Genomic DNA, 57,671 nt, shown 5'->3' on the forward strand with positions numbered 1-57,671 from the left:
GCTCTCTGGCTCATCACACTCGCCATCACCCATGTAGCAGTATACGCGCTGACCTGAACAGTCTTTAATACCACGGTTAGTTAGGTATTTAAGGAAACGTGCTGTGTAGATAGCTTGAAGTGGACCAAGGCCCATAGATACGGTTGGGAACTGCCAGTAGTCTTTCATCAAGTGAGGGTGTGGGTAAGACGACAGACCATCGCCCGCACACTCTTGACGGAAGTTGTTTAACTGCTCTTCAGTTAGGTTACCTTCCATGAAAGAACGCGCATAAATACCTGGAGAAATATGGCCCTGTGCAAAAATAAAGTCGCCGCCTTGATTTTCATTAGGCGCTTTAAAGAAGTGGTTGAAACCAACATCGTAAAGCATAGCCGATGATGCGAAGCTACCAATGTGGCCACCAAGCTCTAGGTCTTTTTTCGATGCACGCAATACAATCATTAGTGCGTTCCAACGAATAGCAGCACGGATGCGCGCTTCGATGGTCAAGTCGCCAGGCATTTTTGGCTCTTGCGCTGCAGGGATAGTATTGATGTAGGCAGTAGTAGCGTCATACGGTAAATGCGCTCCGCTGCGACGTGCTTTATCAATAAGTTTTTCGAGTAAATAGTGGGCGCGTTCTACGCCTTCCTCTTCTAAAACCGACTCAAGCGCATCAATCCACTCTTTAGTTTCTTGAGGATCTACATCTTGGTGCATCATATCAGACATGGTGCCATCCTATTTTTTGCTTATATAGAAAATCCTCCATTAGCATTGCCTCTATCTTAAAGGCGCTAAAAGAAGGAAAACTAAATTACGTTGTACTCACAGTGACCCAATCTGGCTCACCTGCTTTTGCAGTGGCACAGGAAAAACCTGACCGGCCTCTGCGAATGTATAGCTATCTAGCCCTTGTTACAGGTAATGCTAGGTAACTAAATCTCTAATCGCCGCAATGCGCGCTGTACGCGGGTATCGCGTTGATTAATGGTTAAAAGCGTTTTTTCAATAAACGCCAAATGCGTGTTACATGCCTGGCGGGCAGCTTCAGGATCGCGAGAAGCAATAGCTTCTACAATTTCACGACGCTGCTTCGCGATGTCTTCCACCGCTTCAGGGTGCGCAGCCAGCATGTCAAAGTTTCGTTCAATATTGTCTACCAGCATGCTTTGCATGGTGCTCATTACGTGCAACAACACCATATTGTGTGATGCTCTTGCCATAATGATATAAAACTGTCCTAGCGCCTCCGCTTGGGCACGCTTGCTTTCGTGCGCTTTGGGCGTAGGCACATTGCTTAATGCTTGCTTTAATGCATCGTAGTCTTCAGGTTGACCACGAAGTGCCGCGTAGTACGCCGCCATCCCTTCAAGGGCATGACGAAATTCAAGCAAATCGAATTGAGTTTCAGGACGCTGGCTTACAAGGTCCATGAGCGGATCTTTCATGGCTGAATTCAGGTTGCGATTAACGAACGTACCGCCGCCCTGCTTGCGCTCTACCAGACCGCGCGCTTGCAAATTACCAATGGCTTCTCTTAATGATGGACGAGATACATCGAATTCAAGCGCAAGCTCTCTTTCTGGCGGTAACTTTTGACCGGCCAATAGCGTACCGTCGAGTATCATTGACTCGAGTTGCTCGGTAATTACATCAGAGAGTTTTTTTCGCTGCTGACGCATGCGCTCAACGTATCCTTCTATCTATAACCAGCACTGTTATAACAGCGGTGAATGTAAAAAATAATCATGGAAAATTTAAACACAAACACAATTGGTAATACCATTTTACCTATCTAGTTTAAGGCAGATCGATTTCGAGGTAAATACTCCCAAGCATAGCAAAGCCTATGCTATTTGCTTGGTGTTAAGCTTTATTGTTGAATTTGTTAAGAAAAGTATTTACGTTAGAACTGGTCTGATGAGAAGCAAGGTGGGATATTAGTTATGCGAAGCGTCTGATCTACATACAATTAGTAAATAGACCAAACGCCTTTCTAAACCAAGTAGCTTAGTAAATGTTAAAAATATTGATTATGCCAAGCTGCCTACAAGGGTTAGCGCTGCCGTTATAACAAGTAGAAAAATAACATTACGTTTTGCTAACTTTACCAGCACTTGTGGCTCAACTGCTGCATTTTCAGCCTGTAACTGCTGTTCGTCTGGAGTTAGCACCTCGGCTTTCGAGGAAATTTGCGTCAGCACGTCGTAAGCAGGTACATCGAACTGGAGCGCGTGTTTTAACCATTCAGGTAACGCTCTTGAGAAGTGACCCATCATCAACATGCCGAAGGCGGTCACGCGAACAGGAATATAGTCGAGAGCGAACATCAACCTACCCGCAGCCACTTTTAAAGGGTGATTAGCGTCACACAAAGCCTCTGTGGTGCTTCTACTTAAGCAGTAAAACAGTGCGCCTGGGGCGCCGAATGCAATAAACCACAGCATCACTGCTGCGTAGTGCTGGTAGTTAAGCCAAGTAAGGTGCTGGCCAAAACTTTTACCTTCTGTGCCCGCACTGCCGTCGCTTTCAGTTTGACTTGCACAATGGCCTAGCTGGTCGGTATACATACTACAAGCCTGAAGATCTCCTCGGTCGGCGGCGTTTAGAAAGTTTTTATAAATACCTCTTAACACCGGACAGCCAATGCATATGAATAGCACTAAACTTTGCTCAATAAAGGTAAGGAATGCGCCAAGCAGCCAGTACTCAATAGCACCTAGCACAAGTGCCGGGACTAAAAGGTAAAAATAAAGCGCAGTAGACGATGCCTTTTTACCCTTATTCTCTCTTTCCTCTTCTCTCTCTTCATCCGTTTGTTGGAATTTGATTAAACCTTTATCTTGGAGAAAAGCGCGATATTGCGCGGCATACTTCTCAATATGCCAATTCGGTGTTTTTGTTATCAGTCGCTCAAGACTAAGAACTAACAATAGGCTCATTAACATCATAGGTATTGCGTTCCTTTTTTTCAGTAACCTAGATCAAGTGGTGTTCTATAAACCAGTTACGCGCATTCTGTATCTTGCCCAATCGAAAGCAACACCAGGGTCAGTTTTACGCCCCGGCGCTATATCATTATGACCTACAATACGCCCTAAAGTGATCCGAGGATAGTGTCGTGTAATAAAATCAGTGAGCTCGCCGAGTGCTTTATACTGCGCATCGGTAAAAGGCAATGTATCAGTGCCTTCCAGTTCAATGCCAATAGCATAATCGTTGCAGCGACTGCGGCCCTGGAAGCTTGAAAGGCCCGCGTGCCACGCCCTTTTTTCAAAAGGCACAAACTGCTCTATTTCGCCTGTTCGATAAATCACACAATGGGCAGAGACTCGCAAACCAGCAATTTCTTGATAAAAAGGATGATCGTCTGGGTTGAGCGTGCCGGTAAACAATTGTCGAATACCTGGCGTACCAAACTGAGAAGGCGGCAGTGAAATATTATGTATTACTAAAAGACTGACATCGGTATCGTCAGGGCGAGCATCATAATGCGGACTTTGGGTGTACTTCGCTTTGTTATAAAGCACCATAGTATTTGCTTCGGTAATTGATTTTCTGTTTTATAGCCTACATTGTATAGGGATATAAGTGTATAGGGCTAGAAGCGCTGCATGCCGTTGCTAGCTTAATATTTTATGCCACTGCTTTAATAGAAAGCTCTTTTGAAAACTTGTAAAGAAAGCTTGAATAGAAAACAGCATATCACTGCTATTAGTAAGGCAGTTATTAATAAGGTAAAAACATGAATGAACAACAAGACCCGACAACCTCAGCGGGCAAATGGATGGTTGCCCTTGCATGGATTTGCGGTTTCGGTTTACTTGTTTTTGTCTTCTCTGACTTACTTGAAAAACAAATTAACCCGAACAGCGAGCCCACGTCCGAACGCATTGGTTCACAAACTGAGGTACGCCTTAAGCAAAATCGCCAAGGGCATTATGTAACAACTGGTTATATTAACGGCGAGAAAGTCATATTTCTTGTTGATACGGGTGCTACTGATGTAGCGGTTCCCGCACACTTAGCCAACAAGCTTAAGCTAAAAGCCGGACGTGAGGGTTTAGCCAGCACTGCCAATGGCGTAGTGAGGGTTGCAGAATCAACAATTGACACCTTACGCATTGGCGAAATTGTAGTGCGTAATGTAGACGCAAACTTAAACCCCGGTATGCAAGATGACCATATACTGCTTGGAATGAGTGTTCTTCGCCAATTAGAGTTTACTCAGCGCGGAGAATGGTTAATATTGCGTACCCTTTAAATACACAACAGCACAGACCATAGCGATGAAAATGACATCACCAGACATGCAGGCGATTCGAGAGCAAGTATCAAACGCGCTTGTTGAAGATCTTGGCGGCGAATTAAATGCTGCAAACGACATTACCGCAAACCTGATAGATGAGAGCGTTAGCGCAAAAGCGACTATTATTACTCGCGAGCCTTGCGTGGTTTGCGGAATCGCTTGGGCTAATCAAGCATTTGCGCTTATTGACGAGTCAGTGTCGCTAACCTGGCATGTAAAAGATGGCGACAAAGTTGAGGCTGATACGGTTTTAGTGAGTTTGGAAGGCTCTGCGCGCGCGATATTAACAGCCGAACGTACAGCGCTTAACTTTCTGCAGACACTTTCTTCAACAGCTACAGTGACTGCCTTTTATGCCAAGTTTCTAGCTGGCTCTAACACTAAAATTTTAGATACCCGCAAAACTTTACCGGGTCTGCGCTATGCACAGAAATATGCAGTACGCTGTGGCGGCGGTCAAAACCACCGCGTAGGTTTATTTGATGCGTTTCTAATTAAAGAAAACCACATTTTTTCTTGTGGAAATATCGAAAAAGCCGTTAGCCGTGCTAAAAACATGATGCCGGGCAAGCCTGTTGAAGTTGAGGTCGAGAACTTAGCTGAATTCGAACAGGCCCTTTCAGCGGGTGCCGATATTGTCATGCTGGATAATTTTTCTAACGAACAGATCCAACAGGCAGTAGCGCTTAATAAAGGCCAATGTAAACTGGAAGTATCAGGGAACATTACTGATGAACGACTGGCATCACTTGCACAACTAGGTGTAGATTACATTTCATCTGGCGCCTTAACCAAACATGTTCAGGCGATTGATTTGTCACTTCGAATTACTTTGTCGTAGTAGAGCAGTTTAGAAGGTGCTTTAGTCAGCTAACTTGTTGTCAACACCTTAGTTAGCCGCTAAGCAAAAGCGTGAGTTGTAGTATGATCAAAAATACTAGAACTCACGATCATTCCCAGTTATTTCTCATCATGTTTTTCTGTGTATAGATAGATATACGTAGATAAGTCATTAACTTTTATACGAAAGTACAAGTGATAGCGCCTGCCATAGCGCAGCTATCCATGTCATACTGCAAAAGCTAGACATACGTATATTTGCCTATACTTGTCAGTAACAAATAAAATTCTATACTGAGTATCAAGTACCAGGGGCGTTAAAAAGGACGACTCGGGTATAGACGTCAATTTGAATTAGATTTTAAACTTTACGTGTTATACACGTCCCGGAGAAAAACCATGATGAACATGAATAACAAAAACCAAAAAGGTTTCACACTAATCGAACTAATGATTGTTGTAGCAATCATCGGTATTCTTGCAGCAATCGCATTGCCTGCTTATCAGAACTACACGCAAAAAGCGCGTTTTACTGAAGTTACTAATGCGACGGCAGCGGTAAAATCTGCTGTAGAAGTTTGTGCTCAAACAACAGGTGACCTAGCAAACTGCGTCCAAAACTCTAACGGCATACCTGCAACGGTAGCCGCATCTGCAGCAAATGCTAACCCAGATATCGTGGGCGTTGATACTGGCGCTAACGGTGTTATTACCGCGACAGCGCATGGTGATATGGACGTTCCTGCACCAGGCACTTATGTTCTTACTCCAGCCCTTAACGGTGGCCGAGTTACATGGACAGCGGCCTGTAACCCAGCAACTCTTTGCTAGTTTGCATTTTTTGAGCAACCGAAGGCCCAGTCTAGAGCTGGGCTTTATTGTTTCAATAAGGAAAGACTGTGGCAAAAGCTGTAACTACATTTACCTGGCAAGGAAAAGACCGACACGGGCAGGCGCGCAAAGGTGAAGTGTCAGCAACGTCGTTATCGGAAGCAAAAAACCTACTCCGTCGCCAAGGTATCTCAGCTAACAAAGTTAAAAAACTCGCTAAACCCCTGTTTGGCGGCGCAAAGAAAATCACGCCAGCAGACATTTCCGTAATCTCACGGCAAATCGCTACTATGCTTGCCGCGGGGGTTACACTTATACAGTCCCTTGACATGATCGCACAGGGTCACGCGAATTCATCAGTTCGCAAACTTCTTGGTGAAATTACTGAAGAAGTTAAATCAGGTAATCCGCTTTCTTCAGCACTAAGAAAACATCCTCTTTACTTTGATGACCTGTATTGCGATTTGGTTTATACCGGCGAGCAATCAGGTGCCCTTGAAACCATTTACGACCGCATAGCCACCTATAAAGAAAAAGCTGAAGCACTAAAATCAAAGATCAAAAAAGCGATGTTTTACCCTATCGCGGTTTTGGTAGTTGCTTTTATTGTTACCACTATCCTTCTTATTTTCGTTGTACCTCAATTTGAAGAAATATTTAGCAGCTTTGGGGCTGAGCTTCCTGCTTTTACCCTGTTTGTACTCGCTATTTCCCGATTTGTGCAAGACTACGGTATTTTTATTGCTATGGGTGTTGCTGCTGCAGGCTTTATGTTTGTGCGTGCTCATAGGCGCAGCCAAAAGTTGCGCGATAGTGTAGACCGCAATATTTTAAAAATTCCAGTTATCGGTGAAATACTTAAGAAAGCCAGTATCGCCCGCTTTACCCGCACTTTGGCGACTACCTTTGCAGCAGGTGTTCCGCTTATCGGCGCGCTTGAATCGGCCGCGGGTGCATCCGGCAACGCGGTGTATCGCGATGCCATTTTATATATAAGAAAAGAAGTAGCAGGCGGTATGCCTATGCATGTGGCCATGCGTGCTACCCAAGTGTTCCCTGATATGGTGACGCAAATGATTGCCATTGGTGAGGAATCGGGTGCCGTTGACGAAATGTTGAGTAAAATTGCCACCATTTACGAAGCAGAAGTTGACGACATGGTAGACGGTTTAACCAGTTTACTTGAACCTATGATTATGGCTGTACTCGGCGTGGTTATCGGCGGCTTGATTGTAGCTATGTACTTACCTATATTCGAAATGGGTAACGTGGTATAACTTGCACATATTGCTAGCTTTGTGATTATTAGTTTTACAATTATTAGCTCTATAAATGTGAACGATTTGGGCGACGCTTTTTAGTGGCCCCCATACACAAGGCTTAACACCCGAATTTTTCTAGCCACTATTAAAACTAAAAAGATCTGCACTTCATGGACGCCATAATAACACTTAGTCAGCTCTACCCTGCTGTATTTTACTCTCTTGTTTTTTTCGTAAGCTTAATGGTGGGCAGTTTCCTAAACGTGGTGATTTATCGTCTGCCTATTATGATGGAGCGCAGCTGGCAGCAAGAGTATGAAAGCTATTTTAATGACAGCGCAAGTGGCGGCACAAATGACAGTGAAAATGACGGCGCCACCACATCTGCCGATGACAAGTCCCCGGTATCCACAGATACATTCAATCTGGTAAAACCAGACAGTACCTGCCCAAGCTGCGGCCACAAAATTCGCGCTTGGGAAAATATCCCGGTTATCAGCTACCTGTTTCTCAAAGGCAAATGTGCCAAATGCAAAGTAGGTATTTCAATACGTTACCCGCTAGTTGAGCTTTTCACAGCTATTACCTGTACCTTCGCTGCGTATCAGTTCGGCGTAACCTCTCAAGCGCTATGGGCTGTGTTTTTCACTTATGTGCTGGTTGCGCTGCTGTTTATCGACTTAGATAAAATGTTATTACCAGACCAGCTAACACTGCCTCTGCTTTGGCTAGGTTTACTGTTGAGTACACAAAACATATTTGTTGGTACCACTGACGCCATTATCGGTGCAGCAGCCGGCTATTTAAGCTTATGGACTGTTTACTGGCTATTTAAATTAGCTACTGGTAAGGAAGGCATGGGCTATGGCGATTTTAAACTACTTGCAGCGCTTGGGGCATTTACTGGTTGGCAAGGCTTGCCTGTTATTATTTTGCTGTCTTCATTTGTGGGTGCTATTGCAGGCATACTCATTATGGTCATTCAGAATAAGGGCAAGTCGTTGGCTATTCCTTTCGGGCCCTATTTGGCCGTGGCAGGCTGGCTGACGTTGCTTTTTAAAGAAGAAATCATCACTGCTTATCTAAATGCGGTGCTCTAGAAGCTAAACCTCAAGTAGTGCTCTAATTTTAAGGCTTAATGGTTATGGATAAACAACAGGTGTTTGTAGTGGGTCTTACCGGCGGCATAGGCAGCGGTAAATCAGCTGCTACTGCTATCTTTGAAAACCTTGGAATTGATATTGTTGATGCTGATGAAGTTGCTCGTGACGTAGTTGAAGTAGGTTCAGAAGGCTTACGGCATATTGCCGAGCATTTTGGCGAAACGATTTTGCTAGAAGATGGAAGCCTTGATCGCGCCGCCCTTCGCGAAAGAGTGTTCGCCGCCGCAGAAGAAAAGCATTGGTTAAACGGCTTGCTGCACCCCCTTATTCGCTCTCGAATGCAGCAGCTAATCAGCGAGTCGACATCGCCCTATTGTATTTTATCTGTGCCCTTACTGGTAGAAAACAAACTAACTGAAATGTGCAACCATGTAGTGGTGGTAGATTGTCCAGAAACAATGCAGCTTGAACGGGCATTAAAACGGGACGGCAGCACAGAGCAAACTATTAGAAGCATTATAGCTTCGCAGGCTTCACGTCAAGAACGTGTTAGCGCAGCGGACGATGTGCTGGATAACAGCACAACGCTAGAAGCGCTTGCCAGCCAAATAGCGACTATACACCAGAAGCTACTCAGCCTTGCTTCAGTATAAGCATAAGCGGTTTGCACAATAGCAAACCGCTTCTACCTCTACTTTTCATATCTACCTTTGCTGTCTGGCTTTTCTGCTTCTCTTTTCTATCTCACTCTGCTGCTTCGCTCTTCTTTTCCCCTGTGGGGCCTTACCATCCGCTTCTTACCATTTTTAACTTATAACGGGTCTTCCCGATCAACAGAGTTACTTTTTGAAACTTTTTTGAACAATCAGCGTCAAACTAAGCATTTGTCGAACAAGTAGACTTGGCTTAAAAGCCTTGATGCTTTAGGCTTGCTGTTATTCGCCGCACTACAAGGTCGTAGTGCAGTTTCTCTAAGTCTATGTGTTTTAAGGGGTTCCATGGGTAGCGCTGTATTCGAGTTTCCACTAAAGGAAAAAGTACGTAACTATTTACGTGTTGAGCAGCTGCTTGGTCAACTTAAAATAACCGCCAAATCAGAACACACGCACCTTCAGCTTGTGTTTTTTGAACAACTTTTCGAACTGCTCGACCTAATAGAAAGGCTCGATCTTCGTTCAGATTTAACTAAAGATCTTGAAGCTCACGAGAAGAATTTAGTCTATTGGTCAAAACACCCCAAAATAGACAGTACGGCGTTAGAGCAAGCGTTAAAAACAGTGCTTACACTAAAGCAAAAGCTGAAGACAGATCGCCGTTTTGGCAGTGCTCTTAAAGACGATAAACTGCTTAGCGCTATAAGACAAAGATTTGCCATACCCGGTGGCGCATGTAGCTTTGACCTTCCTAATTTGCACTTTTGGTTACAGCAGCCACTAGAACAGCGTCAAATTGAGATTGCACAATGGTTAGAGACTTTAGGGCTTCTTGACGATGCAATTGCGGTTAGCCTGTCGTTTATCCGCGAACGAGGTCAGTTTGTAAATGCGGTAGCAGAGAACGGCTTTTATCAAGGCGCAGCGGAAGATAAAAACGAACTGATACGCGTAAAGTGCAGCGTAGATGAAGGCTACTACCCAACATTAAGCGGCAATAAATACCGTTACGCCCTGCGATTTATGTTGTTTTCGCCGCAAGAAGGCCAAACTGGCGCAGTGGAAAACAGTATTCAGTTTCGTTTAGCGGCCTGCTAAAATCCGCCTTTATTCAATATTTTTCGTCTTGGGTACTTTCTTTGTTTATAGTTCATAGATTGTGCCGCCAAGACGTATTTCACTGGAGTCTATTATGGAAGTGAAATGCCCTATTTGCGCCAAACAGGTTGTTTGGGCCCCAACAAGCGAATACCGCCCTTTTTGTAGCAAAAAATGTCAACTTATCGATTTGGGTGAATGGGCTGCAGAAGACAGAAAAATTGCCGGCAAGCCTGCAGAGGATGCCACGCCAAAACATATAGATGTAGAAGAAATCGAGGCTATGTTGGCACAGCAGTCTGATAACTTTTTTAAACACTAAGACGCTAGTCAGTTATCTAAAAATCTACGCGAGGTAAGTGGGTAAACTCGCTCTCTCTGCTATTTTTCCTGTTTTCGAGCCACCTTCGCTGGTGTAGTATCAAGGCAATCAGAGTTAGTGTATTTAAGTTCAGATTTCGCGTTTCACTGCTATCGAAACCTGGTGCTACAAACACCCCGCTAGATTCGTATAAAAATCTGGCAACAGCGCTTTTGGTCTTCACCGGTTTTTGACTGTTAAAACACCGCTCTACCGCTTATTCACATTAGTAAAAAAGGAATATGAATGTTTAATTCTATCGCGCTTGTTGGTGGCACTCATGGCAATGAAACCAGTGGTATTCAGCTTATTCGAAACTGGCAACGGTTCGGGCTACCTTCGCGATTTAATGAGTTGAATGTTTCATTGAACATAGCCAACGAAGCTGCCCTTGCTGCTAACGTGCGGTTTGTAGAAGAAGATTTAAATCGTCAGTTTACCTTTGAGCGCTTATCTGATGAAAACACCGCTAAAGAAGCTGCACTTGCGAAATCGCTGAATGAAAAATTCGGGCCGAAAGGCAACTCAAATACCGATTTTGTTATTGATATTCACAATACCACCAGCGAGATGGGCGCCACGCTAATTATCCTAGAAGCGGATGAATTTCACGTTCAGTTAGCACGATTTGTTAAACGACAAATGCCCGAAGCGAATATTTTGCTGGAAGACGAAAAGCCTTATCTTGAACACGGTTATTTGTGTACTACCGGTAAGAAAGGTGTAATGATTGAAGTGGGCGGTCAGCCTCAAGGCGTATTAAGAGAAGATGTTTATCTTTTAACACAAACTATGGCCGAGGCCATTTTAGATTTTTGTGTAGCCTATAATAACCAAAGGATAGAAACAGACGCACTGCCTGCGTGTGAAGCCTTTCGCCTAGGTGAAAACGTCGGCTTTCCTTTAGATGAAAATGGCGCGCGTACCGCGATGATCCACCACTCATTGCAAGATAATGATTTTAAGCCCTTGCTACCAGGTTCTCCCATGTTTAGAACCTTTGATGGAAAAGATATCCCGTGGGATGGGGAAAGAGAAACTTATCCGCATTTTATAAATGAAGCGGCGTACTTTAAACTGGACGTTGCGTTTGCTACATCTGAGCGTATCACCCTTTAGGCAATACAGGTTGGTTACTCTGCAAGTTTCAAAAGTTAACGCCGAAATCAACTGGCGATATCAAAAAAACGCTGAAACGCTTAAAGCATTAAATAGAAAAATGCCGGTCAGAGACCGACTGGCACTTTTGTTGTAAGGTAGGCTTTCTCGCACGTCAGCCTAAGTTTCACGGCTCGCTCAACTTAAAGAAATGAACATAGGCCCTGAGTCAGAGTATGTTAAAAAAGCTCTATTTTAGGCTCTCGGGCCTCTTCAAACTCATTTTTCTCTTCAGATGAAGACTCATTAATATCGAAATGTATTTTACGCTGATCTTCCATCACATATTTTTCAAACATTTCTTTGGTGCTTAAATTAAACGACTCATCAAAATGCTCGCGGTTGTTAATGTAAGAAGAAAACTGCCCAAATAAACTTACAATAGCGTCTTGCTCTAGTTTCACATGCTCGGTGCGCTGGCGAATAATGTCTTGGAACTGAATTTTCGCGATGGCACCGCTTACTTTTACCGCAACGTCGGTGGCGCTTTGCGAGAAGCACGCCAGCATTTTAGGGTTTAGTTCTTCAAGCACACGATAGTGTTGCGTTATATTTTCAAGCGAATCAGAAAACCCAGTTAATAATTCACACGTATCGTTCGCACGTGTTGAATTAAGCATTTTTTCACCTTGAACATGTGCAGCGTCCAGCGCTGATTTTATGCCCGACTCTATTTTTTCAGCCGCTTCTGAAGACTGAGACGATAGAATGCGCACTTGTTCAGCTACCACAGCAAACCCCCGTCCGTATTCGCCAGTTCGCGCCGCTTCAATTGCAGCATTAAGGGCTAATAAATTGGTTTGCGAAGCAATATTTTTAACTAATTCGGTGAGTTCCTTTAGGTTTTCAACCTCACGCATTACCCCTTGAATGGCTTCAGTATCTGCAATCTGTTGCGCGCGCTGTGTATTAATCATTTCTTTTATATTAGACAGGCGCTGCGCCGCCAGATCAAACTCGGCTGCGCTTTTCTCCTTGCAATTGAGAGCATTCTTCTGACCCAATTCAACGTTGTCTATACTATCTTGAATACTGCTTTCAATCTCATACAGCGCTTTCATTAGCTCCATTGAGGCGTCTTCAGTTATTGCACTTATGCCATCCATTTGCCCTTTTAATATGGCTACGTAATCATTAACCTGAGCATGGGTTTCGCTTAACTGCGATGAAGTTTCTTGCAAATAGCTTTCTTGACGACTTAACTTGGCAGCAAACATGCGATTCTGTCGGTTTGCATACCAAGGTACAAAGGTCAACATTGCTAAAATAGTTGCACAGACTCCCCCCTGCAGGCCCATTATCTCTATAGGTATACTCAGCGACCCCACTACGCCTACTACTGTTACGGTTAAAAGCCCGCCCCAAAGTAAAAGCGAATCCTGCATGTTACCTGTCTTTTCCTTAAGCACTTTTATTTTCTCAGCGAGCACTGTTTCGTAATACTGCTTTGCTTTTTCAAGTACTTTCATGTTTTTACCTTATGCAGCTGGTACCAACTGCTTTACTACACCTAACAATTGCTCTGGCTCGACGGGTTTGACAAGCCAGCCTGTAGCACCAGCAGCTTTCGCTTCTTCTCGACGACTTTGCTGCGACTCCGTGGTTAACATCAACATGGGGGTAAACCTAAATTTAGCTTGCTGCTTTAGTGTTTTTATTAGTTCTATACCGTTCATACCCGGCATGTTTAAATCCGTTATTATTAATTTGGGCGATATGGACTCAAGTGCCGCCATCGCTGCCTCTGCACTTTCTGATTTTGTTACTGTATAGCCTGCCCGTTTAAGCAGCATTTCCATACTCATTAGCATTGTTGCTGAATCATCTACTAAGTGTATTGCGCTCATTGCATTACCTCTTGTTTCTAGCCGATTAATTGTTTACATAATTCAGTATAGTCGTGTGCGCCACGACTTTGAGGTGCATAAGTAAAAACGGGTTTGTTTTGAGCAAATGCCTCGGCTAATTTGATACTCTTTCTTATGGGAAGCAGCACTTTGTTGCGCCCGTAGCGTTCATACCAGCCACCAAGTTCTTGCCTGTGAAGCTTTAAATTTTGTTCAACCATTACGGGTAAAATGGTTAGCCTAGTCGCTCTAAACTTTCGCTCCGCCATAGCGTTTCTGCAGGCCGTTAATAATTTTTGCACGCCGTCACTGGCAAGCGGTAAAGGCGTAGCGGGAATAATAATGTCGGTAGCGGCTGATAGCGCGGCAATCAGTTGCGGACTCAGGGTCGGCGGTGTATCGATTAACACAATGTCGAAATGTGTTGTAACAGGAACTGAGTCGCACCAATTACGTAAAGTGTCTAAAGTAATGTTATCGTTCGTATTGGCCTTGTTCGTATCTACATTGGTTGCGTAAATATTTTCTGAGCATTTCACTACTGACGTGAAAAAGTGGCTAATTGGCAATTCGGTAATCTCGCTCTGTGGTGTACATCCAAGCGCTTTTAAGCCATGCATCACGTGTCCCTGATTATCAAGGTCTATGACCATAACTCGTTTACCCGCTTGGGCGAAACCATAAGCAAGGTTTACTACCGTTGTAGTTTTTGCTGTACCGCCTTTGCGATTAGCCACCGTTATTACTTTCATTCGCACCACACATTGCTTTTTTTATTCATCATTTTAGTGAGCCAAATCAGCTTTTCAGATTCTGGCCACACGCTGACTTTTGGCTTCTTTGCGAGCAGTACCTGATATACCGCAGTGTGTGCACTGACTAAGGCCTTTAAATTAACTTGCCTAGAGACCTCTTCGTTTAGCCAGGCAAACAGACTTTCTGCCTCTTCAATTTCGCAATGTCCGGTCATCACCGCCACTTTCTTTTTGAACGCTATAGGCATTTGGCTAACACCTCTTGTACATTGATGATTAACAGCACACGCCCGTCACCAAGCAACGCTGTTCCCGAAAAGTGCGCGTATCCCGCTAGCACCCCTTCAAGAGGTTTTTGAATAACATCAATACCCTCATGAAATTTATCGATGATTAACCCGAACTCTCCCTGTGGTGTTGCTACCACCAAAATTGAGTGCTCTTCTTTTCCCTCTGCCTCTTCAAAACCCAATGCGTCGCGCAGATTACACAGTGGTATTAGCTTTTCTCGAATAACAAGAACCTGTTCGTTGCGAATGCGCTGAATGTCTGAGGTGGGCACTTTCACAGTTTCCACCACCGCATCCATTCCCACACCAAACATTTGGTCGTTTACTTCAAACATCATTACACGGTTAACCGACATAGTTTGAGGTAGCAGCAATTTGAAAGTAGTACCTACGCCTACTTCGCTGTGCATTTCGATAGTGCCGCCTGCCTGGCTTACCATGGTTTTTACCGCATCCATACCGACGCCGCGTCCAGACAAATCTGAGACTTGTTCTGAGGTAGAAAAACCAGCAGCGAATATAAGCTGTAGGGCTTCGTTATCGTCTAGGCTCTCTAGTTGAGCTTCGCTGATGACCCCTTTTTGAAAGGCGAGTAGTTTAATTTTTTGTGGGTCTATCCCTTTACCATCATCGCGGATTTCAATAATTACGCTGTCATCAAGGGGCGTAGCAATAAGGTCAATACGACCCATTTCTGACTTGCCCGCTGCAATCCGCTCAGACGGTGACTCAATACCGTGATCAATGCTGTTTCTCAATAAATGAATAAGCGGCTCTGAAAGTGATTCAATTAAGTTTTTATCGAACTCGGTGTCTTCACCCTGCATACAAAGCTCAATTTTTTTATCGAGCTTCCTCGCTAAGTCCCTCACTAAGCGAGGATAGCGTTGGAATACATGAGAGACAGGTACCATGCGTATTTGCAATACCGCACTTTGCAGCGACTCAGTTAAGCGATTAACAATAGAAAAATGCGCTTTAATTTGCTTACTAAGCTTTCTGCTTCCTCCTTCCTCCTCGCCTTGTTTGGCCAGATAAGGCAATGAGTTTTTCGCCACCGTGAGTTCGCCAACAATATCCATTAAGTAGTCGATTTTAGCTTGGTCGACTTTTAGCATCTTAACTGCTTGGCGCTCGGTTTTTACTGGCTGTACATTGTCTTCTGCACTGCTTAAGGGTTTAGTGTCGTCCACAGCTTCAGCGCTCTCTGCTGTATGCTCGGTCTTCGATGCTTCTACTGATGTTTCTTCTGCGCTTTCTTGCTTTTGTACTTCTTCGGCTTGCTCCTTAATTGTTTCGTCATCTAGCGCATTACAAATGGCAACGGCCACGGCGTCTTCATCACTAAAGGTTTCGCCTAAGATATTTCCTACCAGCCCTGCGATAGAAGGAAACATAAACTCTGACTTATAGCTGTCTGAATTCAAAAGCGTGAGCTGTTGTGTAAGGATCGCTTTTTCATGGGGCGCTAACGTTTTTCCACACAGCATAGAAGCATGTGGTGAATTTCCTCCAGCTTCCTGTGGGCTATCGTCGCCAAGTTTGCCAGCCGTGCTGTCGGTAGAAGTACTTTCTGCGCTAAATGCAGTACTGTCCTTATCAATATGAGTATCTTCACTACCACTTTCATTGGCTTGCGCGTCCCGATTCAGAAAGTCGAGTTCGCCTGCTGTCGATAAGCATTCCAGCACCGCCCGCTTCGCATCATCAAAAAGAGCATCACTTACGTCCTGGGAAGCAAGCAACAGCCCTGCACTAGCGTGCACCTGCTCAAGATCATTCTCTTTCAGTGCATCCGATAACGTTTGATCAGCAATGAGGGCAACATTGTCTTTGATTTTATCTACGCAACTTGCTCTTAACGCTTGGCTAGTAAATACCGTAAAGGAATATTGCCCTTCGTAATAAGCCATGTGCTGCTTAATTGCGTCTGCATCTGCACAACCAAGTGCTTTGATATTGGTCACACAGTTGTAAATATCGGCATCATGGTTAAGTTCGGGCATATCTATGTTGAACGCTTTAAGACCCGGTAAAGCAAGCGCCACATTTATAGGGTCTTCACCCCGAAAGAAACAGCCTTCATCTGGCGTGTATTTAATATGGTAACAAAATGGCCCTTCGACCTGACTTAAAAGCTTAAGGTCAGCGTTATCACTAAAAACCGCCAACATGTCTCTTTGTTCGTCAGTCAGCGTTTTATCATCTGATGATGTCAAATCATTATGTGCAGCGTTATTTTCGTTACCAGGCGAGTCTAAACCATTAGGGTCGATAAAATGCCTTAACTGTGCCCCTAACTTAGCCGAGATGGGTTGCCACTGCTCTAGGTCTTGTGAGCCCACCTCTAGTTCGTCAAACCATATCGAAATTTGATCTAAGGCTTCAAGCAGTAGGTCGCCTATATCGTCATTAAAAGCAACTTCGTTCGCTCTTACACTATCGAGCAAGTCCTCTGCCGCATGGGCTAACCGAGTTAAAGGTTTAATTTCAAATAAGTCAGACGACCCTTTGATAGTGTGTAAATCTCGGAAGATTTTATCTACGCGTTCTGATGCTGGTCCCGACGATTGAATTGCTAACAGTTCTTGGCTTGCCGATTCTAAGTTTTCTCGCGACTCTCCAATAAAGACATCAAGTAATTCACTCATTGGCGCTCCCTCCAATCACTGCACTCACCACCGACTTCAGCATGTCTGCATCGACAGGTTTGGTCATGTAGTAATTTGCACCGCACTGATAAGCGCGCTCAGCATCTTGATTAGCCGACTCTGTGCTGATCATGATTATAGGCACTGCGCGTAAGGCATCGTTGCGGCGAATCTCTTTACACAGTCGATAGCCATCCATTTTTGGCATATTCACATCAACGAGGAACAAGTCGACCTGCGTCCCTATGGCTTTTTCTAACGCCTCTACACCGTTTTCTGCTTCTTCAATTATCCTGTCAGGAGTAGATACCAGCATTTTATGGAACATTCTTACCGTAGAGGCATCATCAACAATCATTACTGTTTTCATGTTAAGCCCCTCCAGCAAGTGGCTTTTGATAGGCAATCACATCGCCAAACTTGCGAACCTTGAACATTGACGAAATTCGACTCATCGACTCGCTGTGTCCCAAAAAGATATAGCCGCCAGGCTTCATGGCGTCGTAAAGCACGTGCGCCGCTTTTTTTCGAGATTCATCATCAAAATAAATAAGCAGGTTGCGACAAAAAATAAGGTCAAAATGCCGAAACTGCTTCATGTTGCTGCCCGACAAAATATTAGCCAATGTGAATGACACCGACTCACGAATATCTTCACTTAGCTGGTATTGTCCATTGACTTCTTTGAAGTATTTTTTGACGAGAGGCAGCGGGATATTCTGTACAGAACGTTTTGAATAGAGCCCTTTCTTTGCTGAAGCCAGCACGTTGCTGTCGATATCAGATGAAACCAACTCTACATCTCTGTGTGCTAGGCCTTTCCAATACTCAATAAGGTATATTGCAATGGAGTATGGCTCCTCTCCCGTGCTTGAGGGAACTGACCAAATTCTCAAATCTTCTCCTGGCGCACGGTAACCATCTAGCTCATCCATGATGTCTCGTACCATTGCCTCAAACTGGTATTCTTCGCGAAAGAAATAGGTTTCATTCACCGTCATCGAATTCACAAGATTTTGGAACTCTTCACCCGATGCTTGAAAACGCATATAGGTAAAATAGCCTTTAAACGTTGTGTGGCCCGTGGCTTTCATCCGCTCATGAAGACGCTTATCAACGAAGTAGCGCTTTGAATCTTCAAAGTGAATGCCCGTTTTTCGATAAAACATAGCGCGGAACCGTTCAAAGTCGGCAGCATCTATTTTTTCTAGCACTGCGTTACTCATCACCGCCCCTTATTTGGTTTCGTATCAATGAAATAACAAATTGGATATAGCTATGATTTGGGAATCGACTTTCTACGGTTTGCAATATCTCTAACGTAGATACGTCGGCAATTTCGGCGAGTTTATCTAGTGCTGTACCGACTACATTTTCATTGTCATCGTTAAGTGCAAACTGATGTAGCCAGTTTACTGCCTCAATGTGCGCCACTGCGCCAATAATATCCACACAGAAAATACGTGTATCGGGGTCATCGTCATGCATCAACATATTCACGTTAGCGGCGAATACATCCGGGTTTTGCTGCATGAGCTCTATAGCACCATTTCGAAGCTGTACATGTTCGCTCTTGAGCATAGTAAGCACTTGTGACGCGTGACTTTCTGACATGTCATGTTCAAGAGCACTAAAAAGTGCCTCGATGACGGTAGGGTCGTCTTCGTGTGGCAGTCTGCTGAGAAACACATCGTGGGCGTCTTCCTGGCCACTCAAATCTCTTACCGCCCATCGGCGAATGTCACAGTCGTCTGAACTTAAGTCGCTAACCAATTGTTCTGTAGTTCTGGGGTGTTCGCGCTTTTCTTCAAAGTCTTCAGAAATATTGGCAATAGGCTCCACTTTCTTTTTCAAACCCATTTTTACTACTCCTATTAACGACAAAGCGCATTTAATTTCGATGCGACCTGTGGACTGTCTAGTACAAAACTGGCGCAGCCTGCTTCGATAAGCTCTTTGGGCATACCGAACACGACCGACGTGGCTTCGCTCTCCGCGATAGTTGTTGCTCCTTCTTTGAATGCTTTACTCATTGCGGCAACCCCATCACAGCCCATCCCAGTTAATTGAACACACAGCATGGAAAGCGGCTTGTAGCAGTTGAGTGCGCTATCTACCATTCGATCTACACTGGGGTGCCACAAAAAGCTGGGGCTAGATGGTACAGGGCGCGCCGACACTTCACTGCCTACTTTTGAAAACGCCAGGTCCGCGTCCCCTTTGGCCAAGTAAACAGTGCCCGGTTGAATAGGCATTTTTCTATTCACTTCAACGACATTGAGTGGGCTAAGGCCATCTAAACGCTTTGCCAGCGCACTGGTAAAAGACGCGGGCATATGTTGAGAAATAACAACTGGAACAGGAAAGGCCGGACTCAGGTTTGCGACCAAATGTTCCAGCTTTTTCGGTCCCCCCGTTGAGACACCCACCAGTACTATTTCATAGGCCGCACTGCTCGTGTTTCGCACAACCCTTTGTTTGACAACGGGCGGCGTTTTAATGGTGGGACGCTGGGGTTTACCGGTTTTCGCTAACGCGTTTATTTTATTTACCAGAGGTACCGCTAAATCAGATATATCCCGCGTAACTGTACCACCTGTTTTAAGCACAAAGTCACTGGCGCCAAGGGCGAGTGCTTCCAAGGTGATAGTTGCACCTTTCTGCGTTAAAGAGGACACCATGATAATTGGGCATGGATACAGCTTTTTTAGCATGGCTAAGCAGGTCATGCCGTCCATTACCGGCATATTTATATCCAAGGTGATGCAGTCGGGTTCGAACTCTACGGCTTTCGTCAATGCCTCTTCACCGTTACGCGCCAACTGAACAACAAACCCTTCTTTTTCAAAGAGTTGAGTAAACAGCTTTCGCATTAACGCAGAGTCATCAACGATAAGTACTTTAACTGTCATACACTACCTCAATCGTCTTCTTAACACTGCTGTTGTGCCGCGGCTACGGCGTTGTCATTGAGTAACACATTGGGTTCGATGATCTGAATGATGCGCTTTTCGTCATTAAGCTTTATCAAGCGGTTTAAAAACTCAGACTGCATATCAGAGAGTGACGGCGCATTTTCGATGGTTTGTCTTACCACCGTTTTTACTTCCGCCACACCATCGACAATGAATCCCGTGCGCTGCTTGTCTTTGGTTAGAACAACAATGCGCTGGCGCTCTGAGGTTTCGCTGCTAGGCATACCCAAGCGACTGCGCAAGTCGATGACAGGCAGCACCGTACCACGAAGGTTCACAATTCCTTTTAAGTAATCGGGCGTGCTCGGCACACTTTCTAGTTTTTCAGGCACGCGCGTAATCTCTTGAGTATCGTCAATGCTCACGCCATATTCTTGCCCGTTAATCCAAAAGATGACGTATTGTTCGCAATCATCTTCATCGATAGTCACATCATTGCCTTCGCTCATTTGCGACTCCTGCTTGATATCGTCTTCAATGCTGCTAAGTGCGCTCATTAATGCACGACCGTAGATATTAGAAAGGTTAATAATTGACACTAGTCGTTTGCCGCCATCGCTGCGATATACTGCTTCTAGCAAGCCTGATTCCGCGCCGTCATTACATACCGAAGGTACACTCTCTAGCTCTGAAGCAGATATAGACACCACATTACTAACTTTAGCGACGACAAAGCCTACGCTGCCGAACTCACTGTTTTGCGTTACCACTATTCGCGAGGCTTCGTTGATATCGGTATGCATCATGCCTATAGCATTGGAAAGGTCGACAATCGGGATAATACGGCCACGAAGATTTACCAACCCCAACACTGCTGGCGCACTGTCTGGCAACTGAGAAATTTCTGAAGGTACTCGCACGATTTCTTCTACATCTTGGAGATGAAAAGCGAACTCTTGCTCTTCAAGAGAAAAACAAACTAGCTGCTGTAGACTGTCATCCTCTTCGGCTTCTTGAACTTCGTCGTTATCAATACGTTTCATTCCCGACAACTGCATGGCATTACCGTCCTGCTTAGTCACAGCTTGCGCCTTAGCAAGTGCAGATACATCTAGAATTTGCTCGACTGGCTGGTCGCTTTGTTTGATGATGCCCAGCATATAGTCATAGGCGATAGAGTCTGTCATTGCCGATTTATCAATGACCGTGTCGTTGGGTGCGCTGTACACACGGAGTACTCTATCGACCAAGAAACCAACGCTGCCAAGCTCAGACTCAACGACAATAACGCGAGTCACATCACTTGTTTGTGTATGGGTTCCCAGCAAAATCGCGCTTAGGTCATAAACGGGCAATACATTCCCACGAAGATTAGCTAAACCAATCATTTGCGGCGGCCCCAGCGGTACCGACACCATTGTCGGCACGCGAATAATTTCCCCTACGGACAACATAGGAAAAGTAAAACGCTCTTTGTTGACCAAGAAGGAGACAAACTGTTGTTCGCCGTCCGCCGCTTGTTCTGTATTGCGTTCAGGTTCGTCAAAAGTGTTATCGTTACTCATGAGGCAGCTCCCTCTTTAAAGCCTAGGGCGATGGATTAGCCGTTTTGCATTTCATCTGCTACTGAAGCGATTTCTTCAATAGACTTAGCCAGTATCTCCATGCCCTTACTTTGCTGGTCGGCCGCGTTGAGTGCCTGCTGACAGTTACTGCTCGCTTGCTCATTTGCTGTCGCAATTTGCTCAAGCCCACGCTGGGCCTGTGTAACTCCGGCAGCAATTTCTTCACCCCGCTCTTTCATCGCTTGGTTATATTGCACAACTTCGCTGATGTCAGTCGCAATTTGTTCGACATCTTGCGTCGTTTGCTTCGCTTTCATGACCTCTCTATACGCGCTTTCTGCAACGTTTGTTAAGTCAGTTTTCACGCTCATGGTTTGATCTTGAATGGCTTTGATGAGGTCTTTTATCTGCTCTACGTTTTCAGCCGCTTCATCAGCTAGGCTTTGAATATCTGCTGACACAACCGCAAAACCTTTGCCATACTCACCTGCTCGCGCCGCTTCTACCGCACCATTAACCGCCAGCATGCTGGTTTTCACTGATACTGTGGTGATAGTATCGATAACCTTATCTATTTGACGTGTCATGACTTCCATCTCACTGATGGCACTCACATTTTCCTTGCTAGTTTCAAGGGCGAGGTTTATGCCGCTAACCATTCCCTCAATCAACGCACGGTTTTCTTTAAGCAATCCAGTAATAGCATTCCCTTTCTCTAACGCTACATCACACTGCGCTGAAGCTTTGTCAACGCCTTCTCTTAACAGGTCGATATTTCCTACGGCTTGGTCGACAGAGCTTGCCGCTTGTTGCGAGCCATTATTAACTTGGGTCAGTGCAGTCATGATTTCACTGGATGAGCGATTGATTTCTTCAAGGGTTGCTGACAATTCTTCTGCTGACGAGGCCACCTCTTCTGCGCTCTTATTAATGTCTGTACTGTTTTTAAGCTCTTCAGTGATTATTTCTAGTGACTGTGCTGCCTGTTCGGCCTGAGATAAAGCTACGCTCTGCTCAGAGACATTAGATGACACTTCCTGGGCTGCAGTTGACTGCTCGTCGGCAGCACACGAGATTGCTTCTGAACCGGTTTGAATTTCTTTGGCTGCGGCATCCATACTCTTGACCTGTGCCTGTAGTTCACCTGCACCATCGGCAATACTCTGCATGTCTGATTTGATGGTTGTAAGCTGTTCGGTAACCGCTTCGCCTTTAGTCACTTCCTCAAGCGCTGCTTCTGAAGACGATTTAACCGCATCAGAGACTCGATTTGATTGCTCTTGAATGCGCTCTATTTGTTTGGCTATGTCAGCAGCGCTCTTATCGGAGACTTCTGCGAGTGCGCGCACCGTATCAGCGACTACGGCAAATCCCTTTCCGTGCTTACCAGCCCGTCCCGCTTCAATAGCAGCATTAAGCGCTAGCAAGTTAGTCTGATCGGCAATGCGGGTCACTTGTTTTACAGCTTCGCCGATGTTCGATGCTTGTTGCTCTAACTCGCTCATCATCACCACTGAGCGTGATTGATGCTCAGACGCAGTTTTAACGCTGGTCATCATGGTGCTTAAATCGCCAACCACACGCTCAAGGTAAGTTTGAAGCTCGTTGGTTTTGTCCATTGTCGAGCCTGCCAGTTCAAGCTGCGCAACCAGGCCACCTGAAATCTGAGTGATAGCCGCTAAGCTTTCTTGGCTTGCACTGCTTGACTCTTCGGCCCCGGCGGCAATCTCGTTAACCGCCGTTGAGAGTTGGTCGGTGGCACTTGATGCCTGGTTAATACCGCTGGCTAACTCTGTTGTAGCCGAAGCTACTCGCTCTGCTGCCTGTTGCTGCCTTGCTAACGTTCTCGCTTTGCGGCGCTCCTCTTCCGCTTCTTTTCTCATTTTTGCATCTACGCGAACGGCAGGTGCGGCTACTGGGTCAGATGATTTTTTGAGCGCCATAATTAACCTCGATATATAAATGGCTGTTAATGCACCTTTTAAATATCGTTTAAATCTTACCCCCTTAAAGTATGAATCCGGATACGTTTATATAAAAACAAGCACCCAACGCACAAATTCTTGTGCCTCAACCCCAAAATGTCATTAAAGTCACAAATGGCGCTTTTTAATATTGCTATATAAAAACAAAAACTTATATATTAGGCGTTATGCAAGATGAGAATGGCGATTTTGTCAAAGTACAAAAGTCTAACAATCTTGTTAGAGGCGTGTTTTTTTTGAAAAGAAAATGTTTGAAAATGAGGAGTTTATACTTAGGTATAATAAAAAAGCGGCCATTGGCCGCTTTGGTTTGTTGCTATTTAAATCGCATTTACTGCAGTGCACTAATAATAGGAACGTTAGCTTCAGGGAAGTCTGCTGCGTTAAGCGCCTGCACATTTACCCACCGCGACTGTTGGCCTTCTTTGCCATGAGGTTCACCGGTAAAGTCACATACGCGATGAACGTCTAGTTTAACTTGCTTGTCACCGTAATCATGGGTTATCACAATCACCGGCTCACTGTGGTTTACGCTAATACCTACTTCTTCAGCAAGCTCTCGCTTTAACGCTTGTAGAACGGTTTCACCCGCTTCCACTTTGCCGCCAGGAAATTCCCATTTTCCGCCCTGATGAACATCGTCAGGGCGAAGAGTAATGAATATTTCATCGCCGCGGGCGATAACGCCCACAGCAACATGTACTACTTTCATTACTTAAGCTTACCGTGACACTGCTTATACTTTTTACCAGAGCCACAAGGACATGGGTCGTTACGGCCTACTTTCGCGCCTTCGCGAACCTGGGTACGCACTTTGTCACTTGCTTCTTCAGGCGTTGCACTCGCTTCTTCGTGTTCAAAGTTCTTAGGCACATCGTCAGCTTGACGACGTTGCTCTTCTACCTTTTGCACGTCTTCTTCAGCTTGTACTTTTACACGCGCAAGAATCGTGATCACTTCAACTTTGAGTGCTTCTAGCATTTGCGAGAACAAGGCAAACGACTCACGCTTGTACTCTTGCTTAGGGTTCTTCTGCGCATAGCCACGTAAATGAATACCTTGGCGCAGGTGATCCATTGCCGCCAAATGCTCTTTCCAATGGCTGTCTAGGTTTTGAAGCATTACCGCTTTTTCAAACTGACGCAGTACCTGCTCGCCTACTACTGCTTCTTTTTGCTTATAGGCACTGACCACTTCACCTAAAATTCGCTCACGAAGCTTCTCTTCGTAAAGCTTGTCGTCATTTTCAAGCCAAGTCTTAATTGGCAGGTCTACGGCGAAGTCGGCACGCATGCGCTCTTCAAGGCCGCTTACGTCCCACATTTCTTCTAGTGACTGCGGCGGAATGTACTCATCGACAACGCTCGAAATAACGTCTTCACGGATAGCTGCGATAGTCTCGCTAATATCACCTTCATCAAGAAGTTCATTACGCTGCTCGTAAATAACTTTACGCTGATCGTTGGCTACATCATCGTATTCAAGCAACTGCTTACGAATATCGAAGTTACGGCCTTCTACCTTGCGCTGTGCATTTTCAATAGCTCGCGTTACCCACGGGTGCTCAATAGCTTCACCGCGCTCCATGCCTAAACGCTTCATCATGTTGCCCATTTTTTCAGAGGCAAAGATACGCATTAGTGCATCATCTAATGACAGGTAGAAACGGCTTGAACCCGGGTCACCCTGACGGCCCGAACGACCGCGAAGCTGGTTATCAATGCGGCGAGACTCGTGACGCTCTGTACCAATAATATGTAGACCACCAGATTCAAGCACTGCGTCGTGGCTTTTCTTCCATTCAGCTTTAATCTTTTCGATTTGCGCTTCAGTTGGATTTTCAATTTTCTCAACTTCTGCTTGCCAGTTACCACCTAGCACGATATCGGTACCACGGCCTGCCATGTTGGTCGCAATGGTTACAGCACCTGGTTTACCAGCCTGTGCGACGATATCTGCTTCGTGTTCATGGAACTTAGCGTTTAGTACCTTATGAGGGATTTTTGATTTCTTAAGAATGCGAGAAATCAGCTCTGAGTTCTCGATAGACACCGTACCCACTAGCGTAGGCTGACCGCGTTTAACGCACTCTTTAATGTCTTCAACAATGGCTTCGTATTTTTCTTCTGCCGTTAGGTAGATAAGGTCAGCCATGTCTTTACGCTGCATAGGGCGGTTGGTTGGAATAACCACCGTCTCTAAGCCGTAGATATGATTAAATTCAAAGGCTTCTGTATCGGCAGTACCTGTCATACCTGCAAGCTTGTTGTACAAGCGGAAGTAATTCTGGAAGGTAATTGACGCAAGGGTTTGGTTTTCGTTTTGAATACGAACCCCTTCTTTCGCTTCTACGGCCTGGTGTAAACCTTCAGACCAGCGACGGCCTTCCATAGTACGACCCGTGTGCTCGTCAACAATGACTATTTGGTCGTCTTTAACAATGTAATCTACGTCTTTCGCGAACAGCTTGTGCGCGCGAAGTGCCGCATTGATATGGTGCAGCAAAGAAATATTACCAGCAGCGAACAGCGACTCACCTTCAGGCAATAAGCCTTCTTCATGAAGTATCTCTTCAACGTGTAATTGACCGCGCTCGGTAAGGTGTATTTGTTTTGCTTTAAGGTCGATAGTGTAATCACCATCGCCTTCTTGCCCTTCTTCATCTTCTTTTTCTTGCTGAACAAGCTTAGGAATAATGACGTTGATACGGCGATATAATTCTGAGCTATCTTCAGCCTGGCCAGAGATAATAAGTGGCGTACGGGCTTCGTCGATTAGGATGGAGTCAACTTCATCCACTACTGCATAGTTAAGCGGGCGCTGAACGCGATCTTGCGGGCTAAACGCCATATTGTCGCGTAGGTAATCAAAACCAAACTCGTTGTTGGTTCCATAGGTAACATCTGCTTGGTAAGCATCGCGCTTTTGCTCAGGTGACATACCCGGTACGTTGCAACCTACGCGCATACCTAAAAACATGAATAACTGATTACTCCACTCAGCATCACGACGTGCTAGGTAGTCATTCACGGTAACAACATGAACACCTTTGCCCGATAGGGCATTAAGGTAAGTTGGCAAAGTAGCCGTAAGGGTTTTACCTTCACCGGTACGCATTTCCGAAATTTTGCCTTCGTGCAGTACTTGACCGCCAAGCATTTGCACGTCGAAGTGACGCATACCGTAAACACGTTTACTGGCTTCACGTACCGTAGCAAAGGCCTCAATAAGGATACTATCTAGGCTTTCACCTTTTTCGATACGGGCTTTAAATTCGTCCGTCTTAGCCTTTAGCGCCTCATCGGAAAGCTTTTCAAATTCTGCTTCCAGTGCATTAATGGCATCTACGTTTTTGCGTAATTTTTTTAATAATCGGTCGTTTCTACTACCGAATACTTTTCGAAGGATGCTTGAAAACATTAGCTTTTATATTCCACTACTTGTCGAGGCGCCGCACATCGTGCACAGCTAAATTAAACGTATAAAACACAATATTAAATGCGTTGTGTTTTGCGATGTTCTTAAATCATGCTTCTTCGCTTCAAATGACCTAACTAACAAGGCATCATCAACGAGAATTACCTGGCTGCTACCTTGTCTACTTTTTGTAAACGAAAGGCAGAGGATCGATTGGTTTTCCGTTTCTTATTACTTCGTAGTGGACATGAACGCCAGTTGAGCGCCCCGTATTGCCCATTTTTGCAATTGGCTCCCCTTTGGTCACCACATCGCCTATTGAAACAGTAAGGGTGTCGTTGTGCCCATAGCGGGTAACATAGCCATCACCGTGATCAATTTCTACTAGTTGGCCATAGCCATAGCGCTCACCCGCCCAGGTTACAATACCTGCGGCAGTTGCTACTACGTTTTCCCCTGCTTTACCCGCGAAGTCTAGCCCTTTGTGCATAGTAGGTTCGCCAGTAAACGGGTCGGCCCGCATACCATAATAAGAAGACAACCACCCTGACTCTATCGGACGACCAGATAATTGGCTCTGTTCGTTGATATGGTGACCCCTTACCAAACTTTCAAGCATAGACAACTGTTGAGACTTTAAATCAAGTGATTGCTCTAGTTTGGCTATATCATGAAGGATGGGGTCGTCTTGGAGGTTTTCCGGTATCGATACCGGTACGAAAGCGTCCAGGTCAGCCGCTGACATACCTAATTCTGTTGCGATTTGCTTGCCCTTTTCGTCAAGTAGCGAGGCCTGTGCAGACAATTCTGCTACATGAGAAAGCAAAGCTTTTAGTTTTATCGTTGTTTGTTGCTTTAGCGCTTCAACGTCTTTTTGTTTTTCGCTGACTTCAGTCTGCGCTAAGCGAACCCGTGCGACATCTTCCGACACAGATTCTGTAGAACGGCTCGACACTAGCATAAAAATAGACGAGAGCACGGTCGCGCTCACGAGCGTACGGACACTAATGCTGTGCCTGTAGCGTTTGTTTTTACCTGCTAATGTGATTGTTAATTTCATACCACGAAGAAAATTGCTGTTTCACGCCACTCTTTTTCATACCACTTAATAACACTATGAATGTGTTTTAGCCAAAGGCGACAACCTTCAACTTATAGTTTTTTGTCGCATGGGTGAAATTTATATTAATTATTTGGCTACTGTATCATTTATTACAGTAATTGCCATATGAAAAAAAGCCGCCCGTTAGGCGGCTTTTCTAAATTTTTACGCTAACGCGGGTTGAGCATAACGAATGGGTGCCGTTTCCTGCGAGTCGTAGGTCACAAACTCCCAACACTCCTTTTGCGCAAGTACTGCGTTTAGTAGCTTGTTGTTCAGACCATGGCCTGTTTTGTACGCACGCAATTCACCAATCAAACTGTGGCCGCCAAGATACAAGTCACCAATAGCGTCCAAAATCTTGTGCTTCAAGAATTCATCATCGTAGCGTAACCCTTCAGGGTTAAGCACGCGGAACTCATCTAACGCTACTGCATTTTCCATGCTGCCACCCAACGCTAGGTTGTTAGCATTCATGTATTCTAAGTCGCGCATGAAGCCAAAGGTACGCGCACGGCTCACTTCGTTAACATACGAACATGAATCGAAATCCATCACCATATGCTGACGAGTTTGACTGATCACAGGGTGGTCAAAGTCAATTTGAAAATCAACACGGAAGCCATCGTAAGGCACTAACTCGGCCCACTTATCGCCATCTTCTACACGAACTGGCTTTTTAATACGAATAAACTGCTTAGGCGCGTTTAGCTCTTCAACACCAGCAGATTGAAGTAAAAATACGAACGGGCTAGCACTTCCGTCCATAATTGGCAGCTCGTTACTGTCTACTTCAACAATAATGTTGTCGATGCCTAAACCTGCAAGTGCAGACGCTAAGTGCTCTACCGTTTGGATAGTTACACCGTCTTCGTTGTTTAGGCACGTACACAGCATGGTATTACCTACCGCGTTCGCACGCGAAGGTATGTCAACATGTGGTTCAAGGTCAACACGCCTAAACACGATACCCGTGTTTGCTGGCGCAGGTCGGAGAGTCATTGTGACCTTTTCCCCTTTATGAAGCCCAATTCCGGTCTCTTGTACCGATTGCTTGATTGTACGTTGTCTAATCATCTGCTTAAGCTTTTACCTATTAAAAAAGCGGGCGCGAATTATAGTGAGTTATTACTCACATGTCAAAAAACACCCGTTCTGGCAAGTTTCACCCTGTCAGATTACGCATTTTCTTAACTTATTCACGCGAAATTCTTCACGCTGTGTAAATACACCTTACTGAGTAAGACAACACAAACGTAAAATAATTCCCTTCCTTTTCAGGCAGCTAAATTAGTCTGCCTGCTTGCGAAGAAACGCAGGAATATCCAAATACTCCAAATCGTTGTCTGGCTGAGCACTGTCGTCAGCTTTCAGCGCTTGGTTGCCTTCTGTGCCACCTACTGCAGAACGCGGTTCACTTGTTTGTGAATTACCGTATTCCTTAGCCGGCTGTGTAAGGCGAGAACCTTCTGCGCTTACTAATGAAATGTCAGGCTTACGCTCTGCGCCAATACCGGTTGCAACAACCGTTACGCGAAGCTCATCTGTCATTTCCATATCGATAACGGTACCGACAACCACAGTCGCATTTTCTGATGCGAACGCTTTAACAGCGTTACCTACAGTCTCAAACTCATCGATAGCGAAATCTGGACCCGCAGTGATATTCACAAGAATACCGCGCGCGCCTGACAAGTCGATATCTTCAAGCAATGGACTAGCAATCGCTGATTCAGCGGCCTCTTCAGCGCGGTCTGGACCGCTTGCTGCACCGCTACCCATCATAGCTTTACCCATCTCAGACATAACAGTACGTACGTCTGCGAAGTCAACATTGATCAGACCAGGGCGAGTGATTAGCTCCGCAATACCTTGAACTGCGCCGCGCAAAACATCATTTGCTGCGCTAAATGCTTGCAGAAGCGGCGTGCCTGGACCCATCACTTTTAATAGCTTTTCATTCGGAATAGTAATAAGCGAGTCAACGTTGTTAGCTAGCTCAACAATACCTTGTTCAGCAAACGAGGTACGTTTTTTACCTTCAAATGGGAAGGGCTTAGTCACTACCGCTACCGTAAGAATACCCATTTCTCGGGCGATCTTCGCCACTTCAGGTGCTGCACCTGTACCTGTACCACCGCCCATGCCGGCCGTGATGAAAACCATATCGGCACCGTCTAGCGCCTGACGAATGGTTTCTCTGTCTTCTTGCGCAGCTTCGCGGCCAATATTTGGATCGGCACCTGCACCTAAGCCTTTGGTTACGCTTGAGCCAATTTGAAGTGTTACGTCTGCACTTGAGCTACGAAGCACCTGTGCGTCAGTATTCACTGCGATAAATTCTACGCCTTCAATGCTTTGAGACACCATGTGCTCTACGGCATTACCACCGCCGCCACCGACACCGATGACTTTGATTACGGCTTCTTCGCCGTGACTATCCATTAATTCGAACATACTTACTCTCCGGTTGTACGTCTTTTTAAACACTACGCCAGGTCATTCCCTTAGGCTAATTGCTTCCTGCTAGCCTTAATGCCGTAGCTATAGCGCCCCCAAAATAAAATTAAAATTCACCTTTAAACCAGCTTTGCACTCGATGAAATAAGCTTTCACCGGTTTTCTGCGTACTGGACTTCTTATTATCAGATTGTACTTTGCCATATTGCAGCAGCCCTACGACTGTTGCAAAGCCAGCATCATCAACGTATTCAGACAAGCCTTTTACGTCGATGGGTTTGCCCACGCGCACGGGCATCTGGAAAAGTTCTTCGGCAAATTCCACAGCACCTTCCATCTTAGCGGTACCACCAGTAAGTACAAGACCTGCTGCGATTTGCTCTTCCAGACCGCTGGCACGAATTTCATCATGTACCAGCTCAAAAAGCTCTTGATAGCGAGGTTCAATGACCTCAGCTAGCGTATGTCGAGACATCACTCTAGCCGGGCGCCCGCCCACACTAGGTACTTCAATACTGTCTTCCATACTCACCATATCTTTCAATGCACAGGCATAATTCACCTTAATTTCTTCTGCATTGCTGATAGGCGTTCTAAATATTTTAGCAATGTCGCTAGTAATTTGATTACCCGCAACCGGTATAACTGCCGTGTGGCGAATCGCACCATCTGTGAATATAACCATATCCATAGTGCCACCACCAATGTCAACCACACATACGCCAAGCTCACGCTCATCGTCAGTTAACACGGCATAACTTGACGCCAACGCTGAAAAGATCAGCTGGTCGGCATTCAGTTCACAACGCTCTACACATTTCACCATGTTTTTCGCCATATCGTCGGCGCAGGTGATAATGTGGGCGTCGGCTTCCATTCGTACTCCTGACATACCGATAGGGTTTTTAATACCTTCTTGTACATCAATGGTAAACTCTTGAGGTAACACATGAAGTAAACGACGTTCTGCAGCAATTGGCACACTGCGCGCCGCATGAATAACGTTATCTACATCTTCTTGTGTTACTTCTTGGTTGTTAATCGGTACCATGCCGTTTTCGTTTTGGCATTTTACGTGACGCCCCGAGATAGACATGAAAACTGAAGATACACGGCAATCTGCCATTAACTCCATCTCGTTTACTGCACGCTGTACTGACTTAACGACCAGGTTTAAATCGTTAACGCCGCCCTTATCCATGCCTTTCGATGCATGGGTGCCCACGCCAACGATACTGATTTGATCGTCTTCTAGTAATTCACCCACCACGGCCTTTACTTGGCTGGTGCCGATATCTAGCCCTACAATCAAATTGCGTTCAGCAGGTTTTGACATGGTTTCCTTAACTCTCTTCATCTGTGGCGCTGTCATCTTTCCATCCGACTGCAACGCCCGTGTCATAGCGAAGGTCGACGTATTTCACCGCCTTCTCTTGTTGCGCCAAAAGTGGATAAACATCAATAAACCTTTGTAGCCTATCGATAAACTCCTGACGCCCTAAATTCAATTTAATGCCGTTTTCCAACTGCACTTGCCACGCAAATCGCTCACTCAGTGACAATTCATCAATTGTCATGTCTGTTGTTGCTATTAACGCGTGCATCGCGTTGTAGCCTTCGAGGGCGGTTTTTTCACTGCCGCCCGGACCGTACAAGCGCGGCAAATCAAGCTTCACGCCTTCGTCGTTAAACGTGTCCCCATAAGGGTTTAACAACAAATCTTCATTCCATTGCGCAACCGGCTGCTGCTCAACCAAATAAATTTTTAACGTATTTGGCCACTTCTTTCTTACTGACGCGCGATAAACCCAAGGCTGCGCTTCAACAAGCTCAAATACTTCGTTTACGTCAAGCGCAAAAAAGCTTCCAGGCTGCGCCTTGCGTATTAACCGCTCTAGCTTGGTAATATCGATGTGCTGATAATCACCAGAAAAATCGATAACCTGAACCGGCATTTGCTGTTCGTCTTGCAAATACTGGTTTGCTTTAAGCCCGCCAAATACTAACCCAGCAATTACAAACAGTAAGAACGCGACACCGCCCCACACTGCCGTTTTGCTTTTTCCGCCTTTTTCAGAAGCAGACTTAACTTGGTTAGTATTGGTATCCGCCACGTTTACGCCTTGTTTGCAACGTCATCAAAACTGGTAGAAAGAATACTTAGTACCAGTTCGTCAAATGTTAATCCTGCAACTTTGGCTGCCTTGGGCACCAAACTCTTTTCTGTCATGCCAGGTACTGTGTTCGCCTCTAGCAAGTAAAATTGCCTTTGGTTGTCCTGCATAACGTCAATTCTTCCCCAACCGCTGCCAGAAATAGCGTCAAAAGCACGAGATGCCAGTTTTGCTAACTGTGCTTCTTGCTCTTCAGACAAGCCGCTTGGGCAATAGTATTCTGTTGTATTATCCTGATATTTCGCAGCATAATCATAGAACGTATGTGGAGTAGACATGCGAATAGACGGCAACGCCTGCCCCTGTAAAACAGAAACAGTGAATTCGGGGCCGTCTATATACTGCTCTAACAGGACTTGATTATCGTATTTAAAGGCGTCCTGAATGGCAGTTTCGAGTTGTTTAGCGCTTGTCACTCTCGCCATGCCAATACTCGACCCTTCTCTGGCCGGTTTTACCATGACTTCATTCCCCAATTTATCCATTATAGCGCTGCACTTACCAGCTTCAAAGTGCCTTTTATCAGCAATTTCATATTTTGCAGTGGGTAAACCTAAACTTTGCCACACTTGCTTAGTATGAATTTTATCCATTGCCAGTGCAGAGCCTAAAACAGGGCTCCCCGTATAGGGAATTTTTAGGAACTGAAGGGCCCCTTGCATAGAGCCATCTTCACCGCCGCGACCGTGAAGCATGATTAGTGCTCTGTCGACGTTTAATTCAAGAAGATCAGTAAGCGGTCGCTCTGCTGGGTCAAAACCAAAGGCGTCCACACCTTGCCTTAATAGCGCCTTTAATACCGCATTACCTGAATTAAGTGATACTTCGCGCTCTGCAGAGTCTCCACCAAGCAGCACAGCCACTTTGCCGTACTCACTCGGTAAATGGGTCTTCTGCGAGCGAACACTTACCGAAGGACTAATCATGTTGCTTCCCTTCCTTCGTAAGCGATGCAGGCTCTAACTCATGGCGTGCTAGAAGCTTAGCAATTTGTCCGATATTACCGGCACCTTGGGTCATGACGATATCGCCATCCTGTATGATATTCGCCAAAATTCCTGGAAGCGCCTCTTTATCGCCCACATAAACAGGCTCTATCTGGCCGCGCTGACGTATGGAGCGGCACAATGCTTTACTGTCAGCGCCTTCAATAGGCTGTTCGCTGGCGGCATATACATCTAGAAGCAACAGTGCATCGACGCTAGATAGCACTTCAACGAAATCTTCATAGAGGTCGCGGGTTCGCGTAAAGCGATGGGGCTGATAAACCATAACTAAGCGTTTATCAGGCCAGTTTGCCCGAGCCGCAGCGATAGTCGCTTTAACTTCCGTTGGGTGGTGACCATAGTCATCCACCAAACAAACTTCACCTTTACTGGTAGTAAACGTACCTAGCTGCTCGAAACGACGGCCTATGCCGCCAAAGCTGGCTAGCGCGCGAATGATAGCGTCGTCATCTACACCTTCATCCGTTGCTACAGCAATAGCAGCAAGGGCATTAAGCACGTTGTGGTTACCGGTGAGGTTCAACGTAATATCTAACGGTTCACGCTCTGGTCGAATAACGGTAAAACTCGCTTTACCAAATGACAGTGAAATATTCTCTGCACGATAGTCGTTATGAGATTCAAAGCCGTAGGTGAGAATACTTCGGCCTATGCGAGGACGAATCTCTTGAATATTCGCATCGTCACCGCATACGATGGCCTGACCGTAAAACGGTAGGTTTGACAAAAACTCAACAAAGGTATCTTTTACTTTCGAGAAGTCGCCACCATAGGTATCCATATGGTCCGCTTCAATATTGGTTACAACCGATACCATTGGCTGCAAGTGAAGGAAGGACGCGTCACTCTCATCAGCCTCGGCGATTAGATAACGGCTTTTGCCTAGTCGCGCATTCGTACCAGCGCTATTAAGCAGGCCACCAATAACAAAGGTAGGGTCATACTCAGCTTCTGCGAAAATCGTAGAAATCAAACTGGTTGTGGTCGTTTTTCCATGGGTACCCGCTACTGCAATACCGTGGCGGAAGCGCATCAGCTCTGCCAACATTTCTGCACGACGAATGATCGGAATGCGCTTTTCACGAGCTACGATAATTTCTGGGTTTTGCTCATTGATGGCGCTAGAAACCACAATAACGTCCATGCCTTCGACATTTTCCGCGCGATGACCTATTTTAACATCAGCACCTAATTCGCTTAAGCGCTGGGTCATTGGCCCTTCTTGAATGTCAGAGCCAGCAATAGCATAACCTTCGTTTAGTAATACTTCGGCAATACCACCCATACCGGCACCGCCGATACCAATAAAGAATATATTTTTAACCCGGCGCATTTGCGGGCTTTCAAATGGGGTTTTAAAAACCATTAGTCCCCTACTCCTACCACGCTTTTAACGTGGCTTACTACATTTTCCGTGGCATGAGTGCTTGCACATGTTTTCGCTACAGCACCCATTCTTAAGCAGTCTTCAGGGTGTTTTAACCACTGACGCACCGCCTGCCCCAAATTTTCTTTCAATACAGATTGAGCAATCATCAGTGCCGCATTTTGCTTCACCAACGACTGCGCATTTTTGGCTTGGTGATCGTCCACCGCAAAAGGTAGCGGAACGAAAATCGCCGCGCGTCCTGCAGCTGCAACCTCGCTCACCGTAAGCGCACCGGCTCTGCAGACAATAAAGTCAGCCCATTCATAGGCTGCGGCCATATCATCAATAAAATCACTGACATCAACTTTCGCCATATCAGCGCCTACGGATTTATAAGCTTGAGCAACACTTTCACTGTTGCCTTTACCGCACTGGTGCTTTATTGATAAACCTTCTAGGACACCGCATGTCTCAGGCACAGTTTCATTCAAAATCTGTGCACCTAAACTGCCGCCAACTACAAGCATATTTAAACCTTGCTTGTGCTCACTAGTGTTTTCAAAGGTGTTTGCACGAGCGTCTGCGTTAATGTCTACAGGTTTAGGTATCACCTGCCAAATTTCATCGCGAACAGGATTGCCAACAGTATGCACCTTATCTGCAACCCCTGAAAATTGTTCTTTAGCATCGTTAAAGCCAAGCAACACACGGCTTGCAAATTTACTGAGAAGCTTATTAGTCATGCCAGCCGCTGCGTTTTGTTCATGCACTATCACAGGAATACCTAAGCTCTTCGCTGCAACGCCGCCAGGACCGCTCGCATAGCCGCCAAAACCAATAACAATATCCGGCTGTAGACGTTTTATAATTCGTCTTGCAGAAAATAAGCTTTTTACTAAAGCGACAGCACCTTGAAGGCGTGCCGACATACCTTTGCCACGAAGCCCTTTTACCGGAATAAAGTGAATAGGTATCTCGTGCTTAGGCACAACCTGCGCTTCCATTCGCTCGGCAGTGCCTAGCCAATGAATGTCCCAGCCTTCATTTCGAAGCGCGTTTGCTACCGCAAGACCAGGGAAAACATGCCCGCCTGTACCACCAGCCATAATTAAGCAACGCTTAGCCATTATCAGCCTCCTGCGCTACGCGCGCGAGTATGGCTTTAATGCCGGCCTTGCCTTCATCTTCCGCACTTGATGTTTTGGCGCTAGGTTTAGCTTCAACCGTCGCTGTAGAAAAGTCTGTTTCATCTTTATTGCTCTCTACACTCGCTCCATCATCAGCATGTGCCGCTTTAGATTGAGACGCGCTTGTAGGAATAGGCTTTTTACGTCGGGCTTTGCTTTTACCGGATTTGCTGTCTCCTCGGCCAATCGCCTGTACGCCATCAACGCGTAATTCAAAATCGATTCGAAGTAATATGGCTACCGCTACTGACATAATGATAAGTGACGAGCCACCGTAGCTAACCAACGGCAGTGTTAACCCTTTGGTTGGCAGAATACCGGCGCTTGCACCAATATTTACCGCCGTTTGGAAACTGAACCAGATGCCTATGCTGTAAGCCATGTAACCATCAAACGCTCGCCCTTTTTCAAGTGCCTTATTTCCAATACTCAGTGCACGCAATACCATCCATAAAATAAGGCCAAGTACGGCAAGTACGCCAACAAAGCCGAGCTCTTCAGCTAAAATAGCCATAACAAAGTCAGTGTGCGCTTCTGGCAGAAATTCTAATTTTTGTAAGCTGTTACCCAGGCCTTGCCCAAACCAGTTACCACGGCCATAGGCCATTAAAGACTGGGTAAGCTGATAACCAGCACCAAATGGATCGGCCCAAGGATCTAAAAATGAGGTAACCCGTTTCATTCGGTATTCTTCAAACACAATAAGCGCTACAACCGCCAATATGCCCGCGAACACCAATGCAAAGAACTGCCAAAGTCGTGCACCTGCTAAAAACAACAGGCCAATTGTGGTGGCAAACATCACGACTACTGTACCTAAGTCGGGCTGAAGCAAAAGCAACATTGCAAGTGCAAAGAACACCACAAGGGGCTTTATGAAGCCTTTTAGGTTCTCGGTAACTTCTTCGTATCGGCGAACCAGATACCCTGCTAGATAAGCGAAAAAGTAGAGTTTAGCAGGTTCAGCGGCTTGCACCGTAATAGGACCGATGACTAACCAACGGGTACTGCCGTTCACTGTTCGACCAACAAGCAATACTGCTACGAGCAGCGCAATCGCCGCGAGTAACAGGTACGGGTTAGTGGTACGCCAAAACTGCATCGGCAGTTGAAGGGTTATCATTGCAGCCGTCAAGGCACACGCAATATAAATACCGTGGCGAATAGCAAAATGGAAGGGATTGTCGTGCAGCCTATCTGCCACCGGCATAGACGCCGAGGTAACAATAACAACCCCAATGCTCATCAGTGCAAGCGCAATCAAGATCAGCGTTACATCATAGGGTTGCGTTACCGAGGGCTGCCCGTCGTGCTTCGCGGCAAATAACGCGCTAAGTTTAGTAGAGGCAGTCATCATGATGCAGCCTCCACAGCGCCCTTGCCCTTACTGTGTAAATTATGTAGGTCGTGCACGTCTTGTTTAAACACGTCACCGCGATGCATATAGTTCTTAAACATATCTAAACTTGCACACGCAGGCGAAAGCAGCACAACATCACCAGGGGCAGCAAGTCTCGTTGCTGCTTTCACGGCGTCTTTCATTGTTGCCACACGAGTAGTATGCGCAAAACTCTTTTCAAACAGGTGTGCATCTTTGCCCAATGCAAACACGTGCGATACATATTTAATTAAATAAGGCGAGAGGCTGGCTATATCAGCACCTTTAGCGTCACCACCTGCAATAAGAATTAGCTTCCCTTGTATAGTCAGGGCTAACCCTTCAAGGGCCGCGACGGTGGCACCAATGTTGGTTGCTTTGGAATCGTCGATATAGCGAACGTCGTTTACACGGGCTATTTCCACACACCGATGTGGTGCTGCTTTAAAACTATGTAGATGTTTAACCGCTAACTCTGGCGAAACACCTAGCTGAAGGCAGATGCCTAATGCAGCCATGATGTTTAGAACGTTATGCATGCCCGCTAAGTGAATATCGCTAAGGGCAATAAGCTTTTCGCCGTTAAACGTGATGTATAGACTTTGTGCGTCGTCACGAGCACTATCGTCACCGTCAAAAGACGCAATCGCAAACCCTGTAGTCGACTCTCCCAGTCCATATTCAACAATATCTTTTGACGCTAGCGAATCTTCAATAGATACGGCGTTTAATGCAACATTAGCCTTAGCATCAGCAATAATCTGCTCGTCTGGCGCTACAAACTCACCGTCTCGCCACACAACCGCAGATTTTGCGTTATCAAAAATGCGATGCTTAGCATCAATATATGCCTCAAGGGTGATATGACGGTCTAGGTGATCATCGGAAATATTAAGCACAGTAGCAGCTTCAAGCACAAGGCTAGAGGTTGTTTCAAGTTGAAAACTTGATAGCTCCATCACCACTACATCTGCATCACTTTGTAGTGCTTCAAGCACAGGGCGGCCTACATTGCCCGCTTCAATGCTTTTTACACCACAGCTTTTAAGCAGATGGTTCACTAATAGAGTAACCGTGGTTTTACCGTTAGAACCGGTTATGCCGACTACGCGTTTAGTTGGCGCAGTACTGCTCGTGTTGGCATTTAAACGGGCGAACAACTCAACATCGCCGATCACCTCAACGCCACACTTTTGCGCTAAAGCCACTTGTTCAATATCCAGAGCAAGCCCCGGGCTTAACACCAAGGTGTCTACACCATCAAAGTAATCTTCGCTTAGGGCATGGCAAGTGACCTTGTCTGCCATAAACGCTTGCATGTCAGTATCAAGAGCAGCAGGTGCAGTAAAATTAGCACGGGTATCAAACGCTTTAACCGTTGCTTTCTTTTGCAACAAAAAGCGCACGCAAGCCTGACCTGTAACACCTAGGCCACCGACTACATAACTATGCTCACGTACGTTATACGACATTACTATTTATCTCTTTACCGCTTATCTAAGTTTGAGGGTAGCAAGACCCACCAATACCAAAATGATTGAAATGATCCAAAAACGCACAATAACGCGTGGCTCTGGCCAGCCCTTCAATTCATAGTGGTGGTGAATAGGCGCCATGCGGAAAATTCGCTGACCACGCAATTTGTAAGAACCTACCTGAAGGATGACCGACAGGGTTTCCATAACAAAAACACCACCCATAATGATTAACACCAGTTCCTGACGCACTAGTACTGCAAGCACGCCTAATGTGCCGCCTAGTGCTAGTGAACCAACATCGCCCATAAACACTTGTGCTGGGTACGTGTTAAACCATAAGAAGCCTAAGCCTGCACCGACCATAGCGGTACACACGATCACCAGTTCGCTGGTAAGCGGAATATGGGGAATGTTCAGGTATTCAGCAAAGTTCGCGTTGCCTGTCACATAGGCAAAAATGGCAAATGCGCCTGCCACCAAAATGGTAGGCACTATGGCAAGTCCATCCAATCCATCAGTAAGGTTTACCGCATTACTGGTCCCTACAATGGCAAAATAGGTAATGATAATGAAGAATGCACCTAACTGCGGAAACACTTCTTTAAAGAAAGGCACCAACAGTGAGGTTTCAGCGCTTATCGTTGCGCTGCTGTATAGATAGAACGCGACCCCTAATGCAACGACCGATTGCCAGAAATACTTCCAGCGCGCGATAAGCCCTTTCGAGTCTTTGCGGATCACTTTTCTGTAGTCATCAACAAACCCAATAATACCATAGGCCACAACCACGGTAAGGGTTACCAACACATAACGGTTAGTCAGGTCAGCCCAAAGAAGACCACTTACTACAATGGCCGCAAGGATCAGCAATCCGCCCATGGTGGGTGTACCGGATTTTGATAGATGGCTTTGCGGGCCATCGTCACGCACCGTTTGACCAATTTGCATACGCTGCAAATAGCGAATCATCTTAGGGCCAATAAGAATGGCAATAAGTAACGCGGTCAGCGTGCTTAAAATTGCACGAAGGGTAAGGTATGAAAATACGTTAAACCCTGAATCGAATTGTGTCAGCCAGTCGGCTAGCCAAATTAACATGCTATTCGCTCCCGACGGCTATCGTGCTTTCCCAGCGCAGAGGCCTCTACCGCCTCTACCACACGCTCCATTTTGGAGTCTGCGTGAACCTTTAACTAAAATTGAAATATCGCGCTGCTGCACTAACAAATCACTCTCCATTGCGGCCAACAAACTTTCAACATCGCTGAAATGGCCACCATTTTCATTAAACACAGCACTCGCTGATTGACTCAAAACACCCATGGTATACAGGTAATTAATTCCTTTTTGTTTAGCGTATTCCCCTACCTGCTCGTGGTAATAACGCGCCTTTTCGCCCAGCTCTTTCATGTCGCCTAATACAAGAACGCGGATGCCTGAAAAGCTACTTAGCGTATCAATTGCTGCATTAACAGACGCAACGTTGGCGTTGTAGGTGTCATCTAACAGGCGAACTTGTTCGGTAAGCTGTTTTACATTCAAACGACCGCTAACTTGCTTCATGGCAAGTAAGCCATCGCGTACATTTTCTAACGTGGCTCCAACTTGTAACGTTAGCGCAGCAGCAACAAGGGCATTACCCACGTTGTGAACGCCTGGAATTGTTAGTTGAATAGACATATCACCTTGCTGGCAAACCAAGTGAAATGCGGCGCAGCCATCTAATCCAATGGTGATATCTTCTGCTCTAAAGTCGGCATTATTTTTCTGCTGCGGGGAAAACGTAAGCGTTTTAGTCTGTTTAAGTTTGCCTTGCCAAAATTCAGCGAACTGGCTATCAACATTGACTACCGCCACGCCATCACTGCCTAAACCTTTAAAAATTTCACTCTTAGCACGTGCAACGCCTAGCAAGCTTCCAAACCCTTCTAAGTGAGAGGCAGCAGCGTTTACGATAGTGGCGACATCTGGTTTAACAAGGTTCGTGGTATAGGCAATTTCACCAATGTGATTTGCGCCTAACTCCATAACCGCGTATTCATGCTGAGGCTCAAGGCGTAGAAGCGTTAGCGGCACACCGATATCATTATTGAAGTTACCGTTTGTGGCTAATACATTGCCTCTTCGCTCCAAAATAGCGGCACACATTTCCTTTACGGTGGTTTTACCGCTGCTTCCCGTAATCGCAATCGTTTTAGGCGCCACAGAAGCTTTCACCGCCGCACCTAACAGGCCAAGCGCTTCTTTTGTATCTTCAACCATGATGACAGGTAACGTGGTCGCTACGTCTTCGCTGGCAATAACCGCGCTAGCGCCTGCTTTCTCAGCCGTTGAAATAAAATCATGGCCATTAAAATTCGGGCCTTTCAAGGCCAAGTAAACTGCGCCATCTTCTAGAGTGCGGGTATCGGTACTTACTGCAGACACTTCGATGTCAGCAGCACCTTTTAATAATTTTCCGTTAACCTTTTCGGCTATCCATGACAGCGTTGTTGTTATCATTTGCTGTACTCCTGTTGCAGTCGCGCCACAACTGCACGTTCGTTATAGTTAGTCTTTTTGTCACCGATAATTTGGTAATCTTCATGGCCTTTCCCGGCCACAATGATGATGTCGCTTTCATGCGCATGCTTAAGGCAGTGGCGAATAGCTTGCTCGCGATCGGGTATAGACACGGCCAGCTCAGAATTTTTTAAGCCCGCGATGATGTCCTTGGCAATAGACTCAGGGCTTTCGCTTCTGCTGTTGTCGGTGGTGATCACGATAGCGTCAGCACCAACCTCGGCAGCCTGCCCCATTAGTGGTCGCTTACCTTTGTCACGGTCGCCACCACAGCCAAACACACACCACACTTTGCCTGTAGTATGGAATTTTGCGCTTAACAGCACTTTCTCGAGAGCGTCTGGCGTATGCGCGTAGTCCACCACCACGTTAGCAGCACCCGTTACAGGGAAAACTTCCATTCGCCCGGGTACAGGCGTGATTGCATTTACCGCGTTAACCACGTCATCAAAACGTTCACCTTCAGCGAGTAACGTACCTATAGCACTAAGTACATTGCTGATATTGAACTTTCCAAATAGTGGCAGCGAAATAGCAGCGCTTCCCCACGAACTTAACAGTTCAAAGCTACATCCACCTGCATGATAAGAAGCATTTGTGGCGAAACAATGGCGACTTTGAGGATTGTTATGCTCTCGCAAGAACTCACTTTCACCGCTTCCATCCAGACCACTTTCATCTATACCTGTCCAGACGCGTGTAATCGTCTTATCTGCTGCACCATCCCACTTCTTACTTTCATCGTCGTTAGCGTTTAACACTACAACTTTCAAACCCGGCTGTTGAAGTAGCAAGCGCTTGGCTCTGCCATACTCTTCCATTGTGCCGTGATAATCTAAGTGGTCACGAGTAAGGTTGGTGAAAACAGCGATATCGGTTTTTACTGTACCAAGACGTCCTTGAACCAATGCGTGAGAACTTGCTTCAAAGGCCGTATGGCGCACTTCGCTTTGCACAAAGTCTGCCAACAAATATTGCATACGTATGGCATCGGGGGTGGTATTTGCCGCTGGCGTGTTCGACCACTGGGTTTCATCGCCCTCAAACACACTACTTCCTAAGGTTCCTATGCTCGCGCAACGGGTACCTAGCGCGCTCTTTAACTGGGTAAGCAGTTGAACTGTAGAGGTTTTTCCATTAGTTCCTGTCACTGCTACCGTCGTCATTTTCTGGGCAGGGTAGTCATAAAACGCAGCAGCCAACGCAGAGAGCATTTGCGGTAGTTCATATAGCGAAATGATGACGCTGTGGTCGCGCATTTCCATTTGACCATGAGCGCTACTGTCTTCAGTTTGCGCCAGAATTACACGAGCCCCTAAACTTATTGCCTGGGGTATAAAATCGCGACCATCACGTTCATGCCCTTTAACTGCAACAAACGCTAAGCGCGTATTCACTTCACGGCTATCTAACGTTAAACCCTCAATGCGGATATCGGGGGCATCTACACCAAATTTTGCTAACAAGGCTTTAATACTTTGAATAAAGGCACTAACTACCACTTTGACCTCCTTTCAATAAGCGACTTGACGTAACCTGCTTGTCATCGGGCGTAACGTTTAACATGTGCAGTGCACCACCCATAATCGATGAAAAGACAGGTGCAGCGGTATCCCCCGCGTGATACAAATCACCGCCGGGTTCGTTGATCAACACAATAGTCACTAGTCTTGGGTCAGACACAGGTGCGATACCGGCGAAAATATTGACGTACTCTTCCCCGTACCCGCCAGCTACCGCTTTGCGGCTGGTACCTGTTTTGCCCGCTACCCGATAACCTGGAACTGCAGCTTTGGTTGCCGTGCCACCGCGCTGGGTTACGCTTTCCATCATTTGAACAATGGCTTTTGCGTTTTCTTCGCTGATCACACGCTCTGACTGAGCTTGCCACGAAGGTTGTTCTGGTGACTTGATTATATTAAGTGGTGTTTTTGTACCGCCGTTTGCCAATGTAGCGTAAAGACGCCCCAACTGTGCCGTGGTTACAGAGATACCGTATCCAAACGACAATGTGGCTAACTCAAATTCAGACCAGCGACTACGCTCGTGGAAAATACCACTGCTCTCGCCTGCCATGTTCAGCCCGGTATCGCTCATAAGGCCCATGTTGTAGTAGGTATCAAGCAAAAACTGTTTAGGCACAGACAACGCCAGTTTAGATGTGCCCATGTTCGAGGAATGCTGAATAATTTCTTCTAGCGTTAGTTCGCCATAGTTGCGTGAGTCTTTTACTAGGCTACCGCCTAAACGCATCCAACCAGGGTGGGTGTTTACTGAATCTTCAGGCTCAACTTCACCGAATTCTAATGCAGTAAGCACTGCCAGTGGCTTCAATGCTGAGCCCGGCTCGAACGCGTCAGTAATAACCCGGTTACGCATTCTATGCGCAGACAATTTGCTTCTGTCGTTGGGGTTAAAGGAAGGCGCGTTAACCATAGCCAATACATCACCGCTTTTTACATCGATAACGATGGCTGAAGCCGAACTTGATTGATAGTAAATCATGGCTTCTTTAATTTCTTTGTAAGCAAGTGCTTGAATGCGCTGATCGATAGTCAACTGCAGGTCGCCGGCTTTTTCACCAGATTTAGTTTCTAAGATTTCTACCTGACGGCCTTTCGCATCGCGGCGTATTTTACGAGAGCCAGGCGTGCCCGTTAGCCACTCGTTATACATGCGCTCTAAGCCTTCAACGCCGGTGTCGTCAACATCGGTTACCCCAATTAACTGGGCTGACACCTCACCGGTAGGGTAATAACGGCGGCTTTCACGGCGAAGATAGATACCTGGGATATCAAGCTTATCAACGTATTCTGCCATGGCGGGCGACACTTGGCGCTGTAAGTAGACAAAACGGCGCTTGGGGTTTGCCACTTTATCTTTCAATTCATTTACGTCTTGGCGCAGTACATCTGCCAGCGCTTCCCAGCGGCGTTCTTCCTCGAAGCCGTTGTTCTCATGGATAATCTTAGGGTCTGCATAGATGGCGCGAACAGGAACACTTACCGCTAACTCAACACCGTTTCTATCGGTAATAAGCCCGCGATAGGTCGGCATATCTCGGGTTCTAAGCGTGCGATTGTCGCCTTGTTGAATAAGCTCATCAGGTTCGATAACTTGAATGTAAGCTGCGCGTGCGGCTAACACACCAAACACTAGCATGATCACAATAAGCACAACCACAAAACGCCAGTGTACTAGGCTTGGCGTCACATTTTGTTTTGCGCCTGTCTTGTTGCGCTTACGAGAAAGTGCAGATGTACTCATTTCAGCCTCACCACTACTTCATCGTCTGCCGTGGCACGATACATTTCTAACTGCTTTTCAACCAGGTTTTCTATGCGGTTATGCTCGGTCAAAGCCCGTTGTTCAAGCACCAGGTTTCGCCACTCGACATCAAGCTCATCTTTCTCTTGCATAAGGTCTTCAAGGGCGATGACCTGCTGTCTGTTGTGATGACTGCTAAGCGTTACCGCCATAGCACTTGTGATAACCATTAAATACAACAAAACCCGCAACTTGTTGCGGGTCAAATCTGAAACAATAATGAGCAGTAATTTGAAATTAGTGCTGGCCTTGTCTGGTATGGCTTTGGTCATAACTTTTCTGCCACACGCAATACCGAACTGCGGGAGCGAACGTTGTTCGCAATCTCCTGTTCTGAGGGTTTTATTGCTTTACCCAGCGCTTTGAGCACTTTATCTGCATCTATTTCAGCTTGGGTTATCGGTAAATTGTGCGGTACAACTTTCCCTTTACTTTGATCCTTAATGAAGCGCTTTACTAAGCGGTCTTCTAACGAGTGAAATGAAATAACGGCTAATCGGCCTTCTTTTGCTAACACTTGTGTGGCAGCTTTAAGACCCACGCGAAGTTGCTCTAGCTCAGCATTGATATAAATGCGGATACCTTGGAATGCGCGGGTTGCAGGGTGTTTGAATTTGTCTTTTACAGGTACGGCTTCATCGATGATTTTGGCAAGCTGAGCAGTACGGGTAATAGGTGTATCTTTACGTGTGTTAACAATAGCGTGAGCAATGCGCTTGCCGAACTTCTCTTCGCCAAACTCTTTAATGACCTGTGTTATGTCTTGCTCTTCTGCGCTAGCCAACCAGTCTGCAGCACTTTGTCCTCGAGAGGTATCCATGCGCATGTCAAGCGGGCCGTCGCGAAGAAAGCTGAAGCCACGTTCAGCATCGTCAAGTTGAGGTGAAGATACGCCTAGATCCATAAGCACACCGTCAATCTTACCGGTTAGCCCTAGCGCTTCGATTTCTTCTGCCATATCACCAAACGGTGAATGGATAATGCTAAAACGCTTATCTTCAGCGAAGCGTTCTGCCGCTTTGATTGCTTGCGGGTCACGGTCAAAGGCGATGAGTCGTCCATGTTCACCTAATGATTCTAAAATATGCGCTGAATGCCCACCACGTCCAAACGTAGCATCGATATAAATACCGTCCGGTTTGATCGCTAGCGCTTCAATGCACTCATCAAGCAGTACTGAAATGTGTTTAAATTCGCTAGGCTGCGTCATAGAGAAAAGTCCTGTAATCGTTCGGTAAGTTCAAATTCGCCTTTGCGTTCGGTGTCTATATCAGCTTCAACTTGTTGTGCCCAAATATCGGCATCCCAAATTTCGAATTTGTTTAACTGACCAACTAACATGACTTCTTTTGAGAGTTTTGCGAAACTTCGCAGTGGAGTAGGGATAAGAATACGTCCGCTTTTATCCATCTCGCCTTCTGAAGCATAACCTAGTAGCAATCGCTGCAAGCGACGCTCGGCTGGGATCATGCTTGAAAGTTTAGAGAGTTTTAGCTCAATCTCTTCCCATTCGGGAAGTGGGTAAAGCAGCAAACAACTTTGTTGTGTATCGACTGTGCAGACCAGTTGTCCCTGACAATCATCCAGCAGCGACTGACGATACTTCGTCGGTATAGCCAGTCTGCCTTTTGTATCCAGATTGATTGCGTTAGCGCCGCGGAACATTCCCCTAGCCTTTTATTATTTGCTCTTGGTTTTCTTGTTTTTTGAGTACTAATCTGCAAAGTGATGATGATTTGATCCACAATTCGCCACATTTACCCACTGAGATACAGTTTAGGTACCAATGATCCCCACTGTCAAGTAGAAAAGAGGCGTGAAAGCCGCATAAACACTGGGATTAAACTGGTTGGATATACAGTATTTTTAGGAAGTGTATGATTAGGCGCGTAAAAAAGATTAAAAAATATTCAGGTAGGCAAAATGAAACTTAAAATTTATCGATGAACGGCTGTTTGTATCTAATTTAAATGCGTTGGTTAGGTTAAAAGCAGTATCTAGGAATAAACGCAAAAAATGAACTACCAACCGAAGTTGATAGTTCATTGTTAATATTCGCTAGTTATCGATAGTTGATGGCTGAATTACTTTAAAAACGGTAAGAAGCTGTAAGCGACGCTACATCGCTTTCGATATCGCTATCAATATCTGTTTCATAGCTTGCCGCTACTGAGAATTGTTCATTCACCCAGTAATCTAAAGCCACCCCTACAGTTTTTAAGTTGTCAAAGCCGTCTGGCGCATTGGTATAGCTATAGCTTCCTTGAACACTTAAACCTGGGCTAAAGAAGTATCGTGCACTTCCTGATAAAACATCAACATCGTCTGCTATGTACTGGGCGGTGAAGTCCCAGCCAGTTCCCCCATTACCTACCGTGGTGTAGCGAGTAAATACAAGTGGTGAGGTTTCATTCTCACTTTCGCTGTAGCTATTTGTACCGTCATTAATATCGTAGCTGGCGCGCTGATAAATTACCCCTGCACCAATTTGCCATTGACGGGATAAGTTAAATCCTACTTTTAAATCGATATTGGTGTAATCCTCATCAACAAAGTCGTCGTCAAATTTACTGTGGGCGCCTTCAATGGCTAGCATCCATGTATCGTCGAAATAAAAAGTAGTGCCTAAGTTAAACACGTCGATACCGTCTAAATTAGCGTATCCACCAGACAGACTTGATACTCGCTGCAGATAAGGATTAATAAGGTAAGCGCCTCTGTTGCCACTCACCTCATCAAGGTAGCGCACATATCTAGCACCGTAGAGGTTATCATCTACCCCTTCAAAATCGACAGCAGTAACTTGTACTTCGTTTTGTGTAGCGGCATGTACTGCTGAGACTGAAAATACTGAAGCCGTTATGAGTGACAGTGCAGTTAGCGTTGTTGAAAGCTTATTAGATTTGATGTTCATGTCTTTTGTCCTTAAAAAATGTGTTGGGAACGATGTGTAAGATAAAGTATTAAAACTTAACGGTTTCTGAACGAAACATGACGAAGTCTGAACGTAAATTTAAGGTACAAAAAAACCCGCAACTTTGCGGGCTTTTAAACTTAAAAATGGAGGAGCGATTACGCGTTTGGCGTCGCTTCCGCTGGCGCTTGTTCCGCTTTAACAGCAGAAAGCTGCATGTTGCGAATTGGGTTTTCTGTATCGTTTGAAAGCTCAACAAGACGATTAAGCTGACCCACTGACATCATTATCGCATAAATTGCACCTAGGAAGCCTTGCTTGTGTAGCTCAAGTACTTGCTCTTCAGGTAGCTCAAGAAGTTTCTTCTCGTTAATGCTCATCATGCCAGTAACATTGCGCTGCTTACCGTCTTGGTAAGTAAGACGAATTTGAATTGGGTCAAGTAGGTCTAACTCAACAACTTTAGCTACAAAACGCTGTGTTAGCATTTCGCTATTCGCTAGGTCTGCTAGGAATTTCTGACGGTTATCTAGGAACTCGCTTGCTTCACCAGCTTCAGTGAATAGCGCTTGGCCTTCATCAGAAATAAGGTCAGAGTTTTCATCAATATAAACCCCAAGCTTGTCGCCGTCTGGACGTACGTCGAACGGGTAGCGAAGGATGTTCATTGGAACGTGAGGACCTTTCCAGCTGTCGCCAGTTAGGAAAAGGTTTTGACCTTGCTCCATACCAAGCATAGTCACAACGTGGTGACGCTTAGATGCAGTGTCTTCAATGAACACTAGCGGCATTGTTGCAGCTAGTTGTGCAAATTCACGAATAGTTGCTGCTGCAAGATGTGTGTTTTTCGCAAAGCTGAAAGATGTGTTTACCGCAACCTTTAGGTCTTTATGCTTTTCTTTATCTAGCGGTACAAAATTAATAGCCATATTTATTTCTCATACTTGTTAGCTGTGGCCCCGGCTTAATTGTGTGAGAAGAGCGGGTGCCACTAAAAAATTACGTCGGCCGCGCTGATGCACACGCGCTGATGCACAGTAGTCATCGATAATTGGCGGAGCGCTTGGGAGTATCCCGTATTCGCGCAATGAAGTCACGCAGTCTTCACCATAACAAGTTTTAAATTTTTATTGCAATGTAAACTTGAGGTAAACAAGCACAAGCGCTCTAAAAATGAGCAATATCGACTAATTTAGGGATGTACGTGTTCAATCTGAGGTAAATGCATAGCAAGTAAAAGTCTATTGTCGCGGTGTGCATAATCCTTTAGTCTCGTATTGCTACTTAGTTAGCGGTTGTTGACCTAAGCGACAAAAAAACAAAATAAGGATTTTCTATGAAGGGGCGCTTCCCACTCTCTACTTGCGCATTACTTATCTCTGCGCTTTTTGCTTCACACTCTTCTCTTGCTAAGAGCTCAACTTATTCAGCATCTGAAAAAGCTATCACGATCGCACAAGAAACCATTATTGTAGATGGTCACATCGATGTACCTTATCGCGTAAAGGAAAAGTGGGTTGATGTTACTAAAGCCACTGAAGGTGGAGACTTTGACTACCCTCGCGCAGTTTCTGGCGGCCTGAACGCCCCCTTTATGAGTATTTATGTACCTGCCAGCTTGGACAATTCGCCTGAATCTACCCAACTTGCCCATGAGCTCATCGATTCAGTAGAAGCCATTGTTGCCCGCGCCCCGGATAAATTTGCCATTGCTAAAAGCCCTTCTGACGTAAAAGCCCAATTTGAAAAAGGATTAATTTCATTGCCAATGGGCATGGAAAATGGTTCTCCTATTCAAGGTGATTTGGCGAATCTAACGGCTTTTTACGAGCGCGGCATTCGCTATATTACCCTTGCTCATAGTCAAGCCAACCACATTTCTGACTCTTCATATGACTTGCGTAGAAAATGGAAAGGCTTAAGCCCGTTTGGCAAAACCCTAGTGGGCGAAATGAACAACATCGGCATCATGCTGGATATTTCCCATGTGTCTGACGACGCCTTTTATCAGGTTATTGAGTTAACAAAGGTGCCAGTCATAGCATCGCACTCTTCACTGCGCCGATTTACTCCTGGCTTTGAGCGCAACATGGACGACGAGATGATCAAAAAACTCGGTGAAAATGGCGGTGTAATTATGATTAACTTTGGTTCAAGTTTTGTGTCTAAAGAAGCGGGCAAATGGCGTAGTGGCCTTACTGCAGCGCGCAAAGCCTTGGTTGAAAAAGAGGGTGAAGACAGCCCTAAGCTAGAGAACTTTGAAGAGAATTATCGCAAAGAAGTGCCTTACCCTTATTCAACCCTTGATGAAGTGCTTGACCATATCGATCACGTGGTAAAACTGATTGGTGTTGATCATGTAGGTATTGGTTCAGACTATGACGGTGTAGGTGACTCATTACCCATTGGGCTTAAAGACGTGGCGAGTTTTCCAAACCTAGTACAAGGGTTGCTGGATAGAGGTTATAGCCGTACCGACATTGAAAAGATATTGAGCGGAAACCTTTTGCGTGTTTGGCAACAAGTGGAAGATTATGCGGAAGATCAGGCGGCATCGCATTAGTCGCGCGACGCCTAAAAAATGATGCGTAGGGAAGCGTGTTATCGCTTCCCCATGCTTTATCTAGTCTATTGCACTTTCAATCTTGCACTTTCAACTCCATTATTTCTTGCTTGACACAATTAAGTAAAACGCGCTTGGCAATACCAACAGCGTTAATACCAGTGCACTCGCCATACCGCCTACCATAGGCGCCGCAATTCGCTGCATCACCTCACTTCCGGTTCCAGTGGCATAAAGCACAGGCAACAAGCCAACAATAATAGAAAGCGATGTCATCATAACAGGGCGAAGCCTTGCCGAGGCGGCATGGACAATAGCCTTTTTCACAAGCTCATCTTTTTTGGTGTTGCCACTTTCTGTTGCGTGCTTAGTAAGTGCTTCTGATACATATTGGTTTAGATAGACCAGCATGATAACGCCTATTTCTACCGCTACACCTGCTAAGGCAATAAACCCAACACCTACCGCCACCGACAGATTGAAGTTAAGAAGGTAAAGCAACCATACACTGCCCACCAGCGCCAACGGTAAGGTAGCAAGTATGAGTGCCACATCGCGAAGACGTTTAAATACCAGATAAAGCAAAAGGCAGATAATGGCTAACGTTAGCGGTATAACCACCGACAGTTTTGCTTTCGCGCGCTCAAGGTAAGCAAACTGCCCCGCCCAGGTAATTGAGTATCCAGTGGGTAAATCAAGGTTCTGTGACAAATGACGTTTCGCGCTATCTACATAGCCCCCTAAGTCAATACCTGTGGCCGAGTCTGACGAGATATCAATGTATACCCATCCGTTTAATCGGGCATTTTCGCTTTTAATTCCGGCTGGTCCGTCGTCAATACGCACGGTCGCGACATCGCCAAGGGTAATGTGAACACCGCTTGGCGTAACGAAAGGCATGGATGCTAAAGATTCAGGCGTATCGCGGTAGTGCTGTGAAAAACGCATGGCAATAGGAAAACGCTCACGCCCTTCCACTGACTGTGTAACTACTTTGCCGCCCACTGCCGAAGCTAGAATACTGTGAACATCGTCTATCGTCATGCCGTAACGCGCCGCCAACTGCCTGTCGATATCGATATAAACATAACGACCACCAACCACCCGCTCAGCATATACTGATGCTGTGTTGGGCAGGTCTTTAAGCAGTGTCTCTATATCCTTTCCGATGGCTTCAATGCCCGCAAGGTCAGGCCCCGCAATCTTGATCCCAACCGGTGTTTTTATCCCGGTTGCCAACATGTCGATGCGGGTTTTAATTGGCATGACCCACGCATTGGTCAGCCCAGGAAATTGCACCAGAGCGTTAAGCTCTTCTTTGAGCTTTTCAGTGGACATGCCTTCCCTCCACTGGGCTTTCGGTTTAAGCTGAATGAAGGTTTCAATCATGGTCAATGGTGCAGGGTCTGTGGCCGTATCTGCGCGCCCAATTTTCCCGAATACCGTTTCAACCTCGGGTAAGGTTGCAATAAGCTTGTCCGTCTGCTGTAAAAGCTCTCTGGCTTTACCCACTGAAATACCCGGGTAGGTTGTAGGCATATACATCAAATCGCCTTCGTCCAGTTCGGGCATAAATTCACTACCTAGCTGGCTTAACGGCCAGTACATGGAAAGCAACAAGCAAAATGCCCCCGCCAAGGTGGTCCGTGGGTAGTTAAGCAACCGCGTCAGCAATGGCTGATACACACGTTCTAAAACTCGATTTACCGGGTTCTGGGCTTCAGATCGTATTTTTCCGCGTACAAAATAACCCGCCAGCACAGGAACTAAAGTAATTGCCAGCGCCGCAGCGGCTGCCATAGCATAGGTTTTGGTAAAGGCAAGAGGCGCAAAAAGACGCCCCTCTTGCGCTTCCAATGCGAAAACAGGAATAAAGGATACGGTTATAATTAGGAGCGCAAAGAATAATGCTGGGCCAACTTCGGTGGTCGACTTAATCACCAGTTCCCAACGTTTAGCTGCCGAAAGCTTTGCAGATGTTGGCGCAGAGGCTGGTGTAGATGTTCGCGACTGGGCACTCCCTGACCCCTTTTGACTTGCTGAATCCCTTTGACTCGCTGAGGCTTCCTGACTTGCTGAGCCCCCTTGACTTAAAAAAGCAGCATGCTGATGAATATGCTTGTGTAAATTTTCAACCACAACAATAGCGCCATCCACCATTGCACCAATAGCGATAGCAATGCCACCTAAAGACATGATGTTGGCATTAAGTCCCTGCAGCTTCATTACGATAAAGGCGGCGAGAATACCAATAGGCAAACTGATTAGCGCAACCATAGATGAACGTATGTGAAACAAGAAGATAGCGCATACCAAACCAACAACCAGCAATTCCTCAACTAGCTTATTGGTGAGGGTATCGACGGACTTATCAATAAGGGTGGAGCGGTCGTAAACGGGGACTATGTTCACCCCTTCCGGCAAGCTCGCTTTTAAAGAATCCAGCTTAGCTTTAACCGCATCGATAGTGGCTTTTGCGTTTTCGCCGTAGCGCATCACTATAATGCCACCCACGGTTTCGCCATTCCCGTTTAGTTCAGCAATACCGCGGCGCATCAACGGGCTTTCTACCACTTGAGCTACATCGTTAATCGTTATGCTAACGCCGTCCTTGATAACGCCTGTGGGCAACGCCAGTATGTCATCAATGCCCTGAATGTAGCTTTGCGCACTAACCATGTACTCGGCTTCCGCCATTTCAATAACCGAAGCGCCTGATGCGCGGTTACCCCGCTTAAGGGCAATTTCTATCGTGGATGGCTGAATGTTATAGGCACGTAATTTTTCAGGGTCGACAATAACTTGATATTGTTTAACCATCCCTCCAACAGACGCCACTTCAGATACGCCTTCAACCGACTGAAGCTCAAACTTTAAGAACCAGTCTTGCAACGCCCTTAACTCACCAGCATCTAGCGCATTTGGCTGACTAGCATCGTTTTCCAGCGCATAAATGTAAACCCAACCTACCCCTGTCGCATCTGGACCTAGCTGAGGTGTCACCCCTTCTGGAAGTTGCGAAGACGCTTGGCTTAGGTATTCCAGAACGCGGCTTCGCGCCCAGTACATGTCTGTATCATCATCAAAGATTATATATACGTAGGCATCGCCGAAGAATGAATACCCTCGCACCGTTTGTGCGCCAGGCACTGACATTAGCGCAGAGGTGAGAGGAAAGGTCACCTGATCTTCCACCACTTGTGGCGACTGACCGGGATAGTTTACTTTCACTATGACTTGGACATCAGATAAATCAGGAATAGCATCCACAGGCGTGTTTTTCACCGCCCAGACACCCGCAATACTGAGCATAATAGCGCTCAGCAATACCAGTATTCTATTGTTTACCGACCAGCGAATTACCGATTCAATCATGGTGCATATGCTCCTTATGATTTATCGATTTTTGTTCTGCCGACTTATGCTCCATCGATTTATGCTCCATCGATTTATGCTCCATCGATTTATGAGCCATTGACTTATGAACCATTGACTCGTGAGCATCGCTTTGCTCTTCATCGCCCTTTAGGTCGCCAGAGTCATGTTTATGATTACTGTAACCTGAGTCATGCACCATGCCCTTGTCCATTGCATGTTCACTTCGCTTTCGCATATCAATAACCGTGAACGCTTCGCCAGTCACAAAGGTGAACATGATGTTGTCACCTTCTTTGAACTGAGATAAGTCAATATGCTTTGAAACCGCAAATGACATTGTCGCAGGTCCCCGTCCCCATTTTTCAATTGGACCGCGAGCAATCACTATTTTTGCGTTATCCGAAGCTCCATTTGTTTCGGTTTCAGCAGTCAATTCAATTGCCTCAATAGTACCTGTCGTCGTGGCCTGGTGATCGGGCGCTTTCATTCGCTCAAAGTCACTGCTTTTCGACGACTCTGAATCAATTAAAAATTGTGCTGATACCACCACATCATCCTCTGGCAGCAAACCTTCGACGACTTCAAAATGCGTACTATCGCTTTGCCCCAGTTTTACGCGTACCGATTTAAAATTTCCGTTACCACCACTCAACACCACCTTGGCGCCTTCAGACGTGCGAATAACTGCGCTACGCGGTACTAATAGAGCGGGCTTGCGCTGTAAAGGTTTTAGAGAAACCTGCGTGAACATATTAGGCTTTAATATGTGGTTCTCATTAGCCAAGGGAATGCGTACCTTCAAGGTTCGCGTTACTTTTGATAAAGAGGGATAAATATACTCAACGTGGCTTTCCCATTTAGCATCGGCCCCATGGGACATTTCATCAAGGGTAATTACAGCGCTATTATGAGGCGCTATGATTTGCGCGTATTTTTCTGGCACCTCAGCAATCACCCACACCGTATCCAGCTGTGCGATGCTCATTAAGGTTGTCCCGGGCTGAACGTAAAATCCTTCCCTGATATTCAGCGCTTCTACCACACCGCTTTGCGGCGCGTTAAATGTAACGGTTTGTGTTACCCGTCTAGTTTTTTGCAATGCATCAATAACGCCCTTTGATAGCCCCAGAGTTTTTAGGCGCTCTGCTGCGCCTTCAATTAAACGTGCGTCTCCTCGCTTAAGGGCTAAAACGTATTCTTCTTGTGCACTAACTAATTCTGGCGAATACAGGGTATAAAGTGTCTGTCCTTTTTCAACTTGCTCACCTTGAGATTTAATGAAAAGCCTGTCGACCCAACCTGATACTCTAGGGTGGATGTGCACAATACTCTCTTCATCGTAGGCAACGTTGCCTACTGCCGTTACGGTCTGTTGAAGTGTTCCAATGGTAACGGGCGCGACTTTAGCCCCCATATTGTGCTGAACATTTGGCGGAATCATTAGGGTACCCGGCGTACGCTCATTGCTTTGCGCTAATGTTGCTTCCTCAGTGGCGTATACCGGCACCAAATCCATTCCCATCGGTGACTTTCCCGGTTTGTCACGGCGATAGCTGTCATCCATAGGCGCTACCCAATATAAAGGGGCTTTATTGTCAGATTCGTCGCTGTGGGCATTTTTATCGCTGTGGGCACTTTCACCATTTCCAAGTTTTGATGAATCAGCCAACAATGATGAGGCAAAGCCGAACGCTAACAGGCCGCCGATTAGCAGACCTATTAGCAAACCTTTTATAAGTGTGCTTTTTGTATCTGGAGCAGGGTTTGTTGAAGACGTCATATTAACTACTCAATATTCGAAAAATGGGCGTGAGTGGGCAGGTACAAATAAGCAAGTGACGCCAGTGTCTTGGCGCGTTCGATGTCAATTTTGAGTAAATCATCCTGCACCTGTACTTGCTTGAGGTTGGCATTAACCACATCACTGATATCACCGGTGTCTGTGGTATAAGCTGTCAGTTCAGCCTCAGAAAGTTGCTGTGTTTCACCAATTAATGCCGTTTCATAAAGCGCTTTGCGCTCACTTAGCGCTGACAAGCGTGATTTAAGCACCTCTGCATTCGCGGCAAGCTCGTTCACTTTCAAACGGAAGTCCGTTTCAGACGCACTCATTTTGGAAGCCGCCGCCGCTATTGAAGCGTCTTGGCGAGACTTATTGAAAAACGGAAGGTCTACTTGAACACCCAGTGACACAAAATCAGCCCGGCTTGCGCCGTTTTGCGCGTCTTGTCTGTATCCATAACTTGCTTCAAATGCCCACTGAGACTTAGTTTGCTCTCGCGCTATGTTTACATTTTGCGCTTCTACCTGGGTCTGAATTTGAAGTAGCATAGCCTCAGGATGATGCTGTAGTATTGAAAAAGGCTCACTGTTCTCAATAACCGTTAAGAACGAAGAAAGGCTGAGGCTGCTGTCGTTTAAGATAGCATCGATCTCGAAGCGCTTTGGATAAGAAGGCGTTGATTCTTGCGTTGATTGAGCCAGCGGTGCGCTTACAGAGTCATCTAGCGGCGTGATTACAGAGTCATCTAGCGGTGCGCCGAACCATTTTGAAAGTGCCGATTTCGCTTCATTTCTTTGCTGGTATGCCTGCACGTATTTATCGTCTAAAGACAACAATGCCAAGCGCACTTGCAGTATGTCTTGCTGCGCCGCTGCACCAACGCCTTGACTGTATCTGGAGTCAGTAAAGTCGAGTAGCTGTGTAATCAGTGACTTTTCTTTGTCCAATAATCCAATGCGACGTGTTGCATAGACCCAATCTAACCAAGTAAGGGTAACTTCACGTTTAAGCCACGCCTTTCTCGCTTGGCTCTCTACCGACATTTGATCAGCCATAACCTGATACTTTTGCTGGCTGTAGAGGTTTTCATCGCCTCGCGGTAACTGCTGCTTCAAACCAACTTTAAATTGCGTCATAGGCTCTTGGTCAAATGCGAAGCCGTCGGTAGGCAAGTTTTGTACAGACGCTGAAAGCTGAGGATTTGCCCAATATGATGAGGCTTCGGCTTCTGCATTAAAGCGATCCTTGCGATGCACATTCCCTTTGAGTAAAGGGTCCTGTTGAATAGCTAACTGCAGCGCTTGTTCCAGGCTTAGGGTCTGCGCCACAACAGGCTTATTAGCCATCAAAAAAGAAGAAAGCACAAAAATTAAGGCGAACAAAGCGCTTACTTTACAAGCTCTGTCAGCGCTTTCGTTCACTTTTTTAGGTACCGAATAGTTGCTCATGTATAACATCACTTTTTAGGTGTAAGGCGTGTTGACGTTGCCCCGCTCTTCGCTAAATTTGACAAAGAGAATAAGCAAAAAGGCTTACCACGCGTTACATAGATAAAAGAGTAGAGACATCTCAAAACGACTAGACGACGTCGCTATATAAAAACGTCTCTGCTGCGAAATAAATCCGCGAGATAGATCTATGCTGTGAAAAGTGATTTAGGTGGGCGAAACTGCACGAAGTGAGGAGGTGTACACTGTCCTAGAATAGGTGCAGCTGCAGCCATTCTTGCTACCGATATTTCGGTCTCGACTGTAGGCTGGATAAGCGCACTAGCGCTAATATTAAAACAATGATCGGTTGGGCAATTACATTCGTCTTTGCAGCAAGACATGTCGCTCATCTGCGATGCTTTCACGCTATTCACGCCTGCATCGCTAACTTGTACGCCGTCGAACTGAGCGGGTTTGTTCTTGCTGGTTTTAGCACTTAAATCTGCATGTTGTGATGACACCTCGTGGTGCTGA

General features: G+C 45.9%; 49 protein-coding genes and 1 pseudogene (2 of these 50 cut by a window edge). 10 read left to right on the forward strand and 40 right to left on the reverse strand.

Translation table 11 applies throughout. The features are described from left to right. The 4 genes from aceE to ampD all read right to left on the reverse strand — a co-directional run. Positions 1-714 carry the start of a pyruvate dehydrogenase (acetyl-transferring), homodimeric type gene (gene aceE, locus ACYX4W_RS17875; RefSeq protein WP_474855054.1) on the reverse strand. It extends 1,962 nt beyond the left edge of the window, so 714 of the gene's 2,676 nt are visible here — the first part of the coding sequence; the start codon lies at positions 712-714; its stop codon lies off the left edge, out of view. 206 nt (positions 715-920) lie between these two features. Beyond that, positions 921-1,667, reverse strand: coding sequence for a pyruvate dehydrogenase complex transcriptional repressor PdhR (gene pdhR / locus ACYX4W_RS17880; protein ID WP_476074089.1), 747 nt, complete (start codon positions 1,665-1,667; stop codon positions 921-923). A 351-nt stretch (positions 1,668-2,018) separates the two neighbouring features. After that, positions 2,019-2,936, reverse strand: coding sequence for a beta-lactamase regulator AmpE (gene ampE, locus ACYX4W_RS17885; protein WP_476074090.1), 918 nt, complete (start codon positions 2,934-2,936; stop codon positions 2,019-2,021). A gap of 45 nt (positions 2,937-2,981) precedes the next feature. Then, entirely contained in the window at positions 2,982-3,518 is a 537-nt protein-coding gene (gene ampD, locus ACYX4W_RS17890) for a 1,6-anhydro-N-acetylmuramyl-L-alanine amidase AmpD (protein WP_476074091.1), read from the reverse strand. Between the two features lie 212 nt (positions 3,519-3,730). Between ampD and ACYX4W_RS17895 the strand changes: the two genes are divergently transcribed. The 9 genes from ACYX4W_RS17895 (at position 3,731) to ACYX4W_RS17935 (ending at position 11,561) form a co-directional block, all read left to right on the forward strand. Then, positions 3,731-4,249 carry a retropepsin-like aspartic protease family protein gene (locus tag ACYX4W_RS17895; protein WP_476074092.1) on the forward strand — a complete coding sequence of 173 codons (519 nt, stop codon included), beginning with the start codon at positions 3,731-3,733 and terminating at the stop codon, positions 4,247-4,249. 31 nt (positions 4,250-4,280) lie between these two features. Next, positions 4,281-5,135, forward strand: a complete 855-nt coding sequence (nadC, locus tag ACYX4W_RS17900; RefSeq protein WP_476075496.1) for a carboxylating nicotinate-nucleotide diphosphorylase — start codon at positions 4,281-4,283, stop codon at positions 5,133-5,135. A gap of 398 nt (positions 5,136-5,533) precedes the next feature. Then, a complete protein-coding gene (locus tag ACYX4W_RS17905) occupies positions 5,534-5,965 on the forward strand; it encodes a pilin (RefSeq protein ID WP_024016771.1) in 432 nt (143 codons plus the stop codon). A 68-nt stretch (positions 5,966-6,033) separates the two neighbouring features. Next, positions 6,034-7,242 carry a type II secretion system F family protein gene (locus ACYX4W_RS17910; RefSeq protein ID WP_476074093.1) on the forward strand — a complete coding sequence of 403 codons (1,209 nt, stop codon included), beginning with the start codon at positions 6,034-6,036 and terminating at the stop codon, positions 7,240-7,242. Between the two features lie 155 nt (positions 7,243-7,397). Then, complete coding sequence (locus tag ACYX4W_RS17915; RefSeq protein ID WP_476074094.1) at positions 7,398-8,327, forward strand: prepilin peptidase; 930 nt, start codon at positions 7,398-7,400, stop codon at positions 8,325-8,327. A gap of 44 nt (positions 8,328-8,371) precedes the next feature. After that, complete coding sequence (coaE, locus tag ACYX4W_RS17920; protein WP_476074095.1) at positions 8,372-8,983, forward strand: dephospho-CoA kinase; 612 nt, start codon at positions 8,372-8,374, stop codon at positions 8,981-8,983. Positions 8,984-9,328: 345 nt separating this feature from the next. Further along, complete coding sequence (gene zapD, locus ACYX4W_RS17925) at positions 9,329-10,081, forward strand: cell division protein ZapD (RefSeq protein ID WP_476074096.1); 753 nt, start codon at positions 9,329-9,331, stop codon at positions 10,079-10,081. A gap of 94 nt (positions 10,082-10,175) precedes the next feature. Next, positions 10,176-10,403, forward strand: a complete 228-nt coding sequence (gene yacG, locus ACYX4W_RS17930) for a DNA gyrase inhibitor YacG (protein ID WP_476074097.1) — start codon at positions 10,176-10,178, stop codon at positions 10,401-10,403. Positions 10,404-10,688: 285 nt separating this feature from the next. Next, positions 10,689-11,561, forward strand: a complete 873-nt coding sequence (locus ACYX4W_RS17935; RefSeq protein ID WP_476074098.1) for an aspartoacylase — start codon at positions 10,689-10,691, stop codon at positions 11,559-11,561. Between the two features lie 218 nt (positions 11,562-11,779). Here the strand turns inward: ACYX4W_RS17935 and ACYX4W_RS17940 are convergent, their stop codons facing one another. The 32 genes and pseudogenes from ACYX4W_RS17940 to ACYX4W_RS18095 form a co-directional block, all read right to left on the reverse strand. After that, entirely contained in the window at positions 11,780-13,069 is a 1,290-nt protein-coding gene (locus ACYX4W_RS17940) for a methyl-accepting chemotaxis protein (RefSeq protein ID WP_476074099.1), read from the reverse strand. 9 nt (positions 13,070-13,078) lie between these two features. Continuing rightward, positions 13,079-13,447 carry a response regulator gene (locus ACYX4W_RS17945; RefSeq protein ID WP_474805369.1) on the reverse strand — a complete coding sequence of 123 codons (369 nt, stop codon included), beginning with the start codon at positions 13,445-13,447 and terminating at the stop codon, positions 13,079-13,081. Between the two features lie 17 nt (positions 13,448-13,464). Then, a complete protein-coding gene (locus tag ACYX4W_RS17950; protein WP_476074100.1) occupies positions 13,465-14,199 on the reverse strand; it encodes a ParA family protein in 735 nt (244 codons plus the stop codon). Continuing rightward, a complete protein-coding gene (locus ACYX4W_RS17955; RefSeq protein WP_476074101.1) occupies positions 14,196-14,450 on the reverse strand; it encodes a hypothetical protein in 255 nt (84 codons plus the stop codon). Before ACYX4W_RS17955 ends, ACYX4W_RS17950 begins: the two co-directional genes overlap by 4 nt. Continuing rightward, positions 14,441-17,143, reverse strand: coding sequence for a chemotaxis protein CheA (locus tag ACYX4W_RS17960; RefSeq protein WP_476074102.1), 2,703 nt, complete (start codon positions 17,141-17,143; stop codon positions 14,441-14,443). Before ACYX4W_RS17960 ends, ACYX4W_RS17955 begins: the two co-directional genes overlap by 10 nt. Next, complete coding sequence (locus tag ACYX4W_RS17965) at positions 17,136-17,513, reverse strand: response regulator (protein ID WP_179984258.1); 378 nt, start codon at positions 17,511-17,513, stop codon at positions 17,136-17,138. The genes ACYX4W_RS17960 and ACYX4W_RS17965 overlap by 8 nt, the downstream gene beginning before the upstream one ends. A gap of 1 nt (position 17,514) precedes the next feature. Further along, positions 17,515-18,369, reverse strand: a complete 855-nt coding sequence (locus tag ACYX4W_RS17970; protein ID WP_476074103.1) for a CheR family methyltransferase — start codon at positions 18,367-18,369, stop codon at positions 17,515-17,517. After that, entirely contained in the window at positions 18,362-19,003 is a 642-nt protein-coding gene (locus ACYX4W_RS17975; RefSeq protein ID WP_476074104.1) for a HEAT repeat domain-containing protein, read from the reverse strand. The genes ACYX4W_RS17970 and ACYX4W_RS17975 overlap by 8 nt, the downstream gene beginning before the upstream one ends. A 14-nt stretch (positions 19,004-19,017) precedes the next feature. Continuing rightward, positions 19,018-20,055, reverse strand: a complete 1,038-nt coding sequence (gene cheB, locus ACYX4W_RS17980; RefSeq protein WP_476074105.1) for a chemotaxis-specific protein-glutamate methyltransferase CheB — start codon at positions 20,053-20,055, stop codon at positions 19,018-19,020. A 20-nt stretch (positions 20,056-20,075) separates the two neighbouring features. Continuing rightward, entirely contained in the window at positions 20,076-21,623 is a 1,548-nt protein-coding gene (locus ACYX4W_RS17985) for a chemotaxis protein CheW (protein WP_476074106.1), read from the reverse strand. 35 nt (positions 21,624-21,658) lie between these two features. Next, positions 21,659-23,566, reverse strand: a complete 1,908-nt coding sequence (locus ACYX4W_RS17990; protein WP_476074107.1) for a methyl-accepting chemotaxis protein — start codon at positions 23,564-23,566, stop codon at positions 21,659-21,661. Positions 23,567-23,939: 373 nt separating this feature from the next. Next, positions 23,940-24,320, reverse strand: coding sequence for an 8-oxo-dGTP diphosphatase MutT (gene mutT, locus ACYX4W_RS17995; RefSeq protein WP_476074108.1), 381 nt, complete (start codon positions 24,318-24,320; stop codon positions 23,940-23,942). Continuing rightward, positions 24,320-27,028, reverse strand: coding sequence for a preprotein translocase subunit SecA (secA, locus tag ACYX4W_RS18000; protein ID WP_476074109.1), 2,709 nt, complete (start codon positions 27,026-27,028; stop codon positions 24,320-24,322). The genes mutT and secA overlap by 1 nt, the downstream gene beginning before the upstream one ends. A 178-nt stretch (positions 27,029-27,206) precedes the next feature. Further along, complete coding sequence (locus ACYX4W_RS18005; protein ID WP_474805359.1) at positions 27,207-28,085, reverse strand: peptidoglycan DD-metalloendopeptidase family protein; 879 nt, start codon at positions 28,083-28,085, stop codon at positions 27,207-27,209. A 207-nt stretch (positions 28,086-28,292) separates the two neighbouring features. After that, positions 28,293-29,204, reverse strand: a complete 912-nt coding sequence (gene lpxC, locus ACYX4W_RS18010; protein ID WP_474805358.1) for a UDP-3-O-acyl-N-acetylglucosamine deacetylase — start codon at positions 29,202-29,204, stop codon at positions 28,293-28,295. A 213-nt stretch (positions 29,205-29,417) separates the two neighbouring features. Next, positions 29,418-30,584 (reverse strand): cell division protein FtsZ, encoded by a 1,167-nt coding sequence (gene ftsZ, locus ACYX4W_RS18015; protein WP_474805357.1) that lies wholly within the window; start codon positions 30,582-30,584, stop codon positions 29,418-29,420. 109 nt (positions 30,585-30,693) lie between these two features. Then, a complete protein-coding gene (gene ftsA, locus ACYX4W_RS18020) occupies positions 30,694-31,923 on the reverse strand; it encodes a cell division protein FtsA (protein WP_474805356.1) in 1,230 nt (409 codons plus the stop codon). A gap of 7 nt (positions 31,924-31,930) precedes the next feature. Next, entirely contained in the window at positions 31,931-32,701 is a 771-nt protein-coding gene (locus ACYX4W_RS18025; protein WP_474805355.1) for a cell division protein FtsQ/DivIB, read from the reverse strand. 2 nt (positions 32,702-32,703) lie between these two features. Continuing rightward, positions 32,704-33,687, reverse strand: coding sequence for a D-alanine--D-alanine ligase (locus tag ACYX4W_RS18030; protein WP_476074110.1), 984 nt, complete (start codon positions 33,685-33,687; stop codon positions 32,704-32,706). Beyond that, complete coding sequence (gene murC, locus ACYX4W_RS18035) at positions 33,680-35,134, reverse strand: UDP-N-acetylmuramate--L-alanine ligase (protein ID WP_474855009.1); 1,455 nt, start codon at positions 35,132-35,134, stop codon at positions 33,680-33,682. The genes ACYX4W_RS18030 and murC overlap by 8 nt, the downstream gene beginning before the upstream one ends. Next, positions 35,134-36,264, reverse strand: coding sequence for an undecaprenyldiphospho-muramoylpentapeptide beta-N-acetylglucosaminyltransferase (gene murG / locus ACYX4W_RS18040; RefSeq protein WP_476074111.1), 1,131 nt, complete (start codon positions 36,262-36,264; stop codon positions 35,134-35,136). The genes murC and murG overlap by 1 nt, the downstream gene beginning before the upstream one ends. Further along, on the reverse strand, positions 36,257-37,681 hold the full coding sequence (ftsW, locus tag ACYX4W_RS18045; protein ID WP_476074112.1) for a cell division protein FtsW: 1,425 nt from the start codon (positions 37,679-37,681) through the stop codon (positions 36,257-36,259). The genes murG and ftsW overlap by 8 nt, the downstream gene beginning before the upstream one ends. After that, positions 37,678-39,174, reverse strand: a complete 1,497-nt coding sequence (gene murD, locus ACYX4W_RS18050) for a UDP-N-acetylmuramoyl-L-alanine--D-glutamate ligase (RefSeq protein ID WP_476074113.1) — start codon at positions 39,172-39,174, stop codon at positions 37,678-37,680. The genes ftsW and murD overlap by 4 nt, the downstream gene beginning before the upstream one ends. A gap of 21 nt (positions 39,175-39,195) precedes the next feature. Continuing rightward, positions 39,196-40,278 carry a phospho-N-acetylmuramoyl-pentapeptide-transferase gene (gene mraY, locus ACYX4W_RS18055; protein ID WP_014950432.1) on the reverse strand — a complete coding sequence of 361 codons (1,083 nt, stop codon included), beginning with the start codon at positions 40,276-40,278 and terminating at the stop codon, positions 39,196-39,198. After that, a pseudogene (locus ACYX4W_RS18060) lies at positions 40,272-41,682 on the reverse strand (UDP-N-acetylmuramoyl-tripeptide--D-alanyl-D-alanine ligase). The gene mraY and the pseudogene ACYX4W_RS18060 overlap by 7 nt, the downstream one beginning before the upstream one ends. Beyond that, a complete protein-coding gene (locus ACYX4W_RS18065; RefSeq protein ID WP_476074114.1) occupies positions 41,679-43,244 on the reverse strand; it encodes a UDP-N-acetylmuramoyl-L-alanyl-D-glutamate--2,6-diaminopimelate ligase in 1,566 nt (521 codons plus the stop codon). Before ACYX4W_RS18065 ends, ACYX4W_RS18060 begins: the two are co-directional and overlap by 4 nt. Next, positions 43,234-45,009 carry a peptidoglycan D,D-transpeptidase FtsI family protein gene (locus ACYX4W_RS18070; protein ID WP_474805348.1) on the reverse strand — a complete coding sequence of 592 codons (1,776 nt, stop codon included), beginning with the start codon at positions 45,007-45,009 and terminating at the stop codon, positions 43,234-43,236. Before ACYX4W_RS18070 ends, ACYX4W_RS18065 begins: the two co-directional genes overlap by 11 nt. Next, positions 45,006-45,341 (reverse strand): cell division protein FtsL, encoded by a 336-nt coding sequence (ftsL, locus tag ACYX4W_RS18075; protein WP_118492788.1) that lies wholly within the window; start codon positions 45,339-45,341, stop codon positions 45,006-45,008. Before ftsL ends, ACYX4W_RS18070 begins: the two co-directional genes overlap by 4 nt. Next, positions 45,338-46,279 carry a 16S rRNA (cytosine(1402)-N(4))-methyltransferase RsmH gene (gene rsmH, locus ACYX4W_RS18080; RefSeq protein WP_476074115.1) on the reverse strand — a complete coding sequence of 314 codons (942 nt, stop codon included), beginning with the start codon at positions 46,277-46,279 and terminating at the stop codon, positions 45,338-45,340. Before rsmH ends, ftsL begins: the two co-directional genes overlap by 4 nt. Next, positions 46,276-46,734, reverse strand: coding sequence for a division/cell wall cluster transcriptional repressor MraZ (gene mraZ, locus ACYX4W_RS18085; protein WP_024016783.1), 459 nt, complete (start codon positions 46,732-46,734; stop codon positions 46,276-46,278). Before mraZ ends, rsmH begins: the two co-directional genes overlap by 4 nt. Before the next feature lie 424 nt (positions 46,735-47,158). Then, a complete protein-coding gene (locus ACYX4W_RS18090) occupies positions 47,159-47,983 on the reverse strand; it encodes a hypothetical protein (RefSeq protein ID WP_476074116.1) in 825 nt (274 codons plus the stop codon). A 158-nt stretch (positions 47,984-48,141) separates the two neighbouring features. Continuing rightward, the gene (locus ACYX4W_RS18095; protein ID WP_476074117.1) at positions 48,142-48,912 is read right to left on the reverse strand and encodes a SapC family protein; all 771 of its coding nucleotides are present in this window, start codon (positions 48,910-48,912) and stop codon (positions 48,142-48,144) included. 407 nt (positions 48,913-49,319) lie between these two features. Between ACYX4W_RS18095 and ACYX4W_RS18100 the strand changes: the two genes are divergently transcribed. Next, positions 49,320-50,546 carry a dipeptidase gene (locus ACYX4W_RS18100; protein WP_476074118.1) on the forward strand — a complete coding sequence of 409 codons (1,227 nt, stop codon included), beginning with the start codon at positions 49,320-49,322 and terminating at the stop codon, positions 50,544-50,546. 99 nt (positions 50,547-50,645) lie between these two features. Here the strand turns inward: ACYX4W_RS18100 and ACYX4W_RS18105 are convergent, their stop codons facing one another. From ACYX4W_RS18105 to ACYX4W_RS18120, 4 genes are all read right to left on the reverse strand, one after another. Then, complete coding sequence (locus tag ACYX4W_RS18105) at positions 50,646-53,921, reverse strand: efflux RND transporter permease subunit (RefSeq protein ID WP_476074119.1); 3,276 nt, start codon at positions 53,919-53,921, stop codon at positions 50,646-50,648. Further along, a complete protein-coding gene (locus tag ACYX4W_RS18110) occupies positions 53,914-55,704 on the reverse strand; it encodes an efflux RND transporter periplasmic adaptor subunit (RefSeq protein WP_476074120.1) in 1,791 nt (596 codons plus the stop codon). Before ACYX4W_RS18110 ends, ACYX4W_RS18105 begins: the two co-directional genes overlap by 8 nt. Positions 55,705-55,709: 5 nt before the next feature. Beyond that, positions 55,710-57,155: a TolC family protein gene (locus ACYX4W_RS18115; RefSeq protein WP_476074121.1), complete on the reverse strand. Its 1,446-nt coding sequence runs from the start codon at positions 57,153-57,155 to the stop codon at positions 55,710-55,712. Positions 57,156-57,343: 188 nt separating this feature from the next. Next, positions 57,344-57,671, reverse strand: partial view of a hypothetical protein gene (locus ACYX4W_RS18120; protein WP_476075497.1) — the 3' portion only. 143 nt of this gene lie beyond the right edge of the window; 328 of the gene's 471 nt are visible here — the last part of the coding sequence; its start codon lies beyond the right edge, outside the window — the gene reads right to left on this strand; its stop codon occupies positions 57,344-57,346.

The sequence above is a fragment of the Alteromonas sp. ABH4_454 genome (assembly GCF_056311775.1).

Coding starts and splice junctions, on each gene's coding strand:
- ACYX4W_RS17945 (WP_474805369.1), bottom strand. CDS start 13,447: ATGAGCGCAATACACTTAGTAGATGATTCAGCAACAATGCTAATGAGT.
- ftsL (WP_118492788.1), bottom strand. CDS start 45,341: ATGACCAAAGCCATACCAGACAAGGCCAGCACTAATTTCAAATTACTG.
- mraY (WP_014950432.1), bottom strand. CDS start 40,278: ATGTTAATTTGGCTAGCCGACTGGCTGACACAATTCGATTCAGGGTTT.
- ACYX4W_RS17990 (WP_476074107.1), bottom strand. CDS start 23,566: ATGGCGCTCAAAAAATCATCTGACCCAGTAGCCGCACCTGCCGTTCGC.
- ACYX4W_RS17935 (WP_476074098.1), top strand. CDS start 10,689: ATGTTTAATTCTATCGCGCTTGTTGGTGGCACTCATGGCAATGAAACC.
- ampD (WP_476074091.1), bottom strand. CDS start 3,518: ATGGTGCTTTATAACAAAGCGAAGTACACCCAAAGTCCGCATTATGAT.
- nadC (WP_476075496.1), top strand. CDS start 4,281: ATGACATCACCAGACATGCAGGCGATTCGAGAGCAAGTATCAAACGCG.
- ACYX4W_RS17960 (WP_476074102.1), bottom strand. CDS start 17,143: ATGAGTGAATTACTTGATGTCTTTATTGGAGAGTCGCGAGAAAACTTA.
- mraZ (WP_024016783.1), bottom strand. CDS start 46,734: ATGTTCCGCGGCGCTAACGCAATCAATCTGGATACAAAAGGCAGACTG.
- murG (WP_476074111.1), bottom strand. CDS start 36,264: ATGGCTAAGCGTTGCTTAATTATGGCTGGTGGTACAGGCGGGCATGTT.
- murD (WP_476074113.1), bottom strand. CDS start 39,174: ATGTCGTATAACGTACGTGAGCATAGTTATGTAGTCGGTGGCCTAGGT.
- pdhR (WP_476074089.1), bottom strand. CDS start 1,667: ATGCGTCAGCAGCGAAAAAAACTCTCTGATGTAATTACCGAGCAACTC.
- lpxC (WP_474805358.1), bottom strand. CDS start 29,204: ATGATTAGACAACGTACAATCAAGCAATCGGTACAAGAGACCGGAATT.
- mutT (WP_476074108.1), bottom strand. CDS start 24,320: ATGAAAGTAGTACATGTTGCTGTGGGCGTTATCGCCCGCGGCGATGAA.
- ACYX4W_RS17985 (WP_476074106.1), bottom strand. CDS start 21,623: ATGAGTAACGATAACACTTTTGACGAACCTGAACGCAATACAGAACAA.
- ACYX4W_RS18030 (WP_476074110.1), bottom strand. CDS start 33,687: ATGATTAGTCCTTCGGTAAGTGTTCGCTCGCAGAAGACCCATTTACCG.
- yacG (WP_476074097.1), top strand. CDS start 10,176: ATGGAAGTGAAATGCCCTATTTGCGCCAAACAGGTTGTTTGGGCCCCA.
- coaE (WP_476074095.1), top strand. CDS start 8,372: ATGGATAAACAACAGGTGTTTGTAGTGGGTCTTACCGGCGGCATAGGC.
- ACYX4W_RS17915 (WP_476074094.1), top strand. CDS start 7,398: ATGGACGCCATAATAACACTTAGTCAGCTCTACCCTGCTGTATTTTAC.
- ACYX4W_RS17905 (WP_024016771.1), top strand. CDS start 5,534: ATGATGAACATGAATAACAAAAACCAAAAAGGTTTCACACTAATCGAA.
- ACYX4W_RS18005 (WP_474805359.1), bottom strand. CDS start 28,085: ATGAAATTAACAATCACATTAGCAGGTAAAAACAAACGCTACAGGCAC.
- ACYX4W_RS17895 (WP_476074092.1), top strand. CDS start 3,731: ATGAATGAACAACAAGACCCGACAACCTCAGCGGGCAAATGGATGGTT.
- ACYX4W_RS18110 (WP_476074120.1), bottom strand. CDS start 55,704: ATGACGTCTTCAACAAACCCTGCTCCAGATACAAAAAGCACACTTATA.
- rsmH (WP_476074115.1), bottom strand. CDS start 46,279: ATGACGCAGCCTAGCGAATTTAAACACATTTCAGTACTGCTTGATGAG.
- ACYX4W_RS17970 (WP_476074103.1), bottom strand. CDS start 18,369: ATGAGTAACGCAGTGCTAGAAAAAATAGATGCTGCCGACTTTGAACGG.
- secA (WP_476074109.1), bottom strand. CDS start 27,028: ATGTTTTCAAGCATCCTTCGAAAAGTATTCGGTAGTAGAAACGACCGA.
- ACYX4W_RS18115 (WP_476074121.1), bottom strand. CDS start 57,155: ATGAGCAACTATTCGGTACCTAAAAAAGTGAACGAAAGCGCTGACAGA.
- murC (WP_474855009.1), bottom strand. CDS start 35,134: ATGGTTTTTAAAACCCCATTTGAAAGCCCGCAAATGCGCCGGGTTAAA.
- ACYX4W_RS18095 (WP_476074117.1), bottom strand. CDS start 48,912: ATGGCTATTAATTTTGTACCGCTAGATAAAGAAAAGCATAAAGACCTA.
- ACYX4W_RS17940 (WP_476074099.1), bottom strand. CDS start 13,069: ATGAAAGTACTTGAAAAAGCAAAGCAGTATTACGAAACAGTGCTCGCT.
- ACYX4W_RS17965 (WP_179984258.1), bottom strand. CDS start 17,513: ATGAAAACAGTAATGATTGTTGATGATGCCTCTACGGTAAGAATGTTC.
- ftsA (WP_474805356.1), bottom strand. CDS start 31,923: ATGTCAAAACCTGCTGAACGCAATTTGATTGTAGGGCTAGATATCGGC.
- ACYX4W_RS18090 (WP_476074116.1), bottom strand. CDS start 47,983: ATGAACATCAAATCTAATAAGCTTTCAACAACGCTAACTGCACTGTCA.
- ampE (WP_476074090.1), bottom strand. CDS start 2,936: ATGATGTTAATGAGCCTATTGTTAGTTCTTAGTCTTGAGCGACTGATA.
- ACYX4W_RS17955 (WP_476074101.1), bottom strand. CDS start 14,450: ATGCCTATAGCGTTCAAAAAGAAAGTGGCGGTGATGACCGGACATTGC.
- ACYX4W_RS17975 (WP_476074104.1), bottom strand. CDS start 19,003: ATGGGTTTGAAAAAGAAAGTGGAGCCTATTGCCAATATTTCTGAAGAC.
- ftsZ (WP_474805357.1), bottom strand. CDS start 30,584: ATGTTCGAATTAATGGATAGTCACGGCGAAGAAGCCGTAATCAAAGTC.
- ACYX4W_RS18100 (WP_476074118.1), top strand. CDS start 49,320: ATGAAGGGGCGCTTCCCACTCTCTACTTGCGCATTACTTATCTCTGCG.
- ftsW (WP_476074112.1), bottom strand. CDS start 37,681: ATGATGACTGCCTCTACTAAACTTAGCGCGTTATTTGCCGCGAAGCAC.
- cheB (WP_476074105.1), bottom strand. CDS start 20,055: ATGACAGTTAAAGTACTTATCGTTGATGACTCTGCGTTAATGCGAAAG.
- ACYX4W_RS18105 (WP_476074119.1), bottom strand. CDS start 53,921: ATGATTGAATCGGTAATTCGCTGGTCGGTAAACAATAGAATACTGGTA.
- ACYX4W_RS18070 (WP_474805348.1), bottom strand. CDS start 45,009: ATGAGTACATCTGCACTTTCTCGTAAGCGCAACAAGACAGGCGCAAAA.
- ACYX4W_RS17950 (WP_476074100.1), bottom strand. CDS start 14,199: ATGAAAGTAATAACGGTGGCTAATCGCAAAGGCGGTACAGCAAAAACT.
- zapD (WP_476074096.1), top strand. CDS start 9,329: ATGGGTAGCGCTGTATTCGAGTTTCCACTAAAGGAAAAAGTACGTAAC.